At 50.7% G+C, this 57,671-nt stretch carries 54 protein-coding genes and 1 pseudogene (2 of these 55 cut by a window edge); 18 read left to right on the top strand and 37 right to left on the bottom strand.

All coding sequences use genetic code 11. The features are described 5' to 3' along the window. Positions 1-1,848: the 5' portion of an ATP-dependent RNA helicase HrpA gene (hrpA, locus tag FDW97_RS18575; protein WP_085048141.1), read on the bottom strand. The gene continues 2,055 nt to the left of window position 1, outside the view; the window shows 1,848 of its 3,903 coding nt (coding positions 1-1,848); it begins with the start codon at positions 1,846-1,848; its stop codon lies off the left edge, out of view. A 201-nt stretch (positions 1,849-2,049) separates the two neighbouring features. Between hrpA and azoR the strand changes: the two genes are divergently transcribed. Then, positions 2,050-2,655: an FMN-dependent NADH-azoreductase gene (gene azoR / locus FDW97_RS18570; RefSeq protein WP_006684422.1), complete on the top strand. Its 606-nt coding sequence runs from the start codon at positions 2,050-2,052 to the stop codon at positions 2,653-2,655. Between the two features lie 42 nt (positions 2,656-2,697). Here azoR and FDW97_RS18565 read toward each other — a convergent pair whose 3' ends face one another. From FDW97_RS18565 to FDW97_RS18545, 5 genes are all read right to left on the bottom strand, one after another. Beyond that, positions 2,698-2,889, bottom strand: coding sequence for a hypothetical protein (locus FDW97_RS18565; RefSeq protein ID WP_042308220.1), 192 nt, complete (start codon positions 2,887-2,889; stop codon positions 2,698-2,700). Between the two features lie 140 nt (positions 2,890-3,029). Continuing rightward, positions 3,030-3,356 (bottom strand): YdbL family protein, encoded by a 327-nt coding sequence (locus tag FDW97_RS18560; RefSeq protein ID WP_038640808.1) that lies wholly within the window; start codon positions 3,354-3,356, stop codon positions 3,030-3,032. A gap of 7 nt (positions 3,357-3,363) precedes the next feature. Next, positions 3,364-3,555, bottom strand: a complete 192-nt coding sequence (locus FDW97_RS18555) for a YnbE family lipoprotein (RefSeq protein ID WP_038640810.1) — start codon at positions 3,553-3,555, stop codon at positions 3,364-3,366. Further along, entirely contained in the window at positions 3,552-6,191 is a 2,640-nt protein-coding gene (locus tag FDW97_RS18550) for a YdbH family protein (RefSeq protein WP_137351440.1), read from the bottom strand. Before FDW97_RS18550 ends, FDW97_RS18555 begins: the two co-directional genes overlap by 4 nt. Before the next feature lie 165 nt (positions 6,192-6,356). Then, positions 6,357-6,569 (bottom strand): hypothetical protein, encoded by a 213-nt coding sequence (locus FDW97_RS18545; RefSeq protein ID WP_074458538.1) that lies wholly within the window; start codon positions 6,567-6,569, stop codon positions 6,357-6,359. A gap of 246 nt (positions 6,570-6,815) precedes the next feature. Between FDW97_RS18545 and FDW97_RS18540 the strand changes: the two genes are divergently transcribed. Together FDW97_RS18540 and hslJ are read left to right on the top strand one after the other, a co-directional pair. Further along, positions 6,816-7,805: a 2-hydroxyacid dehydrogenase gene (locus tag FDW97_RS18540; RefSeq protein WP_038640813.1), complete on the top strand. Its 990-nt coding sequence runs from the start codon at positions 6,816-6,818 to the stop codon at positions 7,803-7,805. A 106-nt stretch (positions 7,806-7,911) separates the two neighbouring features. Next, positions 7,912-8,331 carry a heat shock protein HslJ gene (gene hslJ / locus FDW97_RS18535; RefSeq protein WP_137351439.1) on the top strand — a complete coding sequence of 140 codons (420 nt, stop codon included), beginning with the start codon at positions 7,912-7,914 and terminating at the stop codon, positions 8,329-8,331. Positions 8,332-8,344: 13 nt separating this feature from the next. Here hslJ and FDW97_RS18530 read toward each other — a convergent pair whose 3' ends face one another. Continuing rightward, on the bottom strand, positions 8,345-8,611 hold the full coding sequence (locus tag FDW97_RS18530; RefSeq protein WP_003833199.1) for a DUF333 domain-containing protein: 267 nt from the start codon (positions 8,609-8,611) through the stop codon (positions 8,345-8,347). A gap of 274 nt (positions 8,612-8,885) precedes the next feature. On the opposite strand from FDW97_RS18530, the gene nifJ reads away from it, so the two are divergent. The 5 genes from nifJ (at position 8,886) to ttcA (ending at position 15,914) form a co-directional block, all read left to right on the top strand. Then, positions 8,886-12,410, top strand: coding sequence for a pyruvate:ferredoxin (flavodoxin) oxidoreductase (nifJ, locus tag FDW97_RS18520; RefSeq protein ID WP_087856161.1), 3,525 nt, complete (start codon positions 8,886-8,888; stop codon positions 12,408-12,410). Positions 12,411-12,776: 366 nt separating this feature from the next. Continuing rightward, on the top strand, positions 12,777-13,907 hold the full coding sequence (gene ompC, locus FDW97_RS18515) for a porin OmpC (RefSeq protein ID WP_038640818.1): 1,131 nt from the start codon (positions 12,777-12,779) through the stop codon (positions 13,905-13,907). Positions 13,908-14,053: 146 nt separating this feature from the next. Then, a complete protein-coding gene (locus FDW97_RS18510) occupies positions 14,054-14,266 on the top strand; it encodes a KTSC domain-containing protein (protein ID WP_069324961.1) in 213 nt (70 codons plus the stop codon). 81 nt (positions 14,267-14,347) lie between these two features. Next, positions 14,348-14,782 (top strand): universal stress protein UspF, encoded by a 435-nt coding sequence (uspF, locus tag FDW97_RS18505; protein ID WP_006684401.1) that lies wholly within the window; start codon positions 14,348-14,350, stop codon positions 14,780-14,782. Between the two features lie 196 nt (positions 14,783-14,978). After that, complete coding sequence (gene ttcA, locus FDW97_RS18500) at positions 14,979-15,914, top strand: tRNA 2-thiocytidine(32) synthetase TtcA (RefSeq protein ID WP_137351438.1); 936 nt, start codon at positions 14,979-14,981, stop codon at positions 15,912-15,914. A gap of 48 nt (positions 15,915-15,962) precedes the next feature. Here the strand turns inward: ttcA and dbpA are convergent, their stop codons facing one another. The 4 genes from dbpA to FDW97_RS18480 all read right to left on the bottom strand — a co-directional run bounded on the left by dbpA (position 15,963) and on the right by FDW97_RS18480 (position 20,071). Further along, entirely contained in the window at positions 15,963-17,336 is a 1,374-nt protein-coding gene (gene dbpA / locus FDW97_RS18495; RefSeq protein ID WP_137351437.1) for an ATP-dependent RNA helicase DbpA, read from the bottom strand. 28 nt (positions 17,337-17,364) lie between these two features. Continuing rightward, complete coding sequence (locus FDW97_RS23465; protein WP_369708829.1) at positions 17,365-17,529, bottom strand: hypothetical protein; 165 nt, start codon at positions 17,527-17,529, stop codon at positions 17,365-17,367. A 292-nt stretch (positions 17,530-17,821) separates the two neighbouring features. Further along, entirely contained in the window at positions 17,822-18,805 is a 984-nt protein-coding gene (gene zntB, locus FDW97_RS18485; RefSeq protein WP_038640826.1) for a zinc transporter ZntB, read from the bottom strand. 156 nt (positions 18,806-18,961) lie between these two features. Beyond that, positions 18,962-20,071, bottom strand: a complete 1,110-nt coding sequence (locus FDW97_RS18480) for a methyl-accepting chemotaxis protein (RefSeq protein WP_137351448.1) — start codon at positions 20,069-20,071, stop codon at positions 18,962-18,964. A gap of 712 nt (positions 20,072-20,783) precedes the next feature. Between FDW97_RS18480 and FDW97_RS18475 the strand changes: the two genes are divergently transcribed. After that, positions 20,784-22,016, top strand: a complete 1,233-nt coding sequence (locus tag FDW97_RS18475; protein ID WP_121529102.1) for a sensor domain-containing diguanylate cyclase — start codon at positions 20,784-20,786, stop codon at positions 22,014-22,016. A gap of 12 nt (positions 22,017-22,028) precedes the next feature. Here the strand turns inward: FDW97_RS18475 and smrA are convergent, their stop codons facing one another. Next, positions 22,029-22,592: a DNA endonuclease SmrA gene (smrA, locus tag FDW97_RS18470; protein ID WP_137351436.1), complete on the bottom strand. Its 564-nt coding sequence runs from the start codon at positions 22,590-22,592 to the stop codon at positions 22,029-22,031. A gap of 213 nt (positions 22,593-22,805) precedes the next feature. Between smrA and ogt the strand changes: the two genes are divergently transcribed. The 3 genes from ogt (at position 22,806) to uspE (ending at position 25,370) form a co-directional block, all read left to right on the top strand. Next, entirely contained in the window at positions 22,806-23,321 is a 516-nt protein-coding gene (gene ogt / locus FDW97_RS18465) for a methylated-DNA--[protein]-cysteine S-methyltransferase (protein WP_137347874.1), read from the top strand. 194 nt (positions 23,322-23,515) lie between these two features. Continuing rightward, positions 23,516-24,268, top strand: coding sequence for a fumarate/nitrate reduction transcriptional regulator Fnr (gene fnr, locus FDW97_RS18460; protein ID WP_003020397.1), 753 nt, complete (start codon positions 23,516-23,518; stop codon positions 24,266-24,268). A 151-nt stretch (positions 24,269-24,419) separates the two neighbouring features. Then, positions 24,420-25,370: a universal stress protein UspE gene (gene uspE / locus FDW97_RS18455; RefSeq protein WP_038640838.1), complete on the top strand. Its 951-nt coding sequence runs from the start codon at positions 24,420-24,422 to the stop codon at positions 25,368-25,370. Between the two features lie 47 nt (positions 25,371-25,417). On the opposite strand, the gene FDW97_RS18450 is transcribed toward uspE, so the two are convergent. Further along, a complete protein-coding gene (locus FDW97_RS18450; protein WP_038640840.1) occupies positions 25,418-25,678 on the bottom strand; it encodes a DUF2534 family protein in 261 nt (86 codons plus the stop codon). 244 nt (positions 25,679-25,922) lie between these two features. Here FDW97_RS18450 and FDW97_RS18445 point away from each other — a divergent pair, with 244 nt between their 5' ends. After that, positions 25,923-26,954 carry a mechanosensitive ion channel family protein gene (locus FDW97_RS18445; protein WP_087856154.1) on the top strand — a complete coding sequence of 344 codons (1,032 nt, stop codon included), beginning with the start codon at positions 25,923-25,925 and terminating at the stop codon, positions 26,952-26,954. A 38-nt stretch (positions 26,955-26,992) separates the two neighbouring features. Here FDW97_RS18445 and FDW97_RS18440 read toward each other — a convergent pair whose 3' ends face one another. The 3 genes from FDW97_RS18440 to FDW97_RS18430 form a co-directional block, all read right to left on the bottom strand. After that, positions 26,993-28,045 (bottom strand): NAD(P)-dependent alcohol dehydrogenase, encoded by a 1,053-nt coding sequence (locus FDW97_RS18440; protein WP_085048132.1) that lies wholly within the window; start codon positions 28,043-28,045, stop codon positions 26,993-26,995. A gap of 29 nt (positions 28,046-28,074) precedes the next feature. Continuing rightward, positions 28,075-28,755, bottom strand: coding sequence for a carboxymuconolactone decarboxylase family protein (locus FDW97_RS18435; RefSeq protein WP_256376090.1), 681 nt, complete (start codon positions 28,753-28,755; stop codon positions 28,075-28,077). Between the two features lie 120 nt (positions 28,756-28,875). Further along, complete coding sequence (locus tag FDW97_RS18430; protein WP_137351434.1) at positions 28,876-29,259, bottom strand: VOC family protein; 384 nt, start codon at positions 29,257-29,259, stop codon at positions 28,876-28,878. A 117-nt stretch (positions 29,260-29,376) separates the two neighbouring features. Here FDW97_RS18430 and FDW97_RS18425 point away from each other — a divergent pair, with 117 nt between their 5' ends. Beyond that, entirely contained in the window at positions 29,377-30,147 is a 771-nt protein-coding gene (locus FDW97_RS18425; RefSeq protein ID WP_137351433.1) for a DeoR/GlpR family DNA-binding transcription regulator, read from the top strand. Between the two features lie 26 nt (positions 30,148-30,173). On the opposite strand, the gene FDW97_RS18420 is transcribed toward FDW97_RS18425, so the two are convergent. Both FDW97_RS18420 and FDW97_RS18415 read right to left on the bottom strand, forming a co-directional pair. Then, the gene (locus tag FDW97_RS18420) at positions 30,174-30,443 is read right to left on the bottom strand and encodes a Rho-binding antiterminator (protein ID WP_137347870.1); all 270 of its coding nucleotides are present in this window, start codon (positions 30,441-30,443) and stop codon (positions 30,174-30,176) included. Between the two features lie 66 nt (positions 30,444-30,509). Next, the gene (locus FDW97_RS18415; protein ID WP_087856150.1) at positions 30,510-30,740 is read right to left on the bottom strand and encodes a glutaredoxin domain-containing protein; all 231 of its coding nucleotides are present in this window, start codon (positions 30,738-30,740) and stop codon (positions 30,510-30,512) included. A 116-nt stretch (positions 30,741-30,856) separates the two neighbouring features. Here FDW97_RS18415 and FDW97_RS18410 point away from each other — a divergent pair, with 116 nt between their 5' ends. Beyond that, complete coding sequence (locus tag FDW97_RS18410) at positions 30,857-31,420, top strand: MarR family winged helix-turn-helix transcriptional regulator (protein ID WP_137347868.1); 564 nt, start codon at positions 30,857-30,859, stop codon at positions 31,418-31,420. A gap of 85 nt (positions 31,421-31,505) precedes the next feature. Here the strand turns inward: FDW97_RS18410 and FDW97_RS18405 are convergent, their stop codons facing one another. Continuing rightward, on the bottom strand, positions 31,506-32,375 hold the full coding sequence (locus FDW97_RS18405; RefSeq protein WP_087856149.1) for an aldo/keto reductase: 870 nt from the start codon (positions 32,373-32,375) through the stop codon (positions 31,506-31,508). 276 nt (positions 32,376-32,651) lie between these two features. Beyond that, a complete protein-coding gene (gene mppA, locus FDW97_RS18400) occupies positions 32,652-34,265 on the bottom strand; it encodes a murein tripeptide ABC transporter substrate-binding protein MppA (protein ID WP_038640874.1) in 1,614 nt (537 codons plus the stop codon). 184 nt (positions 34,266-34,449) lie between these two features. Here mppA and mpaA point away from each other — a divergent pair, with 184 nt between their 5' ends. Then, positions 34,450-35,178, top strand: a complete 729-nt coding sequence (gene mpaA / locus FDW97_RS18395; RefSeq protein ID WP_137351432.1) for a murein tripeptide amidase MpaA — start codon at positions 34,450-34,452, stop codon at positions 35,176-35,178. On the opposite strand, the gene ycjG is transcribed toward mpaA, so the two are convergent. Beyond that, positions 35,153-36,118 carry an L-Ala-D/L-Glu epimerase gene (gene ycjG / locus FDW97_RS18390; protein WP_137351431.1) on the bottom strand — a complete coding sequence of 322 codons (966 nt, stop codon included), beginning with the start codon at positions 36,116-36,118 and terminating at the stop codon, positions 35,153-35,155. The two genes, mpaA and ycjG, sit on opposite strands and share 26 nt — an antisense overlap. A 115-nt stretch (positions 36,119-36,233) precedes the next feature. Here ycjG and tpx point away from each other — a divergent pair, with 115 nt between their 5' ends. After that, positions 36,234-36,740, top strand: coding sequence for a thiol peroxidase (gene tpx / locus FDW97_RS18385; protein WP_038640885.1), 507 nt, complete (start codon positions 36,234-36,236; stop codon positions 36,738-36,740). Between the two features lie 898 nt (positions 36,741-37,638). Here the strand turns inward: tpx and FDW97_RS18380 are convergent. The 5 genes and pseudogenes from FDW97_RS18380 to pspE all read right to left on the bottom strand — a co-directional run. Beyond that, a pseudogene (locus FDW97_RS18380) lies at positions 37,639-39,318 on the bottom strand (glycosyl hydrolase family 18 protein); the annotation flags it as partial. A gap of 286 nt (positions 39,319-39,604) precedes the next feature. Next, positions 39,605-41,146, bottom strand: a complete 1,542-nt coding sequence (gene tyrR / locus FDW97_RS18375; RefSeq protein WP_038640886.1) for a transcriptional regulator TyrR — start codon at positions 41,144-41,146, stop codon at positions 39,605-39,607. 146 nt (positions 41,147-41,292) lie between these two features. Continuing rightward, entirely contained in the window at positions 41,293-42,354 is a 1,062-nt protein-coding gene (locus FDW97_RS18370) for a YcjF family protein (protein WP_087856139.1), read from the bottom strand. Beyond that, positions 42,351-43,748 carry a YcjX family protein gene (locus FDW97_RS18365; RefSeq protein ID WP_069324996.1) on the bottom strand — a complete coding sequence of 466 codons (1,398 nt, stop codon included), beginning with the start codon at positions 43,746-43,748 and terminating at the stop codon, positions 42,351-42,353. The genes FDW97_RS18370 and FDW97_RS18365 overlap by 4 nt, the downstream gene beginning before the upstream one ends. A gap of 142 nt (positions 43,749-43,890) precedes the next feature. After that, on the bottom strand, positions 43,891-44,208 hold the full coding sequence (pspE, locus tag FDW97_RS18360) for a thiosulfate sulfurtransferase PspE (RefSeq protein ID WP_038640891.1): 318 nt from the start codon (positions 44,206-44,208) through the stop codon (positions 43,891-43,893). 230 nt (positions 44,209-44,438) lie between these two features. On the opposite strand from pspE, the gene FDW97_RS18355 reads away from it, so the two are divergent. Further along, complete coding sequence (locus FDW97_RS18355) at positions 44,439-45,449, top strand: LacI family DNA-binding transcriptional regulator (protein ID WP_038640893.1); 1,011 nt, start codon at positions 44,439-44,441, stop codon at positions 45,447-45,449. A 31-nt stretch (positions 45,450-45,480) separates the two neighbouring features. Here the strand turns inward: FDW97_RS18355 and FDW97_RS18350 are convergent, their stop codons facing one another. The 11 genes from FDW97_RS18350 to FDW97_RS18300 form a co-directional block, all read right to left on the bottom strand. Beyond that, positions 45,481-46,386, bottom strand: a complete 906-nt coding sequence (locus FDW97_RS18350) for an OmpG family monomeric porin (RefSeq protein WP_137347860.1) — start codon at positions 46,384-46,386, stop codon at positions 45,481-45,483. A gap of 65 nt (positions 46,387-46,451) precedes the next feature. Then, positions 46,452-47,534, bottom strand: coding sequence for an ABC transporter ATP-binding protein (locus FDW97_RS18345; RefSeq protein ID WP_038640897.1), 1,083 nt, complete (start codon positions 47,532-47,534; stop codon positions 46,452-46,454). A 10-nt stretch (positions 47,535-47,544) separates the two neighbouring features. Beyond that, the gene (gene pgmB / locus FDW97_RS18340; RefSeq protein ID WP_038640899.1) at positions 47,545-48,213 is read right to left on the bottom strand and encodes a beta-phosphoglucomutase; all 669 of its coding nucleotides are present in this window, start codon (positions 48,211-48,213) and stop codon (positions 47,545-47,547) included. Further along, positions 48,210-50,486 carry a glycoside hydrolase family 65 protein gene (locus FDW97_RS18335; protein ID WP_137351429.1) on the bottom strand — a complete coding sequence of 759 codons (2,277 nt, stop codon included), beginning with the start codon at positions 50,484-50,486 and terminating at the stop codon, positions 48,210-48,212. The genes pgmB and FDW97_RS18335 overlap by 4 nt, the downstream gene beginning before the upstream one ends. After that, entirely contained in the window at positions 50,483-51,538 is a 1,056-nt protein-coding gene (locus tag FDW97_RS18330) for a Gfo/Idh/MocA family protein (protein ID WP_137351428.1), read from the bottom strand. Before FDW97_RS18330 ends, FDW97_RS18335 begins: the two co-directional genes overlap by 4 nt. Positions 51,539-51,548: 10 nt before the next feature. Beyond that, positions 51,549-52,337, bottom strand: coding sequence for a sugar phosphate isomerase/epimerase (locus tag FDW97_RS18325; protein ID WP_038640905.1), 789 nt, complete (start codon positions 52,335-52,337; stop codon positions 51,549-51,551). A 16-nt stretch (positions 52,338-52,353) separates the two neighbouring features. Then, complete coding sequence (locus FDW97_RS18320; RefSeq protein ID WP_069324992.1) at positions 52,354-53,406, bottom strand: zinc-binding alcohol dehydrogenase; 1,053 nt, start codon at positions 53,404-53,406, stop codon at positions 52,354-52,356. Between the two features lie 27 nt (positions 53,407-53,433). Next, complete coding sequence (locus tag FDW97_RS18315; RefSeq protein ID WP_038640909.1) at positions 53,434-54,276, bottom strand: carbohydrate ABC transporter permease; 843 nt, start codon at positions 54,274-54,276, stop codon at positions 53,434-53,436. Continuing rightward, a complete protein-coding gene (locus tag FDW97_RS18310; RefSeq protein ID WP_038643191.1) occupies positions 54,263-55,144 on the bottom strand; it encodes a carbohydrate ABC transporter permease in 882 nt (293 codons plus the stop codon). Before FDW97_RS18310 ends, FDW97_RS18315 begins: the two co-directional genes overlap by 14 nt. A gap of 20 nt (positions 55,145-55,164) precedes the next feature. Continuing rightward, positions 55,165-56,457, bottom strand: a complete 1,293-nt coding sequence (locus FDW97_RS18305) for an ABC transporter substrate-binding protein (protein WP_085048114.1) — start codon at positions 56,455-56,457, stop codon at positions 55,165-55,167. Between the two features lie 13 nt (positions 56,458-56,470). Beyond that, positions 56,471-57,671, bottom strand: partial view of a sugar phosphorylase gene (locus FDW97_RS18300; RefSeq protein WP_170973705.1) — the 3' portion only. The gene runs 482 nt beyond the window's last position; the window shows 1,201 of its 1,683 coding nt (coding positions 483-1,683); the start codon falls outside the window, past its right edge; it ends in the stop codon at positions 56,471-56,473.

The raw sequence follows: 57,671 nt of genomic DNA, 5'->3' as shown, positions 1-57,671 counted from the left end.
GGGTTCGCTGTTGACCGGAATGCCCAACTCTTTTACCACCTGGCGCAGTTGTGTGTAGATATCCTGCCATTCACGTACGCGCAGATAATTAAGAAAGTCGACTTTACACTGACGGCGGAACTGGTTTGACGACAACGCTTTTTGCTGCTCGCCGAGGTAATTCCATAAGTTCACAAACGCCAGGAAATCAGACTCCTTGTCATGGAAGCGGCGATGCTTCTCGTCGGAAGCTTGCTGCTTGTCCATTGGACGCTCGCGCGGATCCTGAATGGACAGCGCCGAGGTGATGATCATCGCCTCACGCACACAGCCATGTTTTTGCGCTTCCAGCACCATACGCGCCAGACGCGGATCCACCGGAAGTTGCGACAGCTGGCGGCCCAACGGCGTTAATTTGTAAGCGGTTGCCTGTTCATCGGTGGTTATCGCACCCAGCTCTTCGAGCAGGCGCACCCCGTCCTGAATATTGCGTTTATCCGGCGCTTCAACAAACGGGAACGCCGCGATATCCCCCAGCCCCAGCGCGGTCATCTGCAAAATAACGGACGCCAGGTTGGTACGCAGGATCTCCGGATCGGTAAACTCCGGACGCGACAGGAAGTCGTCCTCAGAATACAGACGAATACAGATCCCTTCCGAAACGCGACCGCATCGGCCTTTACGCTGGTTGGCAGAGGCCTGCGACACCGGTTCAATCGGCAAACGCTGGACTTTCGTGCGATAGCTGTAGCGACTGATACGCGCGGTGCCAGGATCAATGACATACTTGATGCCCGGTACGGTCAACGAGGTTTCCGCCACGTTGGTGGCCAGCACAATACGACGACCGCTGTGCGACTGGAACACACGGTTCTGCTCGCTATTGGAGAGACGTGCATACAGTGGCAGCACTTCGGTGTGACGCAAATCCAGCTTATTCAGGGCATCAGCGGTATCGCGGATTTCGCGCTCGCCGCTCATGAAGATCAGTATGTCGCCCTGACTTTCACGGCCTAACTCATCTACGGCATCAAAAATTGCCTGCAACTGGTCACGCTCGGTGTCATCTGCGTCTTCAACAATCGGGCGATAGCGAACTTCCACCGGATAGGTGCGACCAGAGACTTCGATAATCGGCGCATTGTTGAAATGCTTAGAAAAGCGTTCCGGGTCAATGGTCGCCGAAGTGATGATAATTTTTAGATCCGGACGACGCGGCAGGAGTTCTTTCAGGTAGCCAAGCAGAAAATCAATATTCAGGCTGCGTTCATGCGCTTCATCGATGATGATGGTGTCGTACTGCATTAGCAGCCGATCCTGCTGGATTTCCGCCAGCAGGATACCGTCCGTCATCAGCTTAACCATGGTGTTGTCACTAACATGATCGCTAAAACGGACCTTATAGCCGATACAGCCGCCCGGCTCGGTTTGCAGCTCTTCCGCAATACGATTCGCCACGGTACGCGCCGCCAGACGACGCGGTTGAGTATGGCCGATCAGCCCTTTCACCCCGCGCCCTAGCTCCATACAGATTTTCGGCAACTGGGTGGTTTTACCTGAACCGGTCTCACCAGCCACAATCACCACCTGATGGTCGCGAATGGCTTCCAGAATATCCTGTTTTTTCTGGCTGACAGGCAGGTTTTCCGGGTAGCTGATGACCGGACGCGCCGCTTCACGCAGCACAACTTTACCGGCTGCCTGGTCGATCTCTTTTGCCATCTCCTGGTAAATGGCCTGTTGTGCATCAGGATTTTTAACCTTCTTCACGCCGTGCAAACGGCGGGTAAAACGCTGTCTGTCACGCAGCATCAGCGAGTCCAGCTGTTGCTGCAACATGTTGAAGGTTAATTTTGGTTGTTCTGTCATAGCGTTAAAAGGCAGCGATCTGCCGGGTTAAATCTCTTTTAGATGATAGATATAGAGTACCACATCGGGGCTTTTCATGTGTTGTTCAATAATTTCGAACATAGGATTCGATATATTGCGCTATCACTGCGACAGGATTGTGAATAAAGTGTCAACAAGCAACGGGGCACTACCCCTTCAAACACATAAAAGGAAACACCCATGAGCAAGGTATTAGTTCTTAAATCCAGTATTCTGGCAGGGTACTCTCAGTCTGGTCAGTTGTCTGATTATTTTGTTGAACAGTGGCGTGAAAAGCACTCTGCTGATGAAATCACCGTCCGCGACCTGGCTGCAAACCCGGTTCCGGTACTGGATGGCGAACTGGTGGGTGCGCTGCGCCCAAGCGATGCGCCACTGACGCCGCGTCAGCAAGAAGCGCTGGCGCTGTCTGACGAATTGATCGCTGAACTGAAAGCGCATGATGTGATTGTTATCGCCGCGCCGATGTATAACTTCAACATTCCGACGCAGTTGAAAAACTACTTTGACCTGATTGCCCGTGCCGGCGTGACCTTCCGCTACACCGAGAAAGGTCCGGAAGGTCTGGTGACCGGTAAACGCGCAGTGGTGCTGACCAGCCGTGGGGGTATTCATAAAGATACGCCGACTGACCTGATCACACCGTATCTGAACGTGTTCCTGGGCTTTATCGGTATCACCGACGTGAACGTGGTCTTTGCTGAAGGTATCGCTTACGGCCCGGAAGTGGCATCTAAAGCCCAGTCCGATGCGAAAGCCGCTATCGACAGCGTGGTTGCTGCCTGATAATTCACCCTCTCACCATCCGGTGGGAGGGATTCTCGGTACTTACTTCTTTGCCCGCACATGTACCTGCTTGCCGTGAATGCGATTAATATCACGCCAGATGGTGGCATACTCCCTGCACTTCGCCAGATTTTCTTCCCAGCAATGAAGTAAAAATTGTTCCGGCTCCGCGACATCCCGGCTTAACAGCTTGAATACCCAACGATTCCAGACATACCATTTGAGAAGCCACATGATTTCACTCCACGACGCGACCGGTGTTGAACTATATCAACATCCGTTTGATGCCGTGTGGCAACTATTGCGATGTCGATGAATAATCCGGAAGGATCCTCCACTTGTAATACCATTCCCCCAGTGGCGTTCAGAAATGATTATTCTTTCCTCAACCACTTACCATTAATACCTTGCACGTACTCCCCCGGTTTAGCGCGAGCGACTAACTTTTGTCCGGCCATTTTTGCCACTTCCTCTGGCGGAATATTATTGCTCTCAGCCAGTTGCTGATAACTGGCGCTTCGCGCCTTATTAATCTCACTCACCAGCGCCTGCGTTTCAGCATCGGTTTGTAATGCCACCAGATAACCATTGAGTGTTTCCCCCACTCGCCCCTGAGTTCTGGCTTCATTCAGGGTCAACGCCCATGCATTGCTGGTGATAAAACTCAGCGCCACCAGGATCGCTGCAAGCTGTTTTTTCATCATTACCTCAGAACAGATCGCTGCGCGATTTCAATAAGCTCTCGACGTCTTTATCAACTTTGATATGAATCTCATGTTCGATTTTGACGTTCATATTAATCGTGATCGGCTCTTTTGGCGCAGCCACTTCGATTCTCGGGGTACAACCTACCACCAGAGATGAAGCCAGCAACCCCAGCATGGCGGCTATCGTTTTCATTGTTGTTCCTCACATTCCTTGCCTTCCAGGCAATGGGTTTCCGGCAGCGTTGCATTTTGCTCAAACCATGCCTGTAAATTGTCGCCAAAACGCAAACTGCGCCATAGCGTAAAGACGTTTTCCTCGTGGGTGTAATTCAAATTAACCGTCCCCACTTTGCCATCTACCCGGCTATTGCCAGTAACGGTTGCCTGCATCGTTAAGACACCCAGGTTATCCAGGTTTATTTTCGTCCAGGAATGGGTTATTTCCATATAGCGCAGCCAGTTAATTGCCGCGCCAGCCGCCATATTATCTTTAACGACGGCATCCGCCGTGTCTTTATCAATACGCAGCGTCATCGGACCTGGGTTGGTTAACCAGCCGTCTTTGATGATCCACTTTTCGTTATCCAACCATAATGGCAACGCGCCGCTGACCGGACCCGACATAGCGAACTGCTTGGGGTTAACCGCGCTAATAAGCTCGCTGGAGGAGATATTCTGCACCCGTAATAAGGCCGGGTCGTGCTGTGGCATCCGCAGTTGCCGCATGATGACTTTGCCTCCCAGCAGTTCGGCGCTGACATCGCTCAGCAATAACGGATTGCCTTCACTCCAGGGGTACGCTCCCTGTAGATCGGCAGTAATATTTTTCGCCGTCACCTGATTCACGATTTCCGCAATACGCAGTGAAACAGGACCACGCGTACCCAACTGCCATGCACCTTCGCTAAACCGAAACGGTAAGATAAAATCGACGCCATTAATTTGGTTATCAGGCATCCAGGCGCTACCGCCTTTTAATACCCCATGACCGCCCGCTTCAAAGCCCTGTTCCGGCGCGGCCGAGAATGCGACCTGCGCATAGAGATCACCTTCACGCAGTTTCATTTTCCAGTCAGGCGGGAGCAGCGGCTGGAACACGGTGAGTGATTGTTTTGGCCACCAGGCCTGTCCGCGCAGACGGATCCCGTCCCAACGGCCATTTAGCTGTACGGGGCCAATCGCACCCGCGTGAAGCTGGCCCTTGAACTGGAAAATCGTCGGGTCGCTGCCTTCCACGCTGAACTTTAGCGTTGAGGGAGGTAAGACGCTTCCGCCGGTGAAGACGGTTTTTCCTGCGTCCAGTGACAGTACGCCGCTAAACGTCGGTTTGGTCGCGTCCCGTACCCATACGATCGGTTCGTCCATTACCAGGCGTGGGTTTTCCACCGTCATGGTGCCGTATTGCAAGTGGTCAAATCCGGTGGAGAGATCAAAGAGCTTCAGCGTGTTGTCATGCCACTCTCCCTTACCCGCCACGTCCCAGCGGGCATGCATCGGCGTAAAGCTGCCTTCGCCCCAGTAGCGCCATTGCCAACGACCAGCATCAGGAAGAAAATCATTTGCCAGACCATCCAGGTGCAGTTCAAAGCCCCCCATCTGGTTTTCATGCGCACGCAAAATAGCCTGTAGACGACCATCCACACCGCGTTGTGTTACCTTTACGCCCGCCAGCGGCCAACGAATCTCGTCAATATCCAGCGAATCAATTACCCGCCCCCGCGAACGCAACAGCGCCCCTGGCTCAAACGCCAGTTGCGGATCGTTCAGGCTACCGGTGAGTTTGGCGGGTAATTTCGCGTAGAAGATCAGATCGCCCTGTTTCGCTTCGCCGATCAGCTGTAACGGCATCTCGTTGTTATCGATACCCAGCTTACCCGGCCCCAGCGTTAAAACAGCGTTTCCTTTACCGGCATCGCCTTGCGTCAGAATGTTCAGACGCCCGCTCACCACCGCGTTTTCCAGCCCGGCCTGCCAGTTTTCAACTTTCATGCCCAGCCGCCCGCTTAGCGGGAATCCCTGATAAGGCCAGTTCCAGCGACCGTCGCTGATAGTCAACTGCTGGCGGGTTATTTCCCACGGAAGATCGAGCAGCGGATCGGCACTATCGCGCGCCATGACGATCAGTTGTCCGCTGTTTTCTTGCCACTCCAGTTCGGCGTCCACAAGCGTAGGCTCCTGCGGCAAGTTCAGCGTCGCAACGGCATGACCGCTCACCGGTAACCCATCAGGAACCAGCGGCATGGTAAATTCACCGACCAGTTTTACCGGCGGTTGCCCTTCAAATGCAGCGACATCCAGCTCATTTACCGTGAGATTTTGCCCGTGCAGCCGCCCCTGGAATTTAACCTTTTCCCCCTGGTAGCGCAGTTGCTGAGTAGAGGGCGTTAGCGAAAGCGACAGTTTCCCCTGCCATTCCTGCCAGGGAGAGAGAATAAGTTTGTCGATGTTAATCCAGGTATTGGGCAGCATCGATTGCCATTCAGCCAGCGTTTTGGGTGCTACCGGAGACGCTTCTGTCTGCGGTAATTTGGCCAGGCAACCGGAATCCAGCTCAATTGTCCCGACATTGAGCAACCAGCGGCTGGGATGGGACAGGTCCGCCTGAGTAATGCGCGCCAGCGGGCAATCATCGACCAGATAGCGGAGTTCCGGGATATGCAGCCCATGCCGTGTCAGCCGTGGACTCTCATCCAGCGCGATACGTGTCCCCACAGGTAACCAGACGCCCACCAGGGTCGGGACCCACAGGCCAAGCGTCATCACCAGCGTCAGCGGCACGAGAATCAATAATAAGAGGAGTGCCAGAACGGCTTTATATTTACCCTTCATGGGTAGTTAATATCCTGAATTAGCAAAATTTAAGCCGGTTTAGGCCTGTATTGTGGCATGTTTAACTGCATATTCCCACATTAAGGACAGATAACAGCGCTATGTGGCACGCTGTTACACGTGCCGTCAGGAATGATTCCAACACAGTAGCGCGTGGATTCGGACTCAATGATGGTTCAGTTGTCCATCGCTATGTTTAGGTCCTATCCGACCAGCCTCTATCAGTATTTCTTCTATAAGTTCTTCAAGACACTCCTTGCCATGATGATCACAGACAAGATGCACCTGGCGGGAAATTTCTTCAGGTTTCATTCCATCGCATAAAGCCGCCTTAAGCATTAAGGTGGCCCATCGTTTTGCTTCAGAGTGAGTTAGCATAACTCCTCCCGATATCTGCTACCTGTATAAGCGTAGCTGTCTGGATGTGAATCACCTGGCTTTTTGCCCACACTACCTGCTCAGCGAATGGAAAATATCCAGTTGTTGAAATCGCGTAACCTGCCCACACTAACAAAAGATACGCTTTAAACATTCATTACTTCTATGACTATCAATAACTTTTTAGATTTTGTAAAATAATTTTAATTGGATTAACGTGACGTCAAAATCACTGGAGAAAGTCTTATGAAACTCGCCATCTATAGTACAAAACAGTACGACAAAAAGTATCTGCAGCAGGTTAACGAGGCTTTTGGTTTTGAACTTGAATTTTTTGACTTTCTGTTGACGGAGAAAACAGCTAAAACAGCCCATGGTTGCGAAGCTGTATGCATCTTCGTCAACGACGATGGCAGCCGACCGGTTCTGGAAGAACTGAAAAAGCTGGGTGTGAAATATATCGCCCTGCGCTGCGCCGGGTTCAATAACGTCGATCTCGACGCGGCAAAAGAGCTGGGTCTGCAGGTGGTACGCGTCCCTGCCTATTCGCCTGAAGCCGTCGCTGAGCATGCGATTGGCATGATGATGACCCTGAACCGCCGTATTCATCGCGCGTATCAACGTACCCGTGATGCCAACTTCTCTCTTGAAGGGCTGACCGGCTTTACCATGTATGGCAAAACGGCCGGGGTGATTGGTACCGGTAAAATCGGTATTGCTGCGCTGCGGATCCTGAAAGGTTTTGGTATGCGCCTGCTGGCGTTCGATCCCTACCCAAGCGCCGCTGCTCTGGAATTAGGCGTGGAATATGTCGATCTTAAAACACTGTTTGCTGAGTCCGACGTTATCTCCCTGCACTGCCCGTTAACGCCGGAAAATTATCATCTGCTCAATCAGGAAGCCTTTGAGCAAATGAAAAACGGCGTGATGATTATTAACACCAGTCGCGGAGCGCTGATCGATTCACAGGCGGCTATCGATGCCCTGAAAAACCAGAAAATTGGTTCTCTGGGTATGGATGTGTATGAAAACGAACGCGATCTGTTCTTTGAAGATAAATCCAATGATGTGATTCAGGATGATGTGTTCCGTCGCCTGTCAGCCTGCCATAACGTGCTATTTACCGGGCATCAGGCGTTTCTGACCGCCGAAGCGTTGACCAGCATTTCTGAAACGACACTGCAAAATCTGGAACAAATCTCCAAAGGCGAAACCTGTCCAAACGCCCTCTTTTAATCCCTGTGCTCCCCTGATTTAAGGGGGGCATTTTCAGACAATTGCCGATGATAAAACAGTCAGTATCATATTGAATGTATTCCAGTCACGAAATTAGAGAATGTTAATGAAGAAAGTTGTCACGTTGATTGCCCTCAGCACGCTGATGGCTGGCTGTGTGAGCAGTGGAAACATTTCCGTCAATCGCGACCAGTTACAGCATCACCGTTTCGTTTTGCAGAGCGTGAATGGTAAAACCGTTACCGTCGCTAACAACCCACCCGAATTGAGTTTTGGCGAAAACATGACGGTATCGGGAAAGATGTGTAATCAATTCCACGGTCAGGGCAAGTTGTCCGACGGCGAGTTGAAGGTGAAAGATATGGCGATGACCCGCATGATGTGCGCCGATCCACAGCTTAACGCGCTCGACGGTATCGTCAGCGAAATGTTTAAGCAAGGCGCACAGGTAGATTTGACTGCTGACCAGTTGACACTGGCGACAGCAGAACAAACGCTGACGTATAAACTTGCGGATTTAATGTAATGAACGCGCAGGCTCAATAGCTCCCACAGCTTCCGGCGGCAAGCGACTGCTCACTACAGCGTTTGCCGTTGGGTAGCGCGCACATCCCGATGGCTGAGCCATCCAGTTGACGGGCAACGGAGAGCGAACCACCAATCATGGCGCAATTTGCTTCTCCAGAACTGGACATTGCTGCCTTCATGCCCGGTGCGACATGTGCTGCCGTTGCCTGCTGAACAGGTTCACTGCTACACGCCGATAATAATAACGCGGCACACCCTACCCAAAACGCTGCGCGCATCTTACTCCCCTCTGAAGATTAACCAAACGACACAGCCATAAATAATAGGCAGCAGAGACACCGCCGTCGAGAGGCAAACCACGCATTTATGCGCGCTGTTTACATTTTCTGGCAATTTTTTGGCTCCTCCTTTGATCAAACCATACATTCTCTTTATTCCAGGGACACAAAAGCGAAAATGCGCCTGAATGGCTTTTGCTAAAATAGAAGGATAATTACAGGACTCGCAACGCTTTCGCGTGTCCCTCTTTTTGCGCAATGTAAGGGTGTCAGTATGATCACAATTGACGGTAATGGTGCGGTTGCTTCGGTCGCATTTCGTACTAGCGAGGTTATCGCCATCTACCCGATTACGCCCAGTTCGACGATGGCGGAACAGGCCGATGCCTGGGCCGGAAACGGGCTTAAGAACGTGTGGGGAGATATCCCTCGCGTCGTAGAAATGCAGTCGGAAGGCGGTGCGATTGCGACCGTTCACGGCGCGTTGCAGACCGGTGCGCTCTCTACGTCGTTTACCTCATCACAGGGTTTGCTGTTGATGATCCCAACGCTGTACAAACTGGCCGGTCAGTTGACCCCGTTTGTACTGCACGTTGCAGCGCGAACTATTGCCACGCACGCGTTATCGATCTTTGGCGATCATTCCGACGTGATGGCTGTACGCCAAACCGGATGCGCGATGCTGTGCGCCAGTAGCGTTCAGGAAGCGCAGGATTTTGCGCTAATTTCGCAAATGGCCACCCTGAAAAGCCGGGTTCCATTTATTCATTTCTTTGATGGATTCCGTACATCACATGAAATCAATAAAATTGTGCCGCTGGCTGATAACACCATCCTCGGGCTGATGCCTCAGGCGGAGATTGATGCTCACCGCGCTCGGGCACTAAATCCAGAGCATCCGGTTATCCGCGGTACATCAGCGAATCCGGACACCTACTTCCAGTCACGCGAAGCGACAAACCCATGGTACAACGCGGTTTACGATCACGTAGAACAGGCGATGAACGACTTCGCCGCAGCCACGGGCCGCCAGTACCAGCCATTTGAATATTACGGTCATCCGCAGGCAGAACGCGTCATTATTTTAATGGGCTCGGCGATTGGCACCAGTGAAGAAGTTGTCGAAGAGCTGATGGCGCACGGCGAGAAAGTGGGTGTGCTGAAAGTCCGTCTGTTCCGCCCCTTCTCCGCCAAGCATTTACTGCGCGCGCTGCCGGAAAGCGCGCGCAGCATCGCCGTTCTGGATCGCACCAAAGAACCCGGCGCGCAGGCAGAACCATTATATCTGGATGTCATGACCGCGCTGGCGGAAGCGTTTAACTGTGGCGAACGAGAAACCTTACCGCGTGTGATTGGCGGACGCTATGGTCTTTCGTCCAAAGAGTTTGGCCCCGACTGCGTCATGGCGGTCTTTAATGAGTTGAATAGCACGAAACCTAAACCACGCTTCACGGTCGGTATCTATGATGATGTCACCAACCTGTCGTTGCCGTTGCCGGAAAACACCCTGCCCGGCACCGCTAAGCTCGAAGCGCTGTTTTACGGCCTGGGTAGCGATGGCAGCGTGTCGGCCACCAAAAACAATATCAAGATTATCGGTAACTCTACGCCATGGTATGCGCAGGGTTATTTCGTGTATGACTCGAAAAAAGCAGGCGGCCTGACCGTCTCCCACCTGCGCGTCAGTGAGCACCCCATTCGTTCTGCGTATCTGGTTTCACAAGCCGATTTTGTCGGCTGCCACCAGTTGCAATTTATCGATAAGTACCAGATGGCCGAACGCCTGAAACCTGGCGGTATATTCCTGCTTAATACCCCATACAGTGTGGATGAAGTCTGGGCGCGTCTGCCGCAGGAAGTTCAGGCGGTGCTGAATCAGAAGAAAGCCCGTTTCTACGTGATTAATGCGGCTAAAATCGCCCGTGAGTGTGGTTTGGCGGCGCGTATAAACACCGTGATGCAAATGGCGTTCTTCCACCTGACGCAAATTTTACCAGGCGACAGCGCGCTGGCAGAGTTGCAGGGGGCGATTGCGAAAAGCTACAGCAGTAAAGGCCAGGATCTGGTCGAACGTAACTGGCAGGCGCTGGCTCTGGCGCGTGAATCCGTCGCCGAAGTGGCCCTGCAGCCTGTTGATCCGCATAGCGCCAACCGCCCACCGGTGGTTTCTGATGCCGCACCAGATTTCGTGAAAACCGTCACCGCAGCAATGCTCGCCGGTCTGGGCGATGCACTGCCCGTTTCCGCGCTGCCGCCGGACGGTACCTGGCCAATGGGGACTACGCGTTGGGAAAAACGCAATATCGCCGAAGAGATCCCAATCTGGAAAGAAGAGCTGTGTACGCAATGTAACCACTGCGTTGCCGCCTGCCCGCACTCGGCTATCCGCGCCAAGGTGGTTTCCCCAGAAGCGATGGAAAACGCCCCTGCCAGCCTGCATTCTCTGGATGTGAAATCACGCGACATGCGCGGCCAGAAATATGTCCTGCAGGTTGCGCCTGAAGATTGCACCGGTTGTAATCTGTGCGTCGAAGTGTGCCCGGCGAAAGATCGCCAAAATCCTGAGATCAAAGCCATCAATATGATGTCGCGCCTTGAGCATGTCGAAGAAGAAAAAGTTAACTATGACTTCTTCCTCGATCTGCCGGAGATTGATCGCACCAAACTGGAACGTATTGATATTCGCACCTCGCAGTTGATTACACCGCTATTTGAATATTCCGGCGCCTGCTCAGGCTGTGGTGAAACGCCGTATATCAAACTGCTTACGCAGTTGTACGGTGACCGCATGTTGATTGCGAATGCCACCGGGTGTTCATCAATTTATGGCGGTAACCTGCCCTCAACGCCATACACCACCGATGCCAATGGGCGAGGGCCAGCATGGGCAAACTCGCTGTTTGAAGATAACGCCGAGTTTGGTCTGGGCTTCCGTCTGACGGTGGATCAACACCGGGCGCGCGTTATGCGTCTGCTGGAGCAGTTTGCCGATAACATCCCGGCTGAACTCAATGACGCTTTGCACGCAGAAGCCACGCCGGAGGTCCGTCGTGAGCAAGTCGCGGCCCTGCGCGAGCACCTGAAAGATGTCGAAGGCGCACAGCAGTTGTTAACCGATGCCGACGCGCTGGTTGAGAAATCCATCTGGCTGATTGGCGGCGATGGCTGGGCCTACGATATTGGCTTCGGCGGGCTGGATCACGTTCTTAGCCTGACCGAGAACGTCAATATTCTGGTGCTGGATACCCAGTGTTACTCCAACACGGGTGGGCAAGCGTCAAAAGCTACGCCTCTTGGGGCTGTCACTAAATTTGGGGAGCACGGCAAACGTAAGGCTCGTAAAGATCTTGGCGTCAGTATGATGATGTACGGGCATGTTTATGTCGCACAGATTTCCCTGGGCGCCCAGTTGAACCAGACGGTTAAAGCTATCCAGGAAGCGGAATCCTATCCGGGGCCGTCGCTGATTATCGCGTATAGCCCTTGTGAGGAGCATGGTTATGATCTCGCGTTGAGCCACGATCAGATGCGTCAGCTCACGGCAACCGGATTCTGGCCGCTGTATCGCTTTGATCCGCGTCGTGCAGACGAAGGTAAACTGCCGCTGGCGCTGGATTCTCGCCCGCCGTCAGATGCTTTGGCTGAAACTTTACTTAACGAGCAACGCTTCCGCCGCTTAAATGCCCAACAGCCTGAAGTCGCTGAACAGCTGTGGAAAGACGCAACAGCCGATCTGCAAAAACGCTACGATTTCCTGGCGCAACTGGCAGGTAAAGCGGAAAAGAGCGGAACCGAGTAATACGTTTAGATCACTATTAAAGTGGAACGAAAAAAAAGCCCGAACAGTTGTTCGGGCTTGTCAATTTATTCGCTGGCTAATTAATATTGGCTATCAATACGACAACGAAAAAATAAAACGTGACAATAAAGGCATATAACACGCGCAGAATAGCTCAACAAAATTCACTTGTATAATTTTTATTTTATATATATTAAATCCATACATTCATAATAATTATCACTGTTTCTGTAGAATTATTTATTTAAGGTTTTACTTAAGACGTAACAATTCATATTTATCTGTTTACGGAACTTCTCCTTTAGCATGCTTTTACTCCCTACATGGGTAGTCACAGGTTAATAAAAAAACTAAAGGATTATTTCAATGAACAGAAAAGTACTGGCTCTCGTAATTCCTGCCCTGCTGGCTGCAGGCGCGGCTCACGCTGCTGAAGTTTATAATAAAGACGGCAACAAATTAGATCTCTATGGCAAAGTAGACGGCCTGCATTACTTCTCTGACGACGCGAACAGCGATGGCGATCAGACTTATATGCGTATGGGCTTCAAAGGCGAAACCCAGGTTAACGATATGATCACCGGCTATGGCCAGTGGGAATATCAGGTTCAGGCTAACACTACCGAAAACGATAAAGGTAACTCCTGGACTCGTCTGGCGTTCGCGGGTATTAAAGTTGGTGACTACGGCTCATTCGACTACGGTCGTAACTACGGCGTACTGTACGATGTGGAAGCCTGGACCGATATGCTGCCAGAATTCGGTGGTGACTCCTACACCAAAGCGGATAACTTCATGACCGGTCGTGCTAACGGCGTAGCGACCTACCGTAACACCGACTTCTTTGGTCTGGTTGACGGTCTGAACGTTGCACTGCAGTATCAGGGCGCGAACGAACAGACAAGTGATGAGCAGGAAGGCACCAACAATGGTGGCGACCGTAATGTGAAGAATTCCAACGGTGACGGTTTCGGTATCTCCTCTACCTACGATCTGGGTATGGGCGTAACCTTCGGTGCTGCCTATACCTCTTCTGACCGTACCAACGAGCAGGTGAACCATTCTACCGCTGGTGGCGATAAAGCTGACGCGTGGACTGCTGGCCTGAAATACGATGCGAATAACATCTACCTGGCAACCATGTACTCCGAAACCCGTAATATGACCCCGTACGGCGGCTCTGACGGTAGTGATTACACTATTGCCAACAAAACTCAGAACTTTGAAGTTACTGCGCAATACCAGTTCGATTTCGGTCTGCGTCCGGAAGTGTCTTTCCTGATGTCTAAAGGTAGCGATCTGGCTACTGTAAATGGTAACGATGATAAAGATCTGGTTAAATATGCTTCTGTAGGTGCGACTTACTTCTTCAACAAAAACTTCTCCACCTACGTTGATTACAAAATCAACCTGCTGGACGAAGACGACAGCTTCTACACTCGCAATGACATCTCTACCGATGACACTGTAGCTCTGGGTATGGTTTACCAGTTCTAATTTTGTCAGCCCGCCGGCAACGGCGGGTTTTCTTTCTGTTATCGCAATTCTGTTTTATCCAGATCAAAACATTATATCTGTTGCTTCAAAACACATCCCTGATAGATGATATATTGCATAAAGACCTGTAGTAGAGGATACCTGCAATGAATCATCACCCTGTAAAATCATCCCGTATTGCATCCGTCGGTTATGACGAATCCTCCTGCACGCTTGAAATTCGCTTTCATCAATTGTCTACGCTGCAATACCAGCATGTGCCTGCCCGTATTTTTCGTGATTTCCTGAGCGTAGTCTCTAAAGGTCGATTTTATGATGGGGTAATAAAAGGAAAATTCCCTGAAATCAAAATAAAGTGATGCCAAAATGTGATCTTTGTCATTGTACATAAAGTGCCATTACGCGGTAAGCTTTAGATGGATACTTAAACAGGAGGTTTTATGAACAGAACGATTCTTGTACCCATCGATATTTCAGACTCAGAATTAACTCAACGCGTTATTGCCCATGTTGAAGCAGAAGCAAAAATTGACGATGCGCAGGTCCATTTTTTGACCGTTATTCCGTCACTGCCCTATTACGCTTCCCTGGGACTGGCCTACTCGGCAGAGTTACCGGCCATGGACGATCTGAAAGCCGAAGCGAAATCTCAACTGGAAGAGATTATCAAGAAGTTCAATATCCCAACGGACAGAGTGCACGTTCATGTCGCGGAAGGTGCGCCGAAAGATAAAATTCTGGAGATGGCTAAAAAATTACCGGCTGATATGGTCATTATCGCTTCTCACCGACCTGACATCACCACTTACCTGCTGGGTTCTAACGCCGCGGCCGTGGTGCGTCATGCTGAGTGTTCAGTTCTGGTTGTCCGCTAAGCTGTTTGGCCCGCACATCGTGGCGGGCTTTTTGTTTTCCCCTTCATACCCCCGATTCCTGTCCTAAATGTGCTGACATTTTTCCCGCTTATCCGTACCATACACGCCACGGTTTTTATATCAGACTTCTTTTGCCGGACTATCCGGCGTGATGCATACTCTTCTGATGCCACACTATGAATTGAGCCTCTATTAAATGTCGCAAAATCAAGATATTAGCAAGAAAGAACAATACAACCTGAACAAATTGCAAAAACGTCTGCGTCGCAACGTGGGCGAAGCGATTGCCGACTTCAATATGATCGAAGACGGCGATCGCATTATGGTATGCCTTTCCGGAGGGAAAGACAGCTATACCATGCTGGAGATCCTGCGTAATTTGCAGCAAAGCGCCCCGATCAGTTTTTCCTTAGTTGCGGTTAACCTCGATCAGAAACAACCCGGCTTCCCGGAGCATATTCTGCCGGAGTATCTGCAACAGTTGGGTGTTGAGTATAAAATCGTCGAAGAAAACACCTACGGGATCGTCAAAGATAAAATTCCTGAAGGCAAAACGACCTGCTCGCTCTGCTCTCGCCTGCGTCGCGGCATTCTGTACCGCACGGCAACCGAGTTAGGCGCCACCAAGATTGCGCTCGGCCACCATCGTGATGACATCCTGCAAACGCTGTTTTTAAACATGTTCTACGGCGGGAAAATGAAAGGTATGCCGCCGAAGCTGATGAGCGATGACGGTAAGCACATCGTGATCCGTCCACTGGCCTACTGCCGTGAGAAAGATATTGAGCGTTTCTCCGAAGCGAAAGGTTTCCCGATTATTCCGTGTAACCTGTGCGGCTCCCAGCCTAATCTGCAACGTCAGGTCATCGCTGATATGCTGCGCGACTGGGACAAACGCTATCCAGGCCGCATTGAAACCATGTTCAGCGCAATGCAGAACGTTGTGCCTTCTCATTTGAGTGATATCAATCTGTTCGATTTTAAAGGCATTAAACACGGTTCAGAGGTGGTGGACGGTGGTGATTTAGCGTTTGACCGCGAAGAGATCCCGCTGCAACCCGCGGGCTGGCAGCCAGAAGAGGATGATGCTCAACTGGATGCGCTGCGCCTGAACGTGGTGGAAGTGAAGTAACTTATCATGCCGGATAAGCGGAGCGCCATCAGGCGCTCCGACGCGCATTTATTTCAATAAACGAACGCGGCAGGTCTTGCCTTTAATCTTACCGTTTTGCAATTGTTTCCATGCCTTATGCGCCACAGTCTGGCGAACAGCGACGTAAACATGCGCCGGATGGACGGCGATTTTGCCGATATCAGCGCCAGCCAGACCAATATCACCGGTCAGAGCGCCCAGAACATCGCCGGGACGCATTTTAGCCTTTTTACCGCCATCAATGCATAACGTAGCCATCTCAGCATCCAGCGGCAGAATTGAACCATTGCCCGGCGCTGGCAACCAGTTCAGTTTTAGCTGCAGCATTTCAGCCAGGATATTGGCACGTTGCGCTTCTTCCGGCGCGCAGAAGCTAATCGCCAGACCGCTGTTGCCAGCGCGAGCGGTACGGCCAATACGATGGACATGAACTTCCGGATCCCACGCCAGTTCGAAATTAACCACCAGTTCCAGCGACTTGATATCCAGGCCACGCGCGGCCACATCGGTAGCGACCAGTACACGTGCGCTACCGTTGGCAAAACGTACCAGCGTCTGATCGCGATCGCGCTGTTCAAGATCGCCATGCAATGAGAGTGCGCTTTGCCCCGCCGCATTCAGTGCATCGCATACGGCCTGACAATCTTTTTTGGTATTACAAAAAACCACACAGGATGCAGGCTGGTGCTGGCTGAGCAATTTTTGCAGCAACGGAATTTTGCCGTGGCTGGACGTTTCAAAAAACTGCTGTTCAATAGCTGGCAGCGCATCAACCGTATCAATTTCGATCGTTAGCGGATCTTTCTGTACCCGGCCGCTGATGGCGGCAATCGCCTCCGGCCAGGTCGCAGAAAAAAGCAAGGTCTGACGTGACGCAGGCGCAAAGCGGATCACCTCATCAATCGCGTCGCTAAACCCCATATCCAGCATACGGTCGGCTTCATCCATCACCAGCGTATTTAGGGCATCCAGAGAAACGGTGCCTTTTTGCAGGTGGTCAAGTAAACGCCCCGGCGTGGCGACAATAATATGTGGCGCATGTTGCAGGGAGTCACGCTGTGCGCCAAAGGGCTGGCCGCCGCACAGGGTTAAGATCTTAGTATTTGGCAGAAAGCGCGCTAAACGACGCAGTTCCCCTGCCACCTGGTCGGCAAGCTCACGCGTTGGGCACAGCACCAGAGACTGCGTCTGAAACAGCGCGGCATCAATATGCTGCAACAACCCCAGACCAAAAGCAGCCGTTTTGCCACTGCCGGTTTTAGCCTGCACGCGAACATCCCTCCCCGCCAGGATTGCCGGTAACGCAGCAGCCTGAACAGACGTCATTTCAAGGTAGCCCAGCTCGTTGAGGTTCTCGAGTTGGGCGGCAGGTAAAACATTCAGGGTTGAAAAAGCGGTCACAATTTAATCTCGCGGTAAAAACTCACATTCAGCAGGCGCGTATCCTCGCAGATCTGCGCCCGCGATGCGACAATTTAATCGGCTCCTCATCCGGTGGCGGATCCGGCATCGGCTGCGGACGAGGTAGCGGATCGGGAACAGGAACCGGGTCGGTGGGTAGCGAATCAGCGTTTGGTACTTGCCACTGTAGCATTGCAATCAGACAGGTCATATAGCCCTCCAGTCATCAGGTTGACTCTTTTAGGGTAGACGCTGATTTCCTGCAGGCAAAAAAAAGCCGACTAATCTAAGTCGGCGTCGTACGAATCAATTGTGCTATGCAGTAATTCAAAAAAGGAAGTAAGACAATATGGAGCGCAACGCCCATCGCTTGACGTTGCATTCACCTGCGAGTGAGATATTGCCCCGAATAGGTAGATGGTTTATTGACTTCGCTCAAAAACCTGGCCGTTTTCATGCGCAAAAGCCACTAAAAAATGTTGTTGTTACAACCATTTACTACGATGCAACCATAAAGTAACACCACCAATCAGGACCACTAACAGAATACAGAAAAATGAGAAACCAAACTGCCAGCCGCCGCCGGGGATACCACCGAGGTTAACGCCAAACAGTCCGGTTAAAAATGTACTGGGTAGGAAAACCATCGCCATCAAGGACATTGTATAGGTTCGGCGCGCCAGAGACTCCTGCATAACCTGCGCAATTTCGTCCGCCATGATACCGGTCCGGGCGATACAGGCGTCTATCTCATCCAGCCCTCTTCCCAACCTGTCGGCGATATCCTGCATCCGTCGCCGATGATCGTCGGTCATCCAGGCTAAACGCTCACTCGCCAGGCGCGCATAGACATCGCGCTGAGGCGCCATATAGCGGCGCATCACAATCAGTTGCTTGCGCAGTAATGCCAGGAACCCGCGCGGGGGGATTTGCTGATCGAGCAGGTTATCTTCCAGGTCTATAATCTTGTCGTGCAGTTGCTCGATAAACTCGCTGGCATGATCGGTTAACGCATCGCAGACATCCACCAGCCAGCTACCGCAGTCAGCCGGCCCTGTACCTTCCTGGAGATCGCTGACCACATCATCCAGTGCCAGTACTTTGCGCTGGCGCGTTGAGACAATCAGACGTTCATCCATATACAAGCGCATAGCGACCAGTTGGTCAGGTCGCTCGTCGGTGCTGCCATTAATACAACGCAGCGTGATCAACGTACCTTCCCCGACTCTGCTTACACGTGGGCGCGTACTTTCACCCGCCAGCGCATCACGCACATTATTAGGAAGCAGAGGCGTGGTCGCCAGCCATTGCGCACTTTCAGAATGGGTATAATTAAGATGTAGCCAGCAGGGATGCTGAGCGTCGATAACATCGTTATTTTCCAGCGTTTTCACCCCGCCACGGCCATCCAGCAGCCAGGCAAACACGGCATCCGGCACATTAACATCCGTTCCCTTAATGGCTTCCACAGCGCCTCCACAAACATTCAGCTTTTTTCGATAGTCTAGCCGTCAGAATGGGTTAAGCAATATCTCATTGTCCCATTGCGCTGAAATGATTCATAAAAGTATCTGATAACAGAAAAAGCGCCGACGAATGCGACGCTTGTGGTGAGAGAGATCCTGTTATGCTCGCTGGCGTATTGCAGGCTCAAGAGTTTTACTTAAGCGAAATTGATGGGTTCGGGACTGGAGATCAATCACCTGGTTTTTCAGGATGCCCGAGGAATCAGAAAGCTCATCCACCATGGCGGCATTACTTTGGGTTACGTTCTCCAACTCGGCCAGAGCATGAGTGATCCTGATAATCCCTTTCTCCTGCTCCTGGGTAGTCGTTAATATCTCACCCATCAACTGGTTTAATTGTCCGGCGCCCCCGACGATATCCTGCATATTTTTTTCTGCTTCGCGTACGATAGCCGCGCCTTGCTGAACATTTTGATGGGTTTGGGCAATCAGCTGTTTAATATTTTTAGCTGCATCTGCGCTGCGGTGCGCCAGCTTCCTTACTTCACCAGCCACAACGGAAAACCCTTTTCCATGCTCCCCGGCCCTCGCCGCTTCCACCGCTGCATTCAATGCCAGAATATTTGTCTGGAATGCGATACCATCTATCAGCGTAATAATTTCGGTCATCTGCTCCGCGCATTCGGTGATTGAACGCATATTTGCCGCCACCTGCACCATTAATTCGCCTCCCTGTCGGGCGCACTGTGTAGCAATTGTCGCCTGGGCGCTGGCTATTTGCGTGTTATCAGCATTATTTCGCGTATTCACCGCGATCTCATCCATGTTGGCAGCCGTCTGCATTAATGCTCCGGATTGCTGTTCTGTTTTCACTGAAAGCTCAGCGCTGCGTTCTGCAAGCTGTTCTGAGAGCGCCATCGCCGTTTGTGAGGATATCCTGATCTCATTCACAAGTGTTGAAATATTACTTGATAAGCTATTGATGCCTGGTATAAGTCTACCCGCGCAGTTATTACCAAATTCTGGAATGCTGATCGCCAGATTTCCGGACGTAACCTCTTCAATACTTCTTTTAACCGTATTAATCGGCATCACCAGATATTTGGTCATATACCACCACAGACATAATAGAGAAATGAAACTTACCAAATTGCTGCCAATAATAACATCAATACCGGCTGCAAGTATTATCTCCACCACATTAAGAGCCACTGCTGTTATTACCAGAAATAAAACAATAAAAGTCCTGACGCTAATATTATTTAACATTTTAGCCCTGTTTACCAAGAAAATGAGGTGAATATTATTTTTTATAGCACCTGCCATGCAAATTGCCATTACCCTGATACGAAAGGCGAATATTCAATAAGAGTCAGCAGCCCTTTCACTTAAATCACAGAATGATGCTGATTATTTGCCTTAATCTGGTGGTTTGTTCTACCAAAAATGATTGCCAGGCTTGTTATCAGATTATTGTGATGGTGAGCACACAGAGAATACAAAATGTACAGAATTATAATTAGCATGAATACTTATATAAGCATTACCGCATTAATATCAATATTTTCATGTTCTAACTAATACACATTGTAAAAGCATGAGTACAGCAAGGTGGCGATCTCTGGCCGACGTTGATCTACCTTCTGGCGGGTATCTGGTGGCGCGACAGTGTGTATGGGGATCACCATTTTTGTTGATGATTCCAGCGCCATTCATTCAAATATACTGATGATTAAATCACGTCCGGCACTGACATTAAAAATTGGAAGTCTATTTGCCAAAGATTTTAGCGATAACAGTAAAAATACCAAAATAGTGTCTACTATTATTGGCATAGCCTGTAGCATGAATGGATAACAACATCAGACTAAAGCCAGTTGTACTCCTTGTCTCACCGACAATCAATAACATCATGAGACGGTAATATAAAAACATTCGCCATTAAATGGGCAACACAGCAGATAAGATAACGGGATTATCGATGAGTATAAACGCGCTGCACTCACTGGACTTATTAACTCTTCCGGTGTGGATTGTTTCACCACATACCGAAGAACTTGTGTTCGCTAATACCGTTGCACGGGAGCTAATGCAGGATTCCTGTTTTGCTACACTGCGAAAAGGCATATTCTCGACATATGCCCAAAATGATTTAACCATGTATCTCAGTGACTTGAAAAATCATCACCCTATTGTGGAAATTCTCACGGTTTATCGCAACGGTGAAGAAATCGCGATGGCCAGCCGCCTGTCCATTAAGTCGCTCCCGGATATGGGGGACATCATTATTTTCGAAGGCATTGAAACACCGACCGCGCAGGGATTGAAAGCCAGTCGTTCTGCGAACTATCAGCGAAACAAGCAGGGATTTTACGCGCGCTTCTTCCAGACCAATGCGGCGCCGATGTTACTTATCGATCCGTCCCGCGATGGTTTGATCGTCGATGCGAATCTCAGCGCACTGAATTTTTATGGTTACAGCCATGATGTGATGTGCCAGAAACATACATGGGAAATCAACATGTTGGGCCGTCATATCCTACCGGTGATGCATGAAATCGCCCATCTGCCCGGCGGTCATAAGCCATTGCATTTTGTCCATAAGCTTGCAGATGGCTCCTTACGTCACGTGCAAACTTATGCCGGACCGATCGAAATCTACAGCAATAAGCTCATGCTGTGCATTATTCATGACATTACCGAACAAAAAAGGCTGGAGCAGGAACTCGAACAAGCGGCCCTGCGTGACGCCCTGACCGGATTACTGAACCGCCGACATTTTTATCAGGTAACCGAACCACAACAGACGCACGCGATGTCATTGACGCAGGACTACAGCCTGCTATTAATCGACACCGATCGCTTTAAAAGCATTAACGATCTCTTCGGTCATTTAAGAGGTGACGATGTGCTTTGCGCTCTGGCGCGAACGCTGGAGTCCTGCGCGAGAAAAGACGACCTGATTTTTCGCTGGGGAGGGGAAGAGTTTGTACTCCTTCTGCCGCGAACCTCACTGGAGGTTGCCCTTAATCTCGCAGAAGTAATACGCGCGGCGGTGGCCAAGGTGACGCTTCCTGGCCTTCCCCGCTTTACCGTCAGCATCGGCGTTGCGCGGCACGAAACCAATGAAAGTATCGATGAGCTATTCAAACGCGTAGACGACGCGCTGTACAAAGCCAAAAACGAAGGGCGGAACCGGGTGCTGGCCGCCTGATGTTTATGTCGGTCAGCGACTGCGCTTAGCGTGACGCTCCCAGTTCTCCTGTTTTGCCTGCGCGGTTTTACGTAATGCCACATAGCATGCTCCGCTGCCGCCGTGATGCGGCAGTGCGGCGCAGTAGGCTTGTACATCTTCAAATTCCGTCAGCCAGCGCGCTACATAGCTGCGAATAATGTTGGCATGAGAATTATCGTCGCGCCCCTTGCCGTGTATCACCAACACGTTACGCAACCCTTCTTGCTGCGCCTGCAGAATAAAACTGAAGAGCATCTGACGGCAGGTTTCAACGGGCTGACGGACGAGATTGAGACTCGCCTGCTGCGGATATTTACCGGTTCGTAGTTTGTCAGTCACACCGTGCTGCAAACCTTCGCGGCGAAACTCCAATGGTACGCTCAACGGGACAATATCGAGAAAACCCGTTGAGAGAAAATTATCCAATTGCAGCGTATCAATACGAGCCGGAGCGCGGAGATTGCGTGTAGGCTGCCAGTGCACCTCGGTGCGGCTTTTCAGCGGTTGAACATCCCCCATCGCGTCAAGAAACAACGATGCGTCATCAAGGTTCATGTTTCATCCTCCAGCATATTGCGACGGGTCTTATCATAACCGTGCACTATTATACCGACAACGGTTTACGATTATTTCCAATAATTCACCAGGTTCACGTAGTGGAAGCGATCTACTTCCAACAAACGGATATCCATTTTAGAGGTATAGCTGCGACGATAACTGGCGTGATAATGTGTCATCTTGCCTGTAATGTTGCAATGAGAGAAACGGATGCTGAACTTACTGGAAGACACCATCGCCACGCCGCTGGGCCCGCTGTGGATCATTTGCGATGAGCAATTTCGTCTGCGCGCGGTCGAATGGGATCAACACAGCGATCGTATGGTGCAGTTGCTGGACATTCATTACCGCACTGAAGGTTATCAGCGTATCGCTGCCAAAAACCCCGGTGGATTGAGTGATAAGCTGGCTGAATATTTTGCCGGAAACCTTAGTATTATTGACACGCTGGAAACCGCCACCGCGGGTACCCCCTTCCAGCGTGAAGTCTGGCAAGCGTTACGTACCATTCCCTGTGGACAAGTCATGCATTATGGTCAACTGGCCGAACAACTGGGACGCCCTGGCGCTGCCAGAGCCGTCGGAGCGGCGAATGGGTCAAATCCGGTAAGTATTGTCGTGCCTTGTCATCGCGTCATTGGGCGTAACGGTACTATGACTGGATATGCCGGCGGTGTGCAGCGAAAAGAGTGGCTGTTGCGTCATGAAGGCTATTTACTACTCTAGAATCCAGGCAATTAATGCCTTATTCATCACACTTCCACATAATACAGCCTTAAATAAAGTACGGTTAATCAGGTAGATACAAACATTCAACCCAGTTATGCCTGAATTATTCTCTATTGGGAGTAGCTCAGGCTTACGTGCTCACCAAAAAGATGTTAAAATTGACAAATATCAATTACGGCTTGAGCAGACCTATGATCCCGGAAAAGCGAATTATACGGCGCATTCAGTCTGGCGGTTGTGCTATCCATTGCCAGGATTGCAGCATCAGCCAGCTTTGCATCCCGTTCACACTTAACGAGCATGAGCTTGACCAGCTCGATAACATCATCGAGCGCAAAAAGCCTATCCAAAAGGGGCAGACGCTCTTTAAAGCAGGTGATGAACTTAAATCACTCTATGCTATCCGCTCCGGAACGATTAAAAGCTATACCATTACCGAGCAAGGCGATGAGCAAATCACCGGTTTCCATCTGGCAGGTGACCTGGTAGGTTTTGACGCGATTGGCAGCGGTCATCACCCGAGCTTTGCCCAGGCTCTGGAAACCTCAATGGTATGTGAGATTCCTTTCGAAACTCTGGATGACCTGTCCGGCAAAATGCCGAATCTGCGTCAACAGATGATGCGTCTGATGAGTGGCGAAATCAAAGGCGACCAGGACATGATCCTGCTGTTGTCGAAGAAAAACGCTGAAGAGCGCCTGGCGGCCTTTATTTACAATTTGTCCCGCCGCTTCGCCCAACGTGGATTCTCGCCTCGTGAATTCCGTCTGACCATGACTCGTGGCGACATCGGTAACTACCTCGGTCTGACGGTTGAAACTATTAGCCGCCTGCTGGGGCGTTTCCAGAAAAGCGGTATGCTGGCGGTAAAAGGCAAATACATCACTATTGAGAATAGCGATGCGCTGGCAGTTCTTGCTGGCCACACGCGTAACGTTGCATAATCGTTCTGCAAGTATCTCTGTTATCCTTCTGTCAAATCACTAAATTTTCCCGATTTATTGATCTGGCAGGAGGTTCTCCCCTGTTTCAATCCACATTATTGGGTTACTCTTTTAATTACAAACTGCGATGACAGTTGTAAGGAGACCCTGTATGGCTATGTATAAAAATATGCTGGTCGTCATCGACCCGAACCAGGACGATCAACCAGCATTACGGCGAGCTGTTTATTTGCATCAACGGATTGGTGGCAAAATTAAAGCCTTTTTGCCGATCTATGACTTTTCCTATGAGATGACTACCCTGCTGTCGCCCGATGAGCGTACGGCAATGCGTCAGGGTGTCATCAGCCAGCGAACAGCGTGGATTCGTGAACAAGCGAAATACTACATCGAAGCAGGGATCCCTATTGAGATCAAAGTGGTCTGGCACAACCGCCCCTTTGAAGCCATCATCCAGGAAGTCATCAGCGCCAGGCATGACCTGGTGCTAAAAATGGCGCACCAACACGACCGTCTGGAAGCCGTAATTTTCACCCCGACCGACTGGCATTTATTGCGTAAATGCCCAAGCCCGGTGTGGATGGTTAAAGACCAGCCGTGGCCTGAAGGCGGTAAAGCGCTGGTTGCGGTGAACCTCGCCAGTGAAGAGGCCTATCACAACGCGCTTAATGAAAAACTGGTCAAAGAAACGCTGCAACTGGCGGAACAGGTTAACCATACCGAAGTGCATCTGGTTGGCGCCTACCCTGTTACCCCCATAAACATTGCGATTGAGCTCCCTGAATTTGATCCCAGCGTATATAACGATGCAATCCGTGGACAGCATCTGCTGGCAATGAAGGCATTACGCCAGAAATTCAGTATCGATGAGAAAGTAACGCACGTTGAAAAAGGATTGCCTGAAGAGGTTATTCCTGATTTAGCCGAACACTTACAGGCGGGCATCGTGGTCCTGGGTACCGTCGGACGTACCGGTATCTCTGCTGCATTCCTCGGTAATACTGCTGAGCAGGTTATCGATCATCTACGCTGTGACCTGCTGGTTATCAAGCCGGATCAGTATCAGACGCCAGTTGAACTGGATGACGACGAAGACGACTAACCACACCATACAATGCCGGATGGATATTCATCCGGCATGACAAACACTTAGTGTTTCTCGTCGCCACCAAGAAAATAGATGCCCAGCGGAATGGCCAGCAGAATGGTAAACACCATGCTGTAGACACAAATCATTGCAGATTGAATGGCATACATTGAGGCGGTCCAGTCGGATAGCGGAATGTCATACTGTTCAATAACGCCGCCGATCGTCGCTCGCGTGACTACCGACGCTGCGATAATAAACACTCCAAGCAGGCACAACAAAAACTTTCGTCCCTTCGCTGTCTTCAGCTTAGCCATGATCATAGTACTGTCCTTTTGCAGATGAAAATCTTGTTACTTCGCGCTAACAATACCATGACATCAGCTTACTGTCTGCTACATAACGCCCCTTCATCAGTGACGCCTGCGTGATTGCGCTGAAAATAGCGCTGATTGCATTATTTCTCTCGCCCTTTGATTAATGATCTGAGCGCCAAAACTGCGTAAAATATCCGATGAGCGGGATGTCAGATGATATTTAGCAACCACGGAGCTGCCAGGAAGGATCATGATCGCTGAACTGTTTATGAATAATGCGTTTAATTTGACGGTAATTCTCAGTTGCTTTACCGCACTGGTGCTGATGAGCGTTTGGTTTCACCGTGGTGAAAGACGTTGCAAAGGGTTCATATTTCATGCGGCACAATTTTTCGTCTATGCCATTATCATTGGAACCTTCGGCAGTATTGCCAATAACGTGATCGAGAGTTACGACCTGAAATTTATCTCTCCCAGCGTAGTCGATTTTATCTGCACCTCGTTAATTGCGCTGATTCTGACAATCAAACTTTTTCTGGTGATTAATCAGTTTGAAAAGACGCAGATTAATAAAGGCAGAGATATTACCAGCGCGAGGATCCTGTCGCGGATCATTAAGATTACCATCGTGGTCGCCATCATTTTGCTGTATGGCGAACATTTCGGCATGAGCTTATCGGGTCTGCTAACCTTTGGCGGCATCGGTGGTATCGCTGTAGGTATGGCAGGTAAAGACATTCTGAGCAATTTTTTCTCCGGCATTATGCTCTATTTCGACAGACCGTTTAGCATCGGTGACTGGATCCGTTCCCCGGACCGTAATATTGAAGGCACAGTGACAGAAATTGGCTGGCGAATGACCAAAATAAACACCTTCGATCATCGCCCCTTGTACGTCCCAAACTCGATTTTCTCCTCAATCAGCGTAGAAAATCCAGGGCGTATGACCAACAGAAGAATCAAAACGGTGATCGGATTGCGATATGAAGATGCCGATAAAATTGGGGCAGTTGTCGAGGCGGTCAGACAAATGCTGCAAAATCATCCGGGGATAGACCAGAAACAAACTCTACTGGTCTATTTCAATGAATTTGCTGATTCATCGTTAAATATCATGGTGTACTGCTTCACGAAAACTACCGTATGGCAGGAATGGCTTGCGGTACAACAGGACGTTTATTTGAAAATTATTTCGATAGTCCAGACAAACGGCGCCGACTTCGCCTTCCCCAGCCAGACGCTGTATATGGATAATCCTGAAGTATCGCCATCGACACACTAACAAACGTAAAGACGCGGAAATCCGCGTCTTTTTTAGCGTTATTTCAGCGAGGCAATATCAATCACAAAGCGGTATTTCACATCGCTTTTCAACATCCGCTGCCAGGCGCTATTAATATCCTGAATATTGATCACTTCGACATCGGCTGTAATACCATGCTGGCCGCAAAAATCTAACATTTCCTGCGTTTCTGCAATCCCACCAATAACCGAACCCGCGACGGATTTCCGCCCGAGAATCAGTGGAACCGTATTCAGGAACGGATCCAATGCGCCCAGATAGCCAACCAGCACCAGCGTACCGCTTAGCGCCAACGTTGGGATATAGGGATTCAGGTCGTGGACATACGGGACAGTATCAATAATCAGATCAAACTGATTACCGGCGGCCTTCATCTGCTCAGGGTCAGTGGAAAGCACAACGTGACTGGCACCCAGACGTCTGGCATCTGCTTCTTTATCTGGCGAACGCGTGAACAGCGTAACTTCAGCCCCCAATGCGTTAGCGAGTTTGATGGCCATATGCCCGAGGCCGCCCAACCCAACAACCGCGACTTTACTGCCCTCTCCAACCTGCCAGTGACGCAGCGGCGACCATGTGGTGATCCCGGCACAAAGCAGCGGCGCGGCGCCGCGTAAATCTATCCCTTCTGGAACCTTCACAACAAACTTTTCGGTAACGACAATCTTGTCGGAATAGCCCCCGAAGGTAGGCAGGCCATCATGACGATCGATATCGTTATACGTGAGCGTGTTACCCTCTTCGCAATATTGCTCTAGCCCCTGTTCGCAGGCGCTACAGTGCTGGCATGAGTCAACCATGCAGCCAACCCCGGCGAGATCGCCTACGGCAAATTTGGTCACCGACTTCCCGACATGCACCACACGGCCAATGATTTCGTGTCCCGGCACCATCGGATACTTAGCCCCGCCCCAGTCATTATAGGCATTGTGGATATCTGAGTGACAAACACCGCTGTATAAGATATCAATCACCACGTCATCTTCGCGCGGATCGCGACGAACAAAGCTGTGTGGAACCAGATCTTCTTTCACCGCCAGAGCGGCATAACCCTTCACGTTCATGACCATTAAGATTTCCTCAGGGATTAGGTATTACCTTAACCGCGACATTCATCAACAACCGCGCGGGCATTAGTTGCTATCTCACTACCACAATGCTGTTCGAGTATTGCAATAAATTCAATGAGTTGGTCAGTGGTAATGCCGATATTCAGACAGATAGCAAAATGGCTCTTCAGTTGACTGTCCACACCGCCTAATACCGCTAACGCAGAAATCGTCGCCAGCTCCCGCATCTTCCAGTTGAGGACATCACGCTGAAAAATATCGCCAAATAAATGTGCCTTTAGCCAGACATCAATAGCAGGCGCAAAATCGAACAGCGGCCCACTGACCGGATGTCCGACGAGCTGGGTCTGGGTGCAACTCCCCGCCAGGAAACTGTCCCAGCCCTCCGTCGGCGGCGTGGCCGGATTTCCCTCTGGGTCGGTAATTCCTCTTTCTCTACGGTTTTTAACCACGGACATTAAACAAGCAAGTCCGTTCAGGCTGCGGGGGAAACCGCAGTAAGCATAGAGCTGTTGCAGAATTTCCTTCGCTTCATTGAGGGTGAGTCCCGCATCCAGCCCGGCATTTAATGCTGCATCCAGTTTTTCACTCTGACCTGTAGCGGTGAACGCGGCAATAGGTATGATTGCCTGCTGTCTGGCATCCAGTTGATGTTGCATGTTTGATTCTCCAAAATAACGCCAGCGTACTGCCGGTGGGTACTGAAACAGTAAAATTATAGAGACCCAACGCACCGATGATTAGAGGGTTAAATAAGAACGAACCTATGAACAATATTCATCAATAATCAGCCACCGATGCCATTTATCAGCAGGGAAATTTGTACACCTTTAGGCGACAATCTCAATGAAATTACCATCAGGATCTCGTATTACCGCTTCGTAATAGCCATCACCGGTAGTTCGTGGAGCAGAAATTAAAATCCCCTGTTCCTGAGCGCGTTTCGCGATGGCATCAACTTTTGCCGCGCAGCCGACAGAGAGTGCAAGGTGCACCCATCCGCAGGTGTTATTGTCTGGCTGCCATCTTGTCAGGCCCGGTTTGGTCATTATTTCAATCGCTATCTCATCACCAATACGAACAAAATAAGATTCAAATCCAGGGTTGGTTTGACTACAGTATTTTTCGTTAATCTTGCCGTCAAAGAACGTGACCCAGAAACGCGCTTGCTGCTCGAGATCCTGTGTCCATAAAGCCATATGCGCAATCTTCATCGCGAACCTCTTCTCGTTGTATTCCGAACAGTATGTTCTCAAGAATGTTGACATCGTTAATCATAATGCACGATCATGCGTGATGCTGCTCGATATTTTTATTTAACTGGAGTATTTATGCTCGATTATGCTACTTTCCCGGAACAGCGCCAGGCGCTTATCTATCAGATCTTGCAGGAAAACGGCAGAGTTATTTGTTCCGAGCTCGCCAGTCGGTTAGGCGTTTCTGAACATACGATCCGCCGCGACCTGCATGAGCTGAGTAAAGATGGCGTGTGTAAAAAGGTTTATGGTGGCGCGGTCATTACCCTTCCTGAATCCGAAGACATCGCCGTACGCAAGAGCATTAATATGGCGAAAAAAAGCAGTATCGCGCAGAGGTGCGCCCGGTTGGTCAAATCCGGAAGCTGCATTTTTATCGACACGGGCAGCACAAATTTAGCGATGGCTGAAGCCCTGCCGGCCGAACTGGCATTAACCGTAGTGACCAACTCACCAGAGATTGCCGCCGTTTTGCTGGAAAAACCGCTGTTTGAGGTCATCATGTTGGGCGGCGCGGTGCAGAGATCCTCGGGAGGATGTGTGGGGTCCACCGCTACCGCACAAGTGCAGAACATCTTATTCGATCAGGGTTTTATTGGCGGCTGCGCGATGTCGCCAGAATCCGGCTTAACCGGATTTGATTATGCGGATTGCGAGTTCAAAAAGGCGGTAATCAAACAGTGCAATGAAACTATCGTCGCACTGACGGCGGAAAAGATCCCGGCCGTCGCCCGTTATGTCGTCACCGAAAGCAGCAATATTGATGTGATTGTCGTGGAGGAAAATATCAGCAAAGAGTATGCCACGGCTTTCCAGGCGCATGACATTCGTATTTATACCGTATAGCAGCAGCGAATTTGTTGCGACGTTACTCAACGAAAGCTCACGACGCTAAACGTCGCCCCGGCCGTCAGCGTAGCGATCGCAGACAAACGATCCAGACGAATTTTTTGTTGGTTGTTATGGCATTCCACCAGCAGAAATTCTTCTTTATCTCTGGTGGTGCAGGTGGTCAACGCTCTGGCATCCATACACGTGCCATCGGTTAGCTCAATACGCAACCAATAATGGTACAGGCAGGCGACCTCCAGATAATCATGAAGATCGCAATCTATCGGATGGTATTTTCCCGTCGCATTCATAACGTCCCTTCCTTACAGCTCCGTATGTTCGGGAAATTGCTTATGCCACTTCCCGAACGTACCGGGTTATTTCAGCGCTTCAATGGGGGCGCCAAAATTGATATGCAGCACATTGCCGTCGATCACCAGCGCCGGAACGGACTTCACGCCAGCCAGTTCGGCTTCCGCAACCCGGCCAGGTTGTTCTCCCAGATGAATAACATCGATTGCAACATCAGAGGACAGATGCTGAAGCAGCGCCTGTTCTGCGGAAACGCAAACCGGGCAACCGGCATGATAAAAACGGGCTTTCGTCATGATGGATCTCCTTTTAACTTATAGTATCGACTCGATACTATAAGTCATGCTACGCCACTTTTATGCTTTGTCAATATAGTTTTTAATCGATACTATATGTCGAGGAGGAAGTTGTTATGCACGATATGTCACTTTTCGATGTCCTGGACAGGCTTTCCAGCCTGACACGGATGTGGTTTCGCCAACATCCATTACTGGCGGATCTGCAGCCGGTACAACTCAGCGCGTTAATGTATCTGGCCCGTTGCAACCGTTATTCCAATACGCCGCTTGGCGTAACGGACTACCTCGGTCTCACCAAAGGCACCGTATCGCAATCGCTGAAGCTCCTGGAAAGCAAAGGACTGATTGTTCGCAAGCAGGATGCCCGCGATAAACGCAGCGTACATTTACAGTTAACTGAATCAGCCGGTACGTTACTGGATGCCCTGCTCCCGCCGACGTTTTTAGTGGCAGGTGAAACGGCGATGGGTGAACGCGCGACGGTACTTAAAGAGCTACTATTTGAACTGTTACGTGGGATCCAGCAGACCAACAATGTGCCTGGCTTTGGTCTTTGCCATAGCTGTCGATTCCACCAAAAAACGGGTGGACAGGGATTTTGTAATCTGACGAAAGAGGTGTTAAGTGAAGAGGATTCGTTGCTGATTTGCCGGGAACACCAGCCCCCGGAAACCTAAAATGGCTGGCGGATAATCACACCAGCCATTTTAACGCAGTCAAAAAAGTTGTCCGTTTTACGAGCTCGCGACATTTTCAACACGGTCAGTCGTGGATTTTAACGCCAAGGCAGCCGCGAACGAATTCAGGATTAAAATGCTTCACCGCCTCACCCACATAGCCTAGATCCAGCGCGCTGATTTGCGCCATTTCACTATCCGTGAGTGAGAAATCCCAGATGGCAAAATTCTCTGCAATACGCTCCTGCCGGGTGGATTTAGGAATCACCGTCACGCCGCGCTGCACGTTCCAGCGCAGAACAACCTGAGCAACGGTTTTTTGGTGGGCATCCGCAATCCCCTGAAGCATTTCATCTTCATATGGTTTATGCCTCCCACCGCCTAACGGCGCCCAGGCTTCAGGCTGAACGTTGTAGCGCTTCATCGTTTCAATGGCTACAGGTTGCGCAAAGTAAGGATGCAATTCTACCTGGTTCACCATCGGCTGAATTCTGACGGTTTCACAGAAGTTAGCTAACACATGCGCATAGAAGTTGGAGACGCCAATGGCCTTCAGTTTACCGGCTTCATAAGCCTCTTCCAGAGCGCGCCAGGCGCTGAAATAATCGCCCATGGCCTGATGCAATAAATAAAGATCAAAATATTCCAGGCCCGATTTTTTCAGCGACGCCTCAATACCGGCTTTAGCCATATCGTAGTTGGCCATATCCTGGACCCACAGCTTAGAAGTGATAAATAACTCCTCGCGGGTACACAAACCTTCGGCGATGGCTGCACGAACCGCCTCACCCACGGCATCTTCATTGCTGTATACGGCTGCGGTATCGATGAGGCGGTAACCAGTGCGAATAGCGCTTAAAACTGACTGCTTACACTCTTCCTTATCGGTGACCTTAAAAACGCCAAAACCAACCATCGGCATTCTGCAGTTGTTACTTAGTACTGAGTATTCCACGGCCTAGCCCCTGTCATGTTAAAACACTATTTTAGGCCAGAAACTCCGCCGTGATTACCCAGTCATCTCTGATTTGACCTATGCATGGCATTCATTAATACAGATGAGGTTGTTCTGTTAAAGATGAGGGTAAGAAAGGATAAAGGCTGCGATATCAGCCTTTATGAACGCATCAGGACAGGACTGGCTGGGTGTGGAGCGCGCCCCCGTTGTTTATTCCCAAGGCTGACCGGCAGTGGACCACTCTGTCCATGCCGGTAACCTGGTACATCTCAATCAGTGCTTCACAATATACATTGTGCGGCTGTATGCGACATCTTCAGGGTTAGTAATCGGGTACCCTTTCAGCCACGGTTTAATTAACCGCCCGTTGGTATACTGATAAATTGGTGCAATAGGTGCCTGTTCCATCAGAATTTTCTCTGCCGTATTATAATCCGCATTCCGCGCCTTCTCGGTATTTTCCAACGTAGCCTGAGTTAATACTTTATCGTATGCCGGATTATTAAAGCGGGAGATATTGCCCGTATGGGTCGATGTTAATAACGACAGGAACGTAGAAGGCTCATTGTAGTCCCCCACCCAGGAAGCGCGGATCACATCAAAATTGCCGGTATTACGGCTGTCGATATAGGTTTTCCACTCCTGATTCTGCAGTTTTACGTCAACACCGAGGTTTTTCTTCCACATAGAAGCCACTGCGATAGCAATCTTTTGGTGGTTTTCAGAGGTGTTGTACAGCAGCGTCAGTTTAAGCGGTTTCTGTGGACCATAGCCTGCTGCACGCAGCAGGGTTTTCGCCTGAGCATTCAACTCTTCCTGACTCATTTGCTCAAACGGCGAAGGTTCAGGTACAAATCCTGCCGTAACATCCGGCGTGAAATGCCAGGCGGGCTTCTCGCCGGTACCTAATACTTTCTCCGCCATCAAACGACGATCGATCGTCATACTCAGCGCCAGGCGCACGCGGGAATCGGCAGTCGGTCCCTTCTGGGTATTAAAGGCATAATAGTAAGTGCCAAGCTGAGGCGGGGTATAAACCTGGCCCGGAATATCCTTCAACAGTTTCTGATACATGTTTTTCGGGAAGGATTCCGTGATATCAATATCACCCGCAAGGTAGCGCTTAGTGGCTGCCGATTCCTGATTAATGGGCAGGAAGGTGACTTTTTGCAGAACCGTTTTGCCGTTGTCCCAGTAATGCGTATTCGGTACAACGACCAGTTTTTCATTTACGACGCGATCTTTGAGCACGTAGGCGCCGTTACCAATCAGATTACCCGGTTTGGTCCACTCTTTGCCGCTCTCAACATTGGCTTTTTGTACCGGATAAAATGCAAAACTTGCCGTCAGATTGGCAAACCAGGGGAGCGGTTTATCCAGTTGAACTTTTAATGTACGCGCATCGACCGCGCTAACGCCAAGCTTATCAGGCGCGGCTTTGCCATCGATGATCGCCTGAGCATTGCTAATACCCGCCAGCGCAGCAAACCACGCAAACGGTGATAGTGTTTTGGGATCAACCAGACGCTGCCAGCTGTAGACAAAATCCTGCGCCGTTACCGGTGTACCATCGGACCATTGCGCATTGTCGCGTAGCGTAAACGTCCAGATGCGGTTATCGTTACTTTTCCACTGGGTGGCGACGCCAGGAACAATTTCTCCCTTCTCATTCTGATTGACCAGCCCTTCAAATAAATCACGAATAACCTGAATTTCAGGAAGTCCGACGGCCTTTGCCGGATCAAGCGACGCCGGTTCATCTTTTATATGCCGCACCAGTTCTTGTTTCTCTGCCAGTACCGTTCCGCTGGGAACATCAGCAGCCCAGGATAAGGAAATGCTGCTAACCAACAGCGCACAACAGGTTACTGAAACAGAATGCTGCATAAAATACCCTCAATTCCGGCTACTAAGTGAATGTGTAATTATTTGTATCGCCAGCAGGAAATGCAATTAACTTCCGACAAGAAAGTGATATTACACCTGAAAAGATAAGTGTGTGAAAACGATTTGATTATCCATACATTTTGCACAACACTGCGAGTAACTATTCGAGCATTCAGAGATGACTATGACCGCTACCCGTCCCCGTGCCGAGCGCGGCGCATTTCCGCCAGGAACCGAACATTACGGACGTTCATCGTTAGGCGCACCGCTAATCTGGTTTCCTGCGCTGGCAGCCGATCATGAAAGCGGCCTGATACTGGCAGGTACGCACGGTGACGAAAACTCATCTGTCGTCACCCTTTCCTGCGCATTGCGTACGCTTAACCCTTCCCTGCGTCGTCACCATGTGGTGCTGGCGGTGAACCCCGACGGTTGCCAGCTTGGGCTACGCGCAAATGCGAACGGCGTAGATCTTAACCGTAACTTTCCTGCCGCAAACTGGAAAGAGGGTGAAACGGTATATCGCTGGAACAGTAGCGCAGAAGAACGCGACGTGGTTTTGCTGACCGGCGAGCATCCGGGGTCAGAACCAGAAACCCAGGCGCTGTGTCAGCTTATTCACCGGATTCATCCCGCCTGGGTGGTTTCTTTTCACGATCCGCTGGCCTGTATTGAAGATCCCAGACGCAGCGAGTTAGGCGCATGGCTGGCGCAATCATTTGAATTGCCGCTTGTCACCAGCGTAGGTTACGAAACGCCTGGCTCTTTTGGTAGCTGGTGCGCCGACCTGAACTTGCACTGTATCACCGCCGAATTTCCGCCCATTTCATCCGATGAAGCGAGCGAGAAATACCTGCTGGCCATGTCCAATCTCCTGCGTTGGCACCCTAGAGATGAAGCTGTCCGGTCGTAAAATGCAGGGATGGCTCCGCGTCGCTGGCAAGCCAGGTAGGTCCATCGAGATCGGCAAAACTGACCTGCGGCGTGAGGGGTAACGCCGCGCTAATCGCCCGGGATGTACACAGCATGCAGCCCAGCATCAGCGCAAACCCCTGCTCGCGTGCATCGATGGCCAGCGCCAGCGCTTCGGTCAGGCCCCCTGTTTTATCCAGTTTGATATTGACCATTTCATAGCGCCCGTGCAGCGCTTTCAGGCTGCTGCGGGTGTGGCAACTTTCATCTGCACAGATCGGTAGCGGATGTACAAAATTCTCCAGCGCGGCATCATCCTGCGCCGGGAGCGGTTGTTCCAGCATCGCAACCCCTAAATCAGCCAGAAGCTGACAGCGCGCGGCCAGGCCCTCTGCCCGCCAGGATTCGTTCGCGTCGACAATGATCGTGGCATCAGGAACAGCCGCACGAATGGCAACCATCCGTTCGCTGATTAAACGGGCATCCAGTTTGACTTTCAGCAGTCTCGCCCCATTTTCCCACAGTGCTGCCGCGCTCGCCGCCATCTGTTCGGGCGTTCCAATCACCACCGTTTGCGCTGTCGTCACCACCTCAGCCAGTTCGCAACCCACCAGCTCAGCCAGAGACAACTGCTGTTGTCGCGCATTCAGATCCCACAACGCACAGTCCACCGCGTTACGCGCCGCTCCCGCTGGCAGCAGCTTTTGCAGTTCTTCACGCGTCAGTCCATTTTCCAGTTGTGGCGCAATGCTCATAATTTGCGCCAGCACTGAGGCATCGCTTTCACCGTAGCGCGGATAAGGCGTACACTCTCCGACGCCTGTGACACCATTTTCTTCCACTTCGACCACCACCACATGCGCTTCGGTTCTGCTCCCACGGGCAATAACAAAGGGAGTGTGCAGCGGCCAGGCTTCCTCATATACCTTTACTGTTCTCATTCGTTTTCCTTAGTGCAGTCCCTGAAGCGGATATCCGCAAATAGCGTTTGCCGTGTTAACTGCTGATGGCATAAACTAGCCTCGACGTTAACTATATGTAAACAGGAAGATAACCATGTCACAAACCGTTCATTTCCAGGGCAACCCGGTTGCAGTCGCTGGCTCCATTCCTCAGGCAGGAAGCAAAGCTCAGGCTTTTACCCTTGTGGCTAAAGATCTGTCTGACGTTACGCTGGGCCAGTTCGCCGGCAAGCGCAAAGTGCTGAATATTTTCCCAAGCATCGATACCGGCGTTTGCGCGGCATCGGTACGTAAGTTTAACCAACTGGCGACAGAAATCGACAATACCGTCGTACTGTGCGTTTCGGCCGACCTGCCCTTTGCCCATTCTCGTTTTTGCGGTGCGGAAGGTCTGAGCAACGTTATCACGCTGTCCACCCTGCGCAATGCAGAATTCCTGAAAAACTATGGTGTTGAAATCGCTGAAGGCCCATTAAAAGGGCTGGCCGCGCGCGCCGTGGTGGTTATCGACGAGAATGACAACGTTATTTTCAGCCAACTGGTCAATGAAATTACCAACGAGCCGGATTACACTGCCGCTCTGGACGTACTGAAAGCGTAATAAGTACTTAGCCTTTTATACAACACATTCTCAACCTCGCTACGGCGGGGTTTTTTATTGTGCACAGCCCCTCCAGCCAGGCTGGGGGTTTTCCATAGACAACAAGTAAGCCGTAACATTGCTGTTACGGCTTTGAAGGTGAGGACTTTTTTTCTTACCTGGACGCTTTTAACATCTCATCCGTTAAGGTAATCGAATCCAGCACGGTAAATATTTTTGCACTTTCACTACTGCCGTCGGCGGTAGCCGCATAAACTTTATCACCCGCTTTCAGTTTATTCACAGAGATAGTCTCAGAAGGCGACCAGTAACCCCGCTGCGAATTCAACACCGTGGAACAACCTTTACCGGACTTCTTGACCCCCCCATGGAACCATGAGCCACAAAAATTGGTGGTCGTTTTTCCTTTCGCGTCGGTTGAATCGTAATAAAAGTTAACGTACTGATAAGTAATCATCATCGACGTACTTGCATTAATCGTATACGTCAACGAACCATTTTTAACCGACGTCTCTGACGATGCAATTTGCGAAGGGTTGCCCGTACTCACATCTTCAAGCGTGTACTGATAAGTTAACACAACGTTACCTTTCGCATCGGTAACTGTAACGTTATGCCCTTCGGTAATGAATCCAGACATTATGGATAACTTAACCGTGGAATAACCATTACCTGAATCGGTTATCGTTACCTGGTCGTTCCCTTTGTTGCCGTATTTACCGAAATAGTACGGCTCACCAACGGCATCAATATTCCAGCCATCGTGTTGCAATGTAACGGTATACTCCCCACTCTCAATACTGGCAGTATTTTGCGTCCATTTTAATTCCGGGTTAGATTTCGATTTGTCAACGTTGACGTCTTTTATTTCCGTCTCTGCCGGTGTCTCATCGCTATGGGTAAACGGTGCAAACACTTCGCTGAAGGCGTATTGCGGTGCCTGAGATTCCGTTAACCCACTGTGTTCTGGTGATACCTGACCGGCAACACCCGGCTGGTCACGCATCATCGACCACATGCCTATCATGCCCATATCGCGATCTTTGGCATCGTCCATCACCAGGTTCGCATCCGACAGATAGAACACTTCGCCCTGCACGTCGTTGTAGCCGTTCATCGGCGTAACGCCCATCATGGCGTTGAACTCGTCATCGCTCTTATCGGTGAAGATCTGCTTCAACTGGCTGAACAGGCTTTCGATGGCTGAGGTTGCACATTTGCCATGAATATTCTGCCCTTCCGTACCGTCGGACTGACAGATACTGCTGCCGTAGTCCATCGCCATCACGTTTACGCCCGCCAGATTTACACCTTTGGCCTTCGCATCGTTCAGTACATACAGACCGTCATCGGTCAGACCTGTCGGCAGAATAGGCAACGTGTACCAGATCCCTACGCTACGACCTTCTGCTTTCCATTGATCCTGCGCGGCCTTAACAGCTTCGTTACGGCGGTTAATGGAGTCATGATCGGCAACCCAGGTCCCTTCGATATCGAAGTCCAGCACGTTCAGGTTGAGGTTTTCAACGATGTCATAATAGTGCTGCTGCAGTTGTGATACGTCGGTACAGGCTGCCGCCAACGGCGAGTTGTTGGCGCCACCGATGGAGACCATGACATCTCCGCCGGCTTCACGCAGCGCTTTAATTTTACTGTACTGCGTGTAGTCATTAATGTTGTAGGCCGTGCCCCAGGTTGGCAGACAGGTATCAGCGTCTTTCGCCACCACAAAGGCCATGGTGAAGTGGGTCACATTCTGGTTTTTGGCAAGACTGGCAAGGTCTGGCAGCGAGTTCAGGGTATAGTCGACATACGGCGCGTAGACATGAGCAGGCCACGCAGATGAAGGTGTCCCGACCATTGCTTTAGTGCCGGACCAGTCAATATAAATTTTCCACGGATTGGTATCGGCTGGCGTGACTTTCTGGACTTTAGCCTGGGAAACATAGTTTTCGCCGTTATATCGAATGAGTGTCCCGCTTTCATACAGCGTTGAAGAATTAAATTCAGGCGCATTATTGAGTTGATCCGTCGTATACGTTACGACAGCACCCAGCGGTTTCCACGGGCGACCATTGGTGCCAGACGGGTTCTGGTTTGCCTCCAGGGAAGGATCATCGCCAATGGTATAAAATAGCGCCTCATATTCCTGGCCGTCTTTCTGAACTTTATCGCCTTTATTGTACGTCGTGGTTGCCGACCACTGCGCGACTTCCGCATACACTTCCCATGGATTGGCTGCCCCCGGCGTGAAACCGTATGCGCTCTGTGCGGTAGAAGTCTGCCAGGTCGCACCGTTGTAGGTAACAATATCATTGGCATTGTAGGCATTTGCGCTACTGTAATCCGGATAGGTTACCGTTCCGCCGCCAGTATCGCAGGTTGTCGGGTTACCGTATTCTGCGATTTCTGCAGCGGTTGCATCACGTTCAAAACGCCAGGGATTATTAGCTTCATCACCTGAGGCATTTCCCGGACAATCCGATGCGCCAACCCACCAGGCATTGGTATAGACGCCGCTGTCATAAATAACTTCGTAAGGGCCGGTTCCTTCTTGTCCACTCCAGGCTTCAAGAGCCAATACGGGTGCTGCGGCGCATAATGCGCCCATTCCAATTATTGTTTTGGTAAATATATTAAGTTTCATAATCATCCCTTATTAATAATCGCATTATTCAAAATGCGGTTAATTGTAAGAGGAATGCGGAATGAGTGAAATGAATAGCAACTACAGGGATAATTAATTAAGAATGAGGGATACTGGTCACATGAGTATTAATATTCAATATAAATACATTAAAATAAATTAATAATATGAACAAATAAAAAATGCCAACCCCATAATCAGGATTGGCAATAATACTTTATTCTTCACTTTTCTTTTGATTCAAACCATACTCGCGTAACTTGTTAGCGATCGCAGTATGTGAAACACCAAGTCGTTTGGCCAGTTTGCGCGTACTGGGGTAATTCATATACAACTGCGTCAGTACAGAGCGTTCAAAGCGGCTGGTAATTTCATCCAGCGAGCCTTCCATCACCTCTTCTCCGACCGCAACCGTTGCCGCATCGTAATCTGGCAATAATATATCCTGTGGCCGCAACTCATATCCCTCTAACTGGGTCAACGCCCGATAGATGGCATTTTTAAGCTGACGCACGTTACCTGGCCAACCGTAGCGGGTTAATACCGTACTGAGATCCGCGGACAGTTTCGGACGCGGTACGCCCTGTTCATCGGCAAAACGCGCCACAAACAGTTCGGTGAGCGGCATGATATCTTGCGGACAATCGCGCAGCGGCGGCAGGTTGAGGGTCAGCACGTTCAGACGATAATACAGATCTTCGCGGAACAAACCTTTCTGCACCAGCTCCACCAGGTTCTTTTGCGTGGCGCAAATCACACGTACATCGACATGGACTTCATGATCTTCGCCAACCCGGCGGAAGGTCCCGTCATTGAGGAAACGCAACAATTTGGTCTGCATGCTCGGCGACATTTCGCCAATCTCATCCAGCAGCACCGAGCCGCCGTTAGCCTGCTCGAAGAACCCTTTTTTACCTTCCCCTGCGTGACCAAACAGCTCGCTTTCGACCGCGTCTTCAGGGATCGACGCACAGTTCAGCGCCAGATACGGCTTCGCCGCACGCGGGCTCGCCAGATGACAGGCATGGGCAAAGAGATCCTTACCCGTACCGGTATTACCGGTGATCAGCAGCGGTGCGCTCAGCGTCGCCAGCTTACGGGCCTGTTCTACGACATGCTTCATTTTGGCGCTGACGGCAATAATCTGGCTAAACGCGCTCAGATCCTGCGTGGTCATATTTTGCAACTGACGCCCCATCCGGATGGTGGAACGCAGCATGACGACGGCTCCCGTCAGCATTTGCTCCTGATTTTCACCCTGCAAATGAACTGGCGTAATTTCCATCAGGAAATTCTGTCCGTTAATCACGACATGCTCGCTATGTGAATCCTGCGGATTGCTTTCGAGCCAGCGCTGGAAGTTAAAACCATTGATTAACTGGGCGGCAGTATGATTACGCATCCGCTCCTGAGAGTGAGCAAAAAGCTGACAGCTCGCAGGGTTCGCCATCTCAATTTTGCTTTTCATATCCAGAGAAAGAACGGGTTCAGGCAATGCCTCGAGCAGCGCACTCAGCGCCAGATGTTCCCGTTCGGAAGGCATCCAGGGGACGGTACGTACATCCGTAACTCCTGAAATACGGCGGATTTCAGCCATCAGACTACTGAAGTTGGTGAACTCCAGCTCCGCAAAATTAAGGTAAATTCGCCCGATGGGGTCAATCTCGATACCGCGTAAATCAATGCTTCTTAGCACCAGTAAATCGAGCAATTCGCGGGTCAGACCAAGTCGGTCTTCACAAAAGACTTCCAAACGCATAGGAACCTTCACCTGGACAAGGGATTATGTGTTAAATGATAAGACAGTATTTGGTTTGCAGGAAGAACTCTGTCAACAAATATTGACAGCACGCTGGAAAATTGGGCGCCGCGGCGTAAAGTTATACCATCGACGCCCTGTTCCAGTTAACTTTCACGCGGAGATTTGTTCTTTTGTAAGGTCTCTTTGACCTGACCAATCAACTGGCGGCGAAAATCCCCAAGTCGTGGTTTATCGTCATCGATCCACGGGAGCGGACGGCAGAGTTCCATCGCTTTAATACCCAGACGCGCCGTTAACAGCCCGGCACCAATACCCTGCGCAGCACGTGTGGATAAGCGCGCCGCCAGATCTTGCGACATCCAGTCCATACCAACCTCGCGGACCAATTCGCTGGCGCCGGCAAAGGCGATATTCAGCAGCACCAGCCGGAACAGACGCAGACGACTGTAATACCCGAGCTCAATGCCATACAGCGAGGCAATACGATTAATCAGCCGCAGATTGCGCCAGGCGATAAATGCCATATCCACCAGCGCCAGTGGGCTGACGGCAATCATCAGCGTGGATTCAGCCGCAGAACGACTGATCTCACGTCGCGCCTGCGCGTCCAGCACCGGTTGCACAAGATGGGCGTACAGGCTGACGATTTCACGATCGTTTTGCGTTTCGTGGATAGAGGCATACCAGCGCTGTAACGCCGGATGGGACTGATCAATACCCGCCTGCTGCGCCAGCTTTTCACAAAATGCGCGACCTTTTCCTGTTCCGTGGCTATGAAGCAGGTCTCGCGCTTCATCACGTTCATGCGCTCGCTGGCGCAAACGCCACAACCTGCGCCACTCGGTCGCCACTGAACCCACGCCTGCGCCGACGATCAGCGCGCCCGCGGCGCACCCTCCCAGCGCGACCCAGTCCTGAGTCTGCCAGGCATTCATGGTCCACTGTACGCCCTGTGCGACAACACTCACACCAAACAGCGCCAGCCCGCCCATCACCATTTTGCGCCACAAACTGCGTTTAGGACGCAAGGCAGCATCAATCACCGCTTCTGCCTGACCTTCGTCTTCCAGAGGCTCATCCAGTGTCGCCGGAGCAAAGGTCTGCGCTTCCGTTTCATTGAACATTTGCTGCGCTTTAAACGCCGTGTTTTGTTCCACGTCCAGCGGACCTGAGAAATCGATACGCGGTTTTAACGGCTCGCTCATCGCAATTTATCTCCTATTAAAAACTCCAGCGCGGCATCAAGACGGATATGCGGTAAGGGTTTATCAACATCCATCACCTGCGGGCGAAATGCTTCAAACTGAAATCCCTGGCTGTCCCAGAATGCCTGTCCTGGGAGTCGTGCGGGCACTTCACCAGGATAGACGGTCAGCGGTTCGCCATCGCTCAGGCGATTGCCACGCAGCGCCGGGATCTTTTCGCCTTTCACATCAATCAGGCCGCTGGTGGTTGCCTGTACCGATGCCAGGCCCAGACAATCCATGCTAATACCTTCGAACGCGGCGTTTTGCCAGGCATCCTGAATCAGTTGCTGGAGCAACGACACCATATTGGCGTGCTGATCGACCGTGACATGGTCAGCTTTGGTGGCGGCAAATAACAGTTTGTCGATCACCGGAGAGAACAGCCGACGAAACAGCGTACGCTGCCCGTAATGGAAGCTTTGCATCAATTGGGTCAGCGCCAGACGCATATCATTGAACGCCTGTGGCCCGCTGTTGAGCGGTTGCAGGCAATCCACCAGTACAATCTGGCGATCAAAACGCAGGAAGTGATTCTTATAAAAGCCCTTCACAACCTTTTCGCAATAGTAATTAAACCGCTCGCGCAACATGCCTGCGTTGGTGTGTTTGTCCGCCTGTGCCAGCTTAGATTCGCCGTATTCTTCCACATCCGGCCACGGGAAGAATTGCAGCGCGGGCGCCCCCGCCATATCTCCCGGCAGGACAAAGCGTCCTGGTTGAATAAAATGCAGTCCCTGCTGTTTGCACTGATGCAAATACTCCGTCCACGCGGCGGCAATTTCCGCCAGACGGTTTTCATCAGCAGGGGCCAGCGGATCCAGCCCCTGGCATAGCTGTCGCCATCTGGCCGACCATTCGCCCCGCTGACCTTGCAATAATCCGGTCATTTGCCGCGACCAGCTCAGGTAATCCTGCGCCAGCATCGGTAGATCGAGCAGCCACTCGCCCGGATAATCGACGATTTCCAGGTATAGCGTGGAGGTGTCTTTGAAGTGGCGCAGCAAAGAGTCATTGGACTTGTAGCGCAGCGCCAGGCGAATTTCGCTCACCCCGCGCGTCGGTGTCGGCCAGGCTGGCGGAGAACCATACAGTTGAGCCAGTCCCTCATCATAGGTAAAGCGCGGAATGCCAAAATCACGTTGAGGAACCCGTTTAACGCCGAGCAGACGTTCTTCGCGCACGCAGCTGAGCAACGGCAGTCGCGCACCGGCATGAATATTGAGTAACTGGTTTACCATCGCGGTGATGAACGCAGTCTTACCGCTACGGCTAAGCCCGGTGACAGCCAGGCGCAAATGCCGATCTACGCCGCGATTAACCAGCGAATTGAGTTCATTTTTAAGTCGCTTCATCGCCATCCCGTTATGCTGAAGGAACCGAAGAAATTATAACAAACAGGAAGTAAAGATAGGGGTCAATTCTTATTTATCAACTACCTGAACGGTGTCAGACGGCATTATTCCTGCCGCCTGTTACAGAAGATATACGGATGGTTTAGTTATTCTCTACTTTTGGCAGCGCGATCTGGTTGATTCCACCTTCATTCGTCACCTGCGTGTAGCCCATTTCAACGAGCATATCCTTCGCCTGCCCCGACTGACGCCCGGAGTTGCAATACAACTTCACGGTGTCGGTCTTATCAGGCACTTCTGTTGCGATACGCGCCTTCATCTCTTTTAACGGAATATTGACGGCCCCCTGAATATGCTGCTGTTGGTATTGCTCAGGAACACGAACATCAATCCAGTGTTCGGCAGCATAAACCGGCATGCCAATGACCAGAGCCAACGCTAATACGCCTTTTTTAAACATAATATCTTCCTGATCGATAGTTGGATTTCACTACAACACTATACGCCAGTTCTTAAGAAAATATTGCGACTGCATTATCATCGTACACACCAGCAGATCGCATTGTTCTTCAGGTAACACATTGTGCGGTGTGTCTTTTGATTTTTCTGTCAGCATTCTGTGATTGTTGTCATTCGGCATTGAACTCCATAATATGTCCGCCATTGACTCTCGGACGGAGCTTGGGATCTATGTCTCCTACCATTTATGATATTGCACGAGCCGCTGGCGTATCAAAATCCACGGTATCGCGCGTGCTGAATAAGCAAACCAACATCTCGCCGGAAGCGCTGGAAAAAGTGCTGCGCGCTATTGATGAGTTACAGTATCAGCCCAATAAACTGGCTCGGGCGCTCACCTCTTCCGGCTTTGACGCAATAATGGTGATATCAACCCGTTCTGCCAAAACAACCGCCGGTAATCCCTTTTTCTCTGAAGTGCTGCATGCTATTACGGCCAAAGCCGAAGAAGTCGGTTTTGATGTCATATTACAGACGTCGCGAAGCACCGAAGATGATTTACAAAAATGTGAGAGTAAAATTAAGCAAAAATTGATCAAAGGCATCATTATGCTGAGTTCTCCCGCCGATGAATCTTTTTTTGCAAGACTGGATAAATATAACGTCCCGGTCGTGGTTATTGGTAAAGTGGAAGGAGAGTATGCCAATGTGTATTCTGTAGACACTGATAACTATCGTGACAGCATCACACTGACAAATGCGCTTATTGAGAGCGGCCACAGTAATATTGCCTGTTTACATGCCCCGCTTGACGTTCATGTTTCCATCGATCGCGTCAACGGGTATAAAGCCAGTCTTCAGGCACATAATATTCAAATACGCGATGAGTGGATTATTGATGGGGGTTATACTCATGAGACCGCCCTGCTCGCTTCGCGGAAATTACTGAGTCAACAACCGTTACCCGACGCAGTATTTGCCACCGACAGTTTAAAGTTAATGAGTTTATATCGCGTGGCGGCTGAGAAAAATATCGCCATTCCGCAACAGCTTGCCGTTGTAGGCTACAGTAATGAACTGCTGTCATTTATGCTGACACCCGTGCCGGGAGGCATTGATGTCCCAACCCAGCAACTCGGCGAACAAAGCTGTAATTTATTATTTAATCTGATTGCCGGTGAGAAAGGATTGCAGAACATCACCGTGGGTACGCAAATATCGTTGGCCGACTCACTGGTGTAAAAACAGGGGCATAACAATGCCCCTGCACATTTTAGAATGCGTAATTCACACCAATCCCCGCATAATGGAATCTGTCGCTTTCACCTTCGTCGTGATCTTCCCATTCATAGGCATATTCCAGTGACATTGATAAACCATTCTGGAAATCATAAGCATACAGTAAACCAAGGCGATTGAAATCATGCCCTTCACGTTCTGGATCATCCTGCCAGTCCCAGTTCGTCCAGCGGTCGAGGCCAATACGGGTGTACGGCGTCAGGGTGGTATTGCCGAAAGACAACGGTAAGTAAGCACGAATTTCCTGGGTTGAGAACTCACCATTATTACGCGAGTCCGCCAGATTAAAACCGCGTTCGAGATAATAGTTGACCGTTAAGCCCACCGTTTCGTTGAAGGTATAATTCAGACCGGTTTCGCTTTCAACGCGGCTATCTGAGTAACCCGTGGTACTCAAGTCATTGACGAATTGATACATTGCCAGCCAGCCGCTAAAACGCAAATCGTCGCTAAGTTTAATATCCCAGTCCGGCTGAACTTTCCAGCGCTGCATATTGGCAGTGTCTTTTCCTGGTTCATTAACATAGTGATAGCCGTAATTACGGAAACCACCGGTCAGGCCGAAATTAACATCCTCGCTTTCGAGGAATTGATAGCGAACTTCCAGTTCCGGGCGATCAAACCAGGTACCGCGTTTCCCCTCGCTGTAATCAACCGGACCTTCCTGATAATAGGCCACAGATATTTTCCATGGTCCATTGGACGCATTAAAATAGACTGACGGCTCAGCCAGTCCATCCATATCTTCGCCCTGACCTTCAACGTTTTCTATTTCGTACATGGCACCGATATTAAAGCGCCAGTCATTTTTTTCAGCGGCCTGCGCGCAGGCCACTCCTGCGCTCATAATCAGCGCAGTAGCGGACAGTAGGGTTTTCATTATTATTCCTTGTTAAAATACTCTAAAAAAAACACCAAGGTTTGGGGGGTTATCCCCCCAGAATTTTATTGAATAGCCACTTCAGTTTCAGCATCAAAGAAATGGCATTTCGCCATATCAAAATGAATAGTGATATTTTCTCCTGCGTGATAATCATTCACTGCCCCAGCACGGACCACTAACTCATGCCCCCCAACGATGGTATAAAGCATAAACTCAGCGCCTGTTAATTCTGCGACGCTAATTTTTGCTGATACATTATTTTCATTATTAGGCTGCGGATGTATGTCTTCAGGACGAATACCCAGCGTAACGGCCTGATGCTCATAACCCTGCGCTTTTAGCTGTGCTAATTTATTTTCGGGAATGGTTAACTTCAGCGTTTCGGTAACGAATTTATTACCATCAATCGCGCCACGAATAAAATTCATGGCCGGCGAGCCAATAAATCCGGCGACGAACATATTTGCCGGGTGGTTATACACCGTTTTCGGTGCGCCAACCTGTTGAACAATACCATCCTTCATAATCACAATACGCGTCGCCATCGTCATGGCTTCGGTTTGATCATGGGTAACATATATCATGGTGGTATTCAGTTTCTGATGCAGTTTGCTAATTTCTGCCCGCATCTGCACGCGAAGTTTGGCATCGAGATTCGATAAAGGCTCATCCATCAGGAAGACCCCCGCCTCACGAACAATCGCACGTCCCAGCGCCACGCGCTGGCGCTGACCGCCGGATAACGCGCCAGGTTTACGCTGCAGATAATCGCGCAGGCCAAGGATTTGCGCCGCCCAGTTAACGCGCTCCTCGATCACCGCCGGAGCAATTTTCTGCATCTTCAGGCCAAACGCCATATTGTCATAGACGGTCATGTGCGGGTACAACGCATAGTTCTGAAAAACCATCGCAATATTGCGCGATTTCGCCGGCACATCATTCATCCGTTTACCGTCAATCAGCAGATCGCCGCCGCTGATCTCTTCCAGGCCGGCGATCATGCGCAACGTCGTAGACTTCCCGCAACCGGAAGGCCCAACAAAAACAATAAACTCTTTGTCTTCGATTTCCAGATTGAAGTCTTTAACGACGTGCACCTGGTTGTCGTAAATTTTTTGAATATGTTGCAACGAAAGCTGTGCCATGTTGAATCCTTTACTTGTCGTGTTGCCAGAAAGCCGATAAGCACGGCCACGTCAGAAATTCGGTTGAAGGGAGCTGCAAGTTTGCCCCGTTCAGCCCCGTACCGATGCCAACAGAGCGCATGCCGCAGGCGTTGATCGCATCCACGCCTGCTTGAGCATCTTCTATGCCAATGCACTGCTGCGGGTCAACGCCAAGACCCGCACAGGCAGCCAGAAAAATCTCCGGATCCGGTTTCGAACGGGTAATCAGCGCCGCATCCGCACAAAAGTCAAAACAAGCGCTAAGATCAAGCGCCTGTAAAATAGTGGGCGCATTGAGCGACACTGAGGCTAGCCCCACCGGAATCCGCTCTTCCCGTAATGTCATTAACAGTTCGCGAATCCCCGGCAATACCGAGTTAACCGTTAACTGGCGCAAAGAATGGACATACAGACGATTTTTTCTCTCAGCCAATTGTGCGCAAGTCTCGGGAGTAAACTCCCCCGCCTTTCCGCCGTGGTGCAAAATACGCTGCAGTGACTCGCCACGACTAATCCCTTTCAGGCTGTCATTAAATGCTTCGTCGATCGCAATCCCTATTTCGTCGGCTACCTGCCGCCACGCCAGGAAATGCAGATGCGCGGTATCGGTAATCACGCCATCCAAATCAAAAATGATGGCCTGTGGTTTGAGTATCATTCATCGTCCTTTTTTGTGGTAGCGGTCCCATAAATAGACGTAATAATACCGTCATAGGTAATCGCTGACGTCCCCTGGACGGCGATCTTTTCGCCATTAACCCACAAGGTAATACGCTCAGTGCTGCTAATGCGGATCTCTGCTTTATTGATAGTGACCTGCATATCAACGCCCTGCCAACGCAGTGGGAAAGAGAGAGTTTGCCAATGGTCAGGCAATGCAGGGGCAAGATGTAACTCCCCGTGGCGAACATTCACGCCAGCAAATCCCTGAATTGCGCCCAGCCAGATGGCCCCCGTCGCCGCAGCGTGGATACCGTCATCACAGCTATGTGGATCGTCTCCGAGATCGATAAGCGATCCTTCACGCCAGAAGCGATACCCCTGCTCTGAATCACCACAACGTGCAGCCACAATCCCATGGATAGCCTTACTCAAAGACGAGTCATGAATGGTGCGCGGCTCGTAAAAGCGCAAGTTCGCCAGACAGGTTTGCGGGTTGAATTGCTCCGGCAGCATATAGGTCAGCATCACCACATCGGCCTGTTTGAGAATTTGCATCTCATTGACCTCTGCACGGGAGTAATCGAGCAAAATCGTCTGCTTGCCCGCTTTCGCTTTGTAACTGGACAGATCGATAACCGGTTTGCTCAGGAAGGTGTCGTCCTGAGGTAACACACCATCGGACAACGCTTCCGGTCGCCACAGATGGCGTAAAAAATGCTCAGCACGGTGAATAAAGGTCTCATCGCTACAGCCCAGGCGACGCGCAAAACCGAGCGCCTGCTCCACGTTGTACCAGGCCATGTAGTTGGTGAACGCATTGTTGTTCACATGCTCTGTGTATTCATCCGGGCCAATTACATTGTGGATCTCTAAACGGTCATTAACCATGACGGCTCTGCTGATCCAGAACTTCGCTGTTTCCAGAAGCAGCGTTATACCTTCACGGGACATAAAGTTCATATCCCCGGTGGCATGCCAGTAATTGATCACCGCCCAGGCTATATCCGCCACGAGATGATGTTCAGCTTGTGCGGAGGCCACTTTCTGCCGCAGCCCGGTACGGATGTTGATCGCCGCGAATTCAGGCGTCTCCTCCTCACCGCTGCGCGCGCTCTCCCAGGGAAACAGCGCCCCCTGCCAACCGTTGCGGCGGGCTTTCTCACGCGCGCCCGACAAATTATGCCAGCGGTAACGTAATAAACTTCTTGCTGTTTTCGGCTCGGTGAAGAGATGGAACGGTAACAGAAAGACCTCGGTATCCCAGAAAACGTGACCTTTATACCCTTCGCCTGTCAGACCTTTCGCCGCAATACTGCTGCGCTCATCGTGATCTGGCGTCATTACACGCAAATGATAGAGCGCATAATCCAGCGCTCGCTGATCGCTCATATCATTACTGGTGACCTGAACGCGACGGCTTTGCCACCAGGCATGCCAGTTAGCGGTCGACTCCGCCAGCAGCGCATCGTATCCCTGCTGGGCGCACGCTTCCAGATTACGTAGCGACTGGCGTGCCCAGGTTTCCAGCGACAGGCTGCGCTCGCTCGCCCAGTCGATCCAGCTAATTTTCGTCAGCGTAACGCGTTGTCCGGTTTTCGCCTGCACGGTATTGTGTTGTAACAACCGACGTTCTTTGGCGGTGAAGCAGCGCTGCGCCGCACCGTCTACGTCGCAAAACGTCGCGATCGCGATATCGTTGCGATTGTCCTGGGTGGTGTAAATGCCTTGCAGCAGATGCTGACCAAATACCCGGACCTGCGTTTCATCCAGATGCTGACGTCCATGATTGGTGATCGTGGCATCAATCCCGGTTGAGATGCCAATGCTCGCATCACCATCCAGCGGGGTAACGGCAACTTCCATAGCAAACAGCGGCAGTTTTTGCGCCGAGACAAACCGCCGACTCTCAATAGCGAAACGTGCGCCGCCGGGCGCTCGCCAGACCAGGGTACGGCGTAATTCTCCGCTGGCAAAATCCAGTTCACGATGCCAGCGCTCAATCACGCCGCTGGTTAGTGAGAAAATCTCGCCATTAAGCGCGATCTCCACACCCACCACATCAGGCAGATTAACCAGTTCATTAATTTCACCTTTCCCCGCCCGGTGATACAGTCCCGCCAGATACATGCCGCGAGTTTGTAGGGTGTAGGCTTCTTCGTGGCTGGCGCGAATCCCCATATAGCCGTTGCCAAGCGTCATCAGCGACGCATATTTGTTGAGGCTGTGTGGGCAAAAAGCCGGTTCGGTTAGCATTACTGGCTTCGTCATAAGTCTACATATGTTCCTGTTTCAGCCGATTCATACAGTGCGGCAACCAGTTGTTGAATAACGACGCCCTGCTCTGCGTCCGCAATAGCGACAGGCTCGCCCTGAACGTGATTCACGAAGGCCTCCATGCTGCGAAAATGACGATTGTCATCGGCTATTTCGCGCTGGAACAGCACATCCAGCGTCCCGTCACGATCGGTATAGACCTGCGCCGGAAATAAGGTCGCCCCGGCAAGATCGCCGCAGAAATTGACGTTCATAATCGATTGTTCAGGAATATTCAGCGCGAAAGAGGTCTCAAGACGCAGGATCCCACCGTTATGAAATTCGATCGTGCCGAACAGAGAATCCTCAACGGTGTACGTCTCGGGATCCCATGCCCCGAACTGGCCGCTGCTCTTACGTGTGCCAATACGCTGATAGCTGTGCGCGTTAACACGCTTTACCGCCGGGAAGCCCAACACATACATCGCGGCATCAAGCATATGGATACCGATATCAATCAGCGGCCCACCGCCCTGCAGTTCCTTGTTGGTAAAAACACCCCAGCCGGGTACGCCGCAGCGACGCAAAGCGCGGACATTAGTGACATAGATTTCGCCCAGCGCGCCTGCCATCACCTGTTCGCGAAGCAACTGGGTATCCAGTGCGAAACGATGGTGAAAATCATATGCCAGTACTTTTCCCATCCGCCGCGCCGTTTTACACATCTCCAGCGCCTCGTCTGGCGTCATGGCGGGGGGCTTTTCGCACATCACATGGCAGCCAGCGTTCAGCGCCAACATGGTGTGTTCATAATGAAAACGATTGGGCGAACAGATGCTGACGATATCTGGCTTTGCTTCGCGTAACATCGTCTGCGGATCGTCCCAAACCTGCGGATTACCGTATTTCTCTGCCAGCACCTGCGCCTGTGACAGGCGGCTGTCACAGACAGCCACCAGTTCCAGATCGTTGCGGGTGCAGTAGTACGAAGCATGAACTTTATCCGCTACCTGCCCGGCGCCGATAATGGCGACACGTAGCGGAGCGCTTGTCAGTGCACTTTTCACGGAAATCCTCTTAGCAGGTACGCAGCCAGGCCAGCGACTGACGGTATGCTTCCGGCAGGTTCTCCGCCCGTACCCGTCCTTCATACACTACGTAACCCTGATAATTATCTTCACGCAGTTGGTCAAACAGCGCAGAGAAATCCAGCGTACCGCTCCCCGGCTGATAACGATGGTTATCCGCAATATGCACGTGACCCAGCAGATCGCGATTATCGTGCAGCGCCTGCGCCATATCGTCTTCTTCGATATTCATGTGGTAAAAATCACCAATGATTTGCACATGCTTCAGGTTGTTTTCCACGATATAGCGGCGAGCATCCGCCAGGGTGTTGATCATATGATCCTGATAGCGATTGAGTGGCTCGAGATACACCACCGTGCCCGTACGTTCGGCGACTTTATCGAGATAAATCAATGAATCACTGACGGCTTTGCGATCGCCTTCCAGGCTACGCGGAGAGGTCATCGGCGGTAGGCGGAAGGTAAACATGCCCCAGGCGGCAGGGACAATAATCCCTTGCCCGCCGACTTCGGCCAGCGCTTCAAGAATGCGGGTGATCTGCTGTAAACCATTCAAACGACGTTCTTCGATAAAATCACCGATCCAACCGTCATAGCCCCCGCAGGCGGTGGTCACGGGCAGACCTGTTTCTTTGATCGCCGCTTTCACTTCCTCAAGATTGTTGACCAGCAATTTGCCGTCAATTTCAAAACCATCAAAACCCATCTCTTTGATGTAACGGAATTTCTCGAGAATATTTTCCGGGAAAAAAGCCTGATTCTGTGTTCCGATTTTCATTTTCTGCATTCCTTAATTAAAACGTCACGCCCATTTTGATGCTTTGTTCCGGATGGCGATCGACATACTGCATATAGCTTTCCGGGCTGCTGGCGAAGGTGACTACCGGATCGATAAGTTCTTCACAGTTCAGATAACCGTTCATCAACAGTTCCCAGCAGGTCTCCTCAATGCGCTTGCGATTCCAGCGCGGATAATCTGGATTTGGTTCACTGCAGGCGCGGGAGAAGACAATTTTGGCGTTGTTGAAATGCGCTTCACGGCCCAGGTTAAATCCTTCGGCAAAAGGTTTTGCGAAGGCGACATAGGAGATGGTGCCTCCGTAGGCCAGACCGCGTAACGCTGATTGCAGCGCATCCGCATAGCCGCTGGTTTCGATGATCACATCCGCGCCCTGTTTGCCGGTCAGCTTTTTAATTTCCATGCCCACGTCAGTGCCAATCGGGTCCAGACAGAAATCAGCCCCATGGCGACGCGCGATATCACAACGATGGGCAATCGGATCCACGCCAATCACCACTGACGCTCCCGCTTTCTTAGCCAGTTGCACGGCGATCTGGCCAATTGCCCCTAACCCGACGATGACCACAAAGTCACCGACGCGCACATTGGCATCACGCACACCGCTCATAGCGAACTGTGCAGGGTCATAGCACACGGCATTTTTCCACGAACTGCCTTCCGGCATTTTGCGCAGTTTGTAGTTGTTCACGGCATTAAAGATGACCGTTTCTGCCAGTGGACCATATCCGCAGACAGAGTCGCCGACAGCGTAATCGGTCACATCGCTACCACACTCAATGACATCGCCCACAACCATGTTGCCAAGCTGGAACTTACCGAACTCGATTCCGCGCGGCGCCCCTTCCGGACGCGGCATAAACATTTGCCATTCGCCGTTAAAATCTTCATCAATAAACGGACTGGCAGCGCGGAAATCGACTACTTCAGTGCCATGTTTGGGTGCGCCAAAACGTACGCGGACTTTCACTTCATTGGCGGATACCGCTCTGTCTTCATATTCCACCAGCGCTGCAACACGCGGTTCGGTGGCAACTAACTTCTTCATTTACAACTCCTTAATTAAACTGGCCGCTTAGCCTTTCACGCCGCCTGCGGTCAAACCACTCTTAATAAAACGTTCGGAAAGCGCATACATAATGACCACCGGCAATGCGGTGACCAACGATGCGGCCATCATGCGTCCCCAGATATAGTCAGGCGTACTGAACAGCGCGTTCAGACCGACCGGTAAGGTAAAATTGCTGGCGCTGGAGAGGAAAATCGAGGCAAACAGATAGTCATTCCACGCGACCATAAAGCAGTACACAAAGACCGAAACCAGACCAGACATGGCCAACGGGACGGTGATGCGAAAGATAATTTGCAGACGATTTAATCCATCCATCATCGCAGCTTCTTCGATCTCATCCGGAATGGTGTCGAAATAGCTTTTCAACATGAACACGGCTGTCGGCAGCGTTTGGGTCACCATGGTGATGATCAACGCCATTTCGGTGTCATAAATGCCGAGGGCCGTAATGATTTTGAACAACGGCACCACCAGCAAAATCCCCGAGAACATGTACACCGTGTAAAAGCTGGCGTTGATGGTCATCCGCCCCTTAAAACGCAGGCGGGACAGCGCATACGCTCCGAGGACGCCGAGAAACACCGCCACCACCGATGACGAGACCGATACCACCAGGCTATTACGGAAGTAGTCAACAAACGGGAAGATCATCGGGTTGAAAATGTCGATGTAATGTTCCAGCGTCCATTGCTGAGGTAACAGCGTGGGATGCAGTGAAATCGCCTCTTTTGCGCTTTTAAATGAGGTCATCAGCATCACAAAAAACGGAAATAACGTGATACCGAGGAAGACAATTAATCCACAGTAAAAGCCGATGCGGCCAAGCGTGCGCTTATTTGTTGCCATTGAGGTTCACCCGTTTTCTGGTCAGCAGGATAACAGCGAAAATGATGACGAAGAGGACGACAGAAATAGCAGCCGCTTTACCCAGGTCATTGAATGCAAACGCCGTTTTATAGAGATAGACCCCGAGAATATCGACTTTAGTGGTCAGCAGATAAACATCGGCGAACATATAGAACATCCAGATCGTACGCAGCGTGACTACGGTCGCCAGCACCGGCATGATCGCTGGCAGCGTGACGATACGAAACCGTTGCCAGGCGTTCGCGCCATCCATTTCCGCCGCCTCATACAACGATTTATCAATAGTCTGCAAAATCGCCAGAAATGAGATAAAGGCATACGGGAAGTAGCGCCAGATGGCGAAAAGTACAACCAGTGCGAAGCTGCTGCCGGGATTGTCGAACCACAGCGGCGCCTGATCGTACAGATGCAGCAGATCCACGCCGAGGTAGTTCACAATGCCGTAGCCGTTGTTGAACATGTATTTCCAGGCAAACACCAGCGAAATTGATGGCGTTACGTAAGAGAGGATCACCAGCGAGCGCGCCGTTTTCCGCAGACGAAACTCACGGTTAAAAAACATCGCCACTCCCAGTCCCAGCACCGTGCTCCCGGCAACAACCAGCGCGGTATACCAGACCGTCATCCACAGCGAATGCCAGAATCCGGGATCGGTTAAGATACGGATATAGTTGCTCAAGCCGACAAATGTTGACTCAATTTGTGGATTAAGCGGCAGACGCATAAAGCTGATTTCGATGTTAGATATCATCGGCCATGCGACTAAACCACCCAGCAAGAGCAAGCTGGGCGCCAGCAGCAGCATGGCAAATGGCATATCCGATCGACCTGAGAAGAACTTATTCATCACGGCTTTCCATTTCCCCATTAGCGCTGTTCAACAAGGTCATCCAGTTTGGTCTGGCTTGCCTTCATCGTCGTTGAAAGATCGGCTTTTCCTACCGTGACGTTGTGCACCATGGTGCTTATGACACCGGAACCCGTAACGTCGCCCATGCGGGTAAAGTTCTTATCGCCGACTGCGCCAAACACCTGAATATTCGGCAGTTCGGCAATCAGTTGATCGGGTAATTCACCCAGTGCTTTAATAACAGGGTTATCTTTCCACGTTGCGGTATTCACCACTGCTTTATTGACCGGGAGCGCAGCGCCAGGGGACATCATCACCCAGTCAGCAATGTTGTCGGCCTGCTCCATAAAGGTGACAAATTTTTCTGCGGCTTCTGTCTCTTCGGTTTTTTGACCTGCGGTTATGGTCAGCGATGTCAACATGCCGTAGACGGCAGACGTTTTTTCCGTCGGAACCATAAAACCAACATTTTTAGGATCCCCCTCCTTAATCACCGCCGGGAGGATATAGGTGGAATAAATAGCCATCGGCGCAGTGCCGTTCATGAAAGCGTCTTTGACCTCCATGATGTCGTTAGATCCCGGCATGGTATTCATCGCAAGCTGGCGGTAATACTGCAACGCCTGGGCCATCTCCGGCGTGTCGAGCGTGATCTTTCCCTGCGCATCGAAAACGTTAGCCTGGTTAGAGAGCGCGAACTGAGAGAAGGACTGTTCGGTCAATACGCTTTCCGCCGTAGGTAGCGCAATACCATATTTTTTACTGCCCGGATCGTTTAACTTCTGCGCCACTTCGAGCAGTTGCTGCCAGTCTTTCGGCTCTTCCAGCCCTGCTTTTGCCAGTGCATCTTTGCGATACCAGACCCCGCCAATCCAGGCGCTAACCGGTACCCCGGTCCATGCAGAGCCATCTTCGGTACGCACAATACGCAGTACGCCATCATAAAACGCGTCTTCACCCACACCGTTGATGACCTGCGCCACCGCTTTGCGATCGATAAGCGATTCCTTGTCCATGACTTTCGCGTAGTCATGGCTGGTTTCAATGACTTCAGGAAGTGAACCGCTACGTGCGAGGGTAATCACTTTGGTGTTGTAAGCATCCTCTTCAACAGGAACCTGTTTGACGCTGATACCGGGGTTCTCTTTTTCAAAGCGCTCAATCAGTTTGGCAATAACCGCCTGCCGCTCCTGTTCTACAGAAGAGTGCATAAATTCAATCGCGACAGAGGATTTTTTATCATCCTTACACCCGGTAACCAGGGCGCAGGACACCAGTGCTGAAATCAGCACAATTTTAGCTTTAAGCATGGAATGTTCCTTTTTATTTCTTAATCCACATAACCTGCCAGGCGTGTAACGTTAATTCCTTACCCGAAATACTTTCTTCGCTAATCAAATCAAATCCATTTTCAATATCAATATTAATGGTTTGTGTCTGAGCGCTGATATTAAATAAACCAGTAATTTCTTCGCCTGTTTCTGCCGTACGTTTAATTTGCATAACGGCCGGTGTAACACTGTTAATCTTAAAATCACTATCAGGATGAAATGCTTTGTTATTACGCCGCAGAACAATTAATCGGGATAACTCATGGTAAATGGCGTGACGCAAACAAGTTTCATCGGCCAGTTCCGTTTCTATTTGTCTTATATGATATTTTTTACGGTTGATCGCCCGGTTATAACCCAGTTTTTCCACACCTTCATAGTCATTGCGCGATCCGAGGATACTTTGAATATAAATCGCTGGCACACCAGGAAAACTCAGCAAAATGGCATGGGCAAGTATAAAGCGGGAAAATCTTTCAGCATCACTGCTATTACCCGGCGTTAACGCATCCATATAGGTTACGTTAATTTCATACGGGCTTCGGCTACCATCAGGATTATTCTTCCAGTTAACCAGGGCGCCTTCCTGTTGTAATTCCGTCACCAGTCGCATGATTTCATCTTCAGGTAACAGGCCCCGTAACGGGTTGAGGCCAATTCCGTCATGCGATGCGAGGAAATTAAACCATGTGGTCTCAGTCGATGGCAGTTCCAGTGATTGCGCCCACTGACACAATGTCGTTGTATCCTGGCGTTGCACCGCATGCAGCACCAACGGCGGCAGCGAGAACTGGTACACCATGTGCGCCTCATCGCGGCCATTACCGTAATAGGAAATGTTATCCTTATGCGGAACGTTCGTTTCAGTAATAATCGCCGTACCAGGTGCCGCGCAATCAGCAATAGCGCGGAACAGTTTGATAAGCTGATGCGTTTTTTCCAGGTGAATACAGGTTGTCCCTGGCTCTTTCCACATAAAACCAACCGCATCCAGGCGGACATAATCAGCGCCCTGCTCCAGGTAACTCAGCAGTACATCGACCATCGCCAGTAATACCAATGGATTGGCATAGTTGAGATCGATCTGGTCGTCGCTGAATGTCGTCCAGAGATGACGCACAGTATTATCTTTCAGCGTAAACGGGGTCAGTAACGGTAATGCACGTGGGCGCGTGACGTTGCTCAGGTCCGTA

Origin of the sequence: Citrobacter sp. wls708 (assembly GCF_005281255.1) — a bacterium.
Lineage (GTDB): Bacteria > Pseudomonadota > Gammaproteobacteria > Enterobacterales > Enterobacteriaceae > Citrobacter > Citrobacter werkmanii.
This window is presented reverse-complemented; position numbering and strand designations above follow the sequence as displayed.

What these genes read in the sequence shown, in the direction of transcription:
- azoR (WP_006684422.1), top strand. Translation starts at nt 2,050, where the DNA reads ATGAGCAAGGTATTAGTTCTTAAATCCAGTATTCTGGCAGGGTACTCT.
- FDW97_RS18565 (WP_042308220.1), bottom strand. Translation starts at nt 2,889, where the DNA reads ATGTGGCTTCTCAAATGGTATGTCTGGAATCGTTGGGTATTCAAGCTG.
- FDW97_RS18560 (WP_038640808.1), bottom strand. Translation starts at nt 3,356, where the DNA reads ATGAAAAAACAGCTTGCAGCGATCCTGGTGGCGCTGAGTTTTATCACC.
- FDW97_RS18555 (WP_038640810.1), bottom strand. Translation starts at nt 3,555, where the DNA reads ATGAAAACGATAGCCGCCATGCTGGGGTTGCTGGCTTCATCTCTGGTG.
- FDW97_RS18550 (WP_137351440.1), bottom strand. Translation starts at nt 6,191, where the DNA reads ATGAAGGGTAAATATAAAGCCGTTCTGGCACTCCTCTTATTATTGATT.
- FDW97_RS18545 (WP_074458538.1), bottom strand. Translation starts at nt 6,569, where the DNA reads ATGCTAACTCACTCTGAAGCAAAACGATGGGCCACCTTAATGCTTAAG.
- FDW97_RS18540 (WP_038640813.1), top strand. Translation starts at nt 6,816, where the DNA reads ATGAAACTCGCCATCTATAGTACAAAACAGTACGACAAAAAGTATCTG.
- hslJ (WP_137351439.1), top strand. Translation starts at nt 7,912, where the DNA reads ATGAAGAAAGTTGTCACGTTGATTGCCCTCAGCACGCTGATGGCTGGC.
- FDW97_RS18530 (WP_003833199.1), bottom strand. Translation starts at nt 8,611, where the DNA reads ATGCGCGCAGCGTTTTGGGTAGGGTGTGCCGCGTTATTATTATCGGCG.
- nifJ (WP_087856161.1), top strand. Translation starts at nt 8,886, where the DNA reads ATGATCACAATTGACGGTAATGGTGCGGTTGCTTCGGTCGCATTTCGT.
- ompC (WP_038640818.1), top strand. Translation starts at nt 12,777, where the DNA reads ATGAACAGAAAAGTACTGGCTCTCGTAATTCCTGCCCTGCTGGCTGCA.
- FDW97_RS18510 (WP_069324961.1), top strand. Translation starts at nt 14,054, where the DNA reads ATGAATCATCACCCTGTAAAATCATCCCGTATTGCATCCGTCGGTTAT.
- uspF (WP_006684401.1), top strand. Translation starts at nt 14,348, where the DNA reads ATGAACAGAACGATTCTTGTACCCATCGATATTTCAGACTCAGAATTA.
- ttcA (WP_137351438.1), top strand. Translation starts at nt 14,979, where the DNA reads ATGTCGCAAAATCAAGATATTAGCAAGAAAGAACAATACAACCTGAAC.
- FDW97_RS23465 (WP_369708829.1), bottom strand. Translation starts at nt 17,529, where the DNA reads ATGCTACAGTGGCAAGTACCAAACGCTGATTCGCTACCCACCGACCCG.
- FDW97_RS18480 (WP_137351448.1), bottom strand. Translation starts at nt 20,071, where the DNA reads ATGTTAAATAATATTAGCGTCAGGACTTTTATTGTTTTATTTCTGGTA.
- FDW97_RS18475 (WP_121529102.1), top strand. Translation starts at nt 20,784, where the DNA reads ATGAGTATAAACGCGCTGCACTCACTGGACTTATTAACTCTTCCGGTG.
- smrA (WP_137351436.1), bottom strand. Translation starts at nt 22,592, where the DNA reads ATGAACCTTGATGACGCATCGTTGTTTCTTGACGCGATGGGGGATGTT.
- ogt (WP_137347874.1), top strand. Translation starts at nt 22,806, where the DNA reads ATGCTGAACTTACTGGAAGACACCATCGCCACGCCGCTGGGCCCGCTG.
- fnr (WP_003020397.1), top strand. Translation starts at nt 23,516, where the DNA reads ATGATCCCGGAAAAGCGAATTATACGGCGCATTCAGTCTGGCGGTTGT.
- uspE (WP_038640838.1), top strand. Translation starts at nt 24,420, where the DNA reads ATGGCTATGTATAAAAATATGCTGGTCGTCATCGACCCGAACCAGGAC.
- FDW97_RS18450 (WP_038640840.1), bottom strand. Translation starts at nt 25,678, where the DNA reads ATGATCATGGCTAAGCTGAAGACAGCGAAGGGACGAAAGTTTTTGTTG.
- FDW97_RS18445 (WP_087856154.1), top strand. Translation starts at nt 25,923, where the DNA reads ATGATCGCTGAACTGTTTATGAATAATGCGTTTAATTTGACGGTAATT.
- FDW97_RS18440 (WP_085048132.1), bottom strand. Translation starts at nt 28,045, where the DNA reads ATGGTCATGAACGTGAAGGGTTATGCCGCTCTGGCGGTGAAAGAAGAT.
- FDW97_RS18430 (WP_137351434.1), bottom strand. Translation starts at nt 29,259, where the DNA reads ATGAAGATTGCGCATATGGCTTTATGGACACAGGATCTCGAGCAGCAA.
- FDW97_RS18425 (WP_137351433.1), top strand. Translation starts at nt 29,377, where the DNA reads ATGCTCGATTATGCTACTTTCCCGGAACAGCGCCAGGCGCTTATCTAT.
- FDW97_RS18420 (WP_137347870.1), bottom strand. Translation starts at nt 30,443, where the DNA reads ATGAATGCGACGGGAAAATACCATCCGATAGATTGCGATCTTCATGAT.
- FDW97_RS18415 (WP_087856150.1), bottom strand. Translation starts at nt 30,740, where the DNA reads ATGACGAAAGCCCGTTTTTATCATGCCGGTTGCCCGGTTTGCGTTTCC.
- FDW97_RS18410 (WP_137347868.1), top strand. Translation starts at nt 30,857, where the DNA reads ATGCACGATATGTCACTTTTCGATGTCCTGGACAGGCTTTCCAGCCTG.
- mppA (WP_038640874.1), bottom strand. Translation starts at nt 34,265, where the DNA reads ATGCAGCATTCTGTTTCAGTAACCTGTTGTGCGCTGTTGGTTAGCAGC.
- mpaA (WP_137351432.1), top strand. Translation starts at nt 34,450, where the DNA reads ATGACCGCTACCCGTCCCCGTGCCGAGCGCGGCGCATTTCCGCCAGGA.
- ycjG (WP_137351431.1), bottom strand. Translation starts at nt 36,118, where the DNA reads ATGAGAACAGTAAAGGTATATGAGGAAGCCTGGCCGCTGCACACTCCC.
- tpx (WP_038640885.1), top strand. Translation starts at nt 36,234, where the DNA reads ATGTCACAAACCGTTCATTTCCAGGGCAACCCGGTTGCAGTCGCTGGC.
- tyrR (WP_038640886.1), bottom strand. Translation starts at nt 41,146, where the DNA reads ATGCGTTTGGAAGTCTTTTGTGAAGACCGACTTGGTCTGACCCGCGAA.
- FDW97_RS18370 (WP_087856139.1), bottom strand. Translation starts at nt 42,354, where the DNA reads ATGAGCGAGCCGTTAAAACCGCGTATCGATTTCTCAGGTCCGCTGGAC.
- FDW97_RS18365 (WP_069324996.1), bottom strand. Translation starts at nt 43,748, where the DNA reads ATGAAGCGACTTAAAAATGAACTCAATTCGCTGGTTAATCGCGGCGTA.
- pspE (WP_038640891.1), bottom strand. Translation starts at nt 44,208, where the DNA reads ATGTTTAAAAAAGGCGTATTAGCGTTGGCTCTGGTCATTGGCATGCCG.
- FDW97_RS18355 (WP_038640893.1), top strand. Translation starts at nt 44,439, where the DNA reads ATGTCTCCTACCATTTATGATATTGCACGAGCCGCTGGCGTATCAAAA.
- FDW97_RS18350 (WP_137347860.1), bottom strand. Translation starts at nt 46,386, where the DNA reads ATGAAAACCCTACTGTCCGCTACTGCGCTGATTATGAGCGCAGGAGTG.
- FDW97_RS18345 (WP_038640897.1), bottom strand. Translation starts at nt 47,534, where the DNA reads ATGGCACAGCTTTCGTTGCAACATATTCAAAAAATTTACGACAACCAG.
- pgmB (WP_038640899.1), bottom strand. Translation starts at nt 48,213, where the DNA reads ATGATACTCAAACCACAGGCCATCATTTTTGATTTGGATGGCGTGATT.
- FDW97_RS18335 (WP_137351429.1), bottom strand. Translation starts at nt 50,486, where the DNA reads ATGACGAAGCCAGTAATGCTAACCGAACCGGCTTTTTGCCCACACAGC.
- FDW97_RS18325 (WP_038640905.1), bottom strand. Translation starts at nt 52,337, where the DNA reads ATGAAAATCGGAACACAGAATCAGGCTTTTTTCCCGGAAAATATTCTC.
- FDW97_RS18320 (WP_069324992.1), bottom strand. Translation starts at nt 53,406, where the DNA reads ATGAAGAAGTTAGTTGCCACCGAACCGCGTGTTGCAGCGCTGGTGGAA.
- FDW97_RS18315 (WP_038640909.1), bottom strand. Translation starts at nt 54,276, where the DNA reads ATGGCAACAAATAAGCGCACGCTTGGCCGCATCGGCTTTTACTGTGGA.
- FDW97_RS18310 (WP_038643191.1), bottom strand. Translation starts at nt 55,144, where the DNA reads ATGAATAAGTTCTTCTCAGGTCGATCGGATATGCCATTTGCCATGCTG.
- FDW97_RS18305 (WP_085048114.1), bottom strand. Translation starts at nt 56,457, where the DNA reads ATGCTTAAAGCTAAAATTGTGCTGATTTCAGCACTGGTGTCCTGCGCC.